The sequence below is a fragment of the Bacteroides sp. 1001302B_160321_D4 genome (assembly GCF_015667765.1).
Lineage (GTDB): Bacteria > Bacteroidota > Bacteroidia > Bacteroidales > Bacteroidaceae > Bacteroides > Bacteroides xylanisolvens.
Map to the genome: position 1 here is coordinate 1 of NZ_JADPLO010000030.1, position 41,057 is coordinate 41,057.

38 protein-coding genes, 1 tRNA gene and 1 pseudogene are annotated in these 41,057 nt (G+C 41.4%); 20 read left to right on the forward strand and 20 right to left on the reverse strand.

Going from position 1 to position 41,057, the window contains the following annotated elements:
• Positions 1-1,796 (reverse strand): TonB-dependent receptor domain-containing protein (locus tag KFO40_RS12855; protein WP_211146434.1); only part of this gene is annotated, 1,796 nt, incomplete at its 3' end.
• 216 nt (positions 1,797-2,012) lie between these two features.
• Positions 2,013-3,704, reverse strand: coding sequence for an energy-dependent translational throttle protein EttA (gene ettA / locus KFO40_RS12860; RefSeq protein WP_004311592.1), 1,692 nt, complete (start codon positions 3,702-3,704; stop codon positions 2,013-2,015).
• A 121-nt stretch (positions 3,705-3,825) separates the two neighbouring features.
• Between ettA and KFO40_RS12865 the strand changes: the two genes are divergently transcribed.
• Positions 3,826-3,898 (forward strand) — tRNA-Lys (locus KFO40_RS12865).
• Between the two features lie 73 nt (positions 3,899-3,971).
• Here KFO40_RS12865 and KFO40_RS12870 read toward each other — a convergent pair.
• Both KFO40_RS12870 and KFO40_RS12875 read right to left on the reverse strand, forming a co-directional pair.
• Entirely contained in the window at positions 3,972-5,843 is a 1,872-nt protein-coding gene (locus KFO40_RS12870) for a PAS domain-containing sensor histidine kinase (protein ID WP_211146435.1), read from the reverse strand.
• 193 nt (positions 5,844-6,036) lie between these two features.
• Positions 6,037-7,422: a GDSL-type esterase/lipase family protein gene (locus KFO40_RS12875; protein ID WP_211146436.1), complete on the reverse strand. Its 1,386-nt coding sequence runs from the start codon at positions 7,420-7,422 to the stop codon at positions 6,037-6,039.
• 91 nt (positions 7,423-7,513) lie between these two features.
• On the opposite strand from KFO40_RS12875, the gene KFO40_RS12880 reads away from it, so the two are divergent.
• From KFO40_RS12880 to mtgA, 3 genes are all read left to right on the forward strand, one after another.
• The gene (locus KFO40_RS12880; RefSeq protein ID WP_211146437.1) at positions 7,514-8,866 is read left to right on the forward strand and encodes an MATE family efflux transporter; all 1,353 of its coding nucleotides are present in this window, start codon (positions 7,514-7,516) and stop codon (positions 8,864-8,866) included.
• 162 nt (positions 8,867-9,028) lie between these two features.
• Positions 9,029-9,745, forward strand: coding sequence for an OmpA family protein (locus KFO40_RS12885; protein WP_008017353.1), 717 nt, complete (start codon positions 9,029-9,031; stop codon positions 9,743-9,745).
• Complete coding sequence (mtgA, locus tag KFO40_RS12890; protein WP_004311587.1) at positions 9,723-10,466, forward strand: monofunctional biosynthetic peptidoglycan transglycosylase; 744 nt, start codon at positions 9,723-9,725, stop codon at positions 10,464-10,466. Before KFO40_RS12885 ends, mtgA begins: the two co-directional genes overlap by 23 nt.
• 246 nt (positions 10,467-10,712) lie before the next feature.
• Here the strand turns inward: mtgA and KFO40_RS12895 are convergent, their stop codons facing one another.
• Complete coding sequence (locus KFO40_RS12895) at positions 10,713-11,216, reverse strand: RNA polymerase sigma factor (RefSeq protein ID WP_008022098.1); 504 nt, start codon at positions 11,214-11,216, stop codon at positions 10,713-10,715.
• Between the two features lie 240 nt (positions 11,217-11,456).
• Between KFO40_RS12895 and KFO40_RS12900 the strand changes: the two genes are divergently transcribed.
• From KFO40_RS12900 to KFO40_RS12910, 3 genes are all read left to right on the forward strand, one after another.
• Complete coding sequence (locus KFO40_RS12900) at positions 11,457-12,017, forward strand: LemA family protein (protein ID WP_004311585.1); 561 nt, start codon at positions 11,457-11,459, stop codon at positions 12,015-12,017.
• A gap of 45 nt (positions 12,018-12,062) precedes the next feature.
• Complete coding sequence (locus tag KFO40_RS12905; RefSeq protein ID WP_211146438.1) at positions 12,063-13,025, forward strand: M48 family metallopeptidase; 963 nt, start codon at positions 12,063-12,065, stop codon at positions 13,023-13,025.
• A 182-nt stretch (positions 13,026-13,207) separates the two neighbouring features.
• Positions 13,208-13,705 (forward strand): DUF4251 domain-containing protein, encoded by a 498-nt coding sequence (locus tag KFO40_RS12910; RefSeq protein WP_120144553.1) that lies wholly within the window; start codon positions 13,208-13,210, stop codon positions 13,703-13,705.
• Between the two features lie 207 nt (positions 13,706-13,912).
• Here the strand turns inward: KFO40_RS12910 and KFO40_RS12915 are convergent, their stop codons facing one another.
• Positions 13,913-14,536, reverse strand: coding sequence for a trimeric intracellular cation channel family protein (locus tag KFO40_RS12915; RefSeq protein ID WP_004311582.1), 624 nt, complete (start codon positions 14,534-14,536; stop codon positions 13,913-13,915).
• A gap of 92 nt (positions 14,537-14,628) precedes the next feature.
• Here KFO40_RS12915 and wecB point away from each other — a divergent pair, with 92 nt between their 5' ends.
• The 4 genes from wecB to KFO40_RS12935 all read left to right on the forward strand — a co-directional run bounded on the left by wecB (position 14,629) and on the right by KFO40_RS12935 (position 21,040).
• Positions 14,629-15,714, forward strand: a complete 1,086-nt coding sequence (gene wecB, locus KFO40_RS12920; RefSeq protein ID WP_004311581.1) for a non-hydrolyzing UDP-N-acetylglucosamine 2-epimerase — start codon at positions 14,629-14,631, stop codon at positions 15,712-15,714.
• Positions 15,715-16,081: 367 nt separating this feature from the next.
• Complete coding sequence (locus KFO40_RS12925) at positions 16,082-18,658, forward strand: DUF5686 and carboxypeptidase-like regulatory domain-containing protein (protein ID WP_120144551.1); 2,577 nt, start codon at positions 16,082-16,084, stop codon at positions 18,656-18,658.
• A gap of 6 nt (positions 18,659-18,664) precedes the next feature.
• On the forward strand, positions 18,665-19,936 hold the full coding sequence (locus KFO40_RS12930) for a replication-associated recombination protein A (RefSeq protein WP_004316871.1): 1,272 nt from the start codon (positions 18,665-18,667) through the stop codon (positions 19,934-19,936).
• A 147-nt stretch (positions 19,937-20,083) separates the two neighbouring features.
• Positions 20,084-21,040 carry a D-2-hydroxyacid dehydrogenase gene (locus tag KFO40_RS12935; protein WP_211146439.1) on the forward strand — a complete coding sequence of 319 codons (957 nt, stop codon included), beginning with the start codon at positions 20,084-20,086 and terminating at the stop codon, positions 21,038-21,040.
• A gap of 248 nt (positions 21,041-21,288) precedes the next feature.
• Here KFO40_RS12935 and cydB read toward each other — a convergent pair whose 3' ends face one another.
• From cydB to KFO40_RS12950, 3 genes are read right to left on the reverse strand one after another with little or no spacing between them, the layout of a single operon-like run.
• Complete coding sequence (gene cydB, locus KFO40_RS12940; RefSeq protein ID WP_008022090.1) at positions 21,289-22,431, reverse strand: cytochrome d ubiquinol oxidase subunit II; 1,143 nt, start codon at positions 22,429-22,431, stop codon at positions 21,289-21,291.
• Between the two features lie 33 nt (positions 22,432-22,464).
• Entirely contained in the window at positions 22,465-24,012 is a 1,548-nt protein-coding gene (locus KFO40_RS12945; protein WP_151935304.1) for a cytochrome ubiquinol oxidase subunit I, read from the reverse strand.
• Positions 24,013-24,032: 20 nt separating this feature from the next.
• The gene (locus KFO40_RS12950) at positions 24,033-24,269 is read right to left on the reverse strand and encodes a DUF4492 domain-containing protein (RefSeq protein ID WP_004313359.1); all 237 of its coding nucleotides are present in this window, start codon (positions 24,267-24,269) and stop codon (positions 24,033-24,035) included.
• 218 nt (positions 24,270-24,487) lie between these two features.
• On the opposite strand from KFO40_RS12950, the gene KFO40_RS12955 reads away from it, so the two are divergent.
• From KFO40_RS12955 to KFO40_RS12995, 9 genes are all read left to right on the forward strand, one after another.
• Entirely contained in the window at positions 24,488-25,885 is a 1,398-nt protein-coding gene (locus KFO40_RS12955; protein WP_074708218.1) for a TolC family protein, read from the forward strand.
• Positions 25,886-25,931: 46 nt separating this feature from the next.
• On the forward strand, positions 25,932-27,152 hold the full coding sequence (locus tag KFO40_RS12960) for an efflux RND transporter periplasmic adaptor subunit (RefSeq protein ID WP_074708216.1): 1,221 nt from the start codon (positions 25,932-25,934) through the stop codon (positions 27,150-27,152).
• 48 nt (positions 27,153-27,200) lie between these two features.
• Positions 27,201-27,944, forward strand: coding sequence for an ABC transporter ATP-binding protein (locus KFO40_RS12965; RefSeq protein ID WP_004313363.1), 744 nt, complete (start codon positions 27,201-27,203; stop codon positions 27,942-27,944).
• A gap of 177 nt (positions 27,945-28,121) precedes the next feature.
• Positions 28,122-29,342 carry an ABC transporter permease gene (locus KFO40_RS12970; RefSeq protein WP_015531250.1) on the forward strand — a complete coding sequence of 407 codons (1,221 nt, stop codon included), beginning with the start codon at positions 28,122-28,124 and terminating at the stop codon, positions 29,340-29,342.
• Between the two features lie 38 nt (positions 29,343-29,380).
• On the forward strand, positions 29,381-30,442 hold the full coding sequence (locus KFO40_RS12975; protein ID WP_008643898.1) for a sensor histidine kinase: 1,062 nt from the start codon (positions 29,381-29,383) through the stop codon (positions 30,440-30,442).
• Between the two features lie 96 nt (positions 30,443-30,538).
• Positions 30,539-31,237: a LytR/AlgR family response regulator transcription factor gene (locus tag KFO40_RS12980; protein ID WP_004313366.1), complete on the forward strand. Its 699-nt coding sequence runs from the start codon at positions 30,539-30,541 to the stop codon at positions 31,235-31,237.
• Positions 31,238-31,604: 367 nt separating this feature from the next.
• Positions 31,605-32,828, forward strand: a complete 1,224-nt coding sequence (locus tag KFO40_RS12985) for a tyrosine-type recombinase/integrase (protein ID WP_118201978.1) — start codon at positions 31,605-31,607, stop codon at positions 32,826-32,828.
• A 97-nt stretch (positions 32,829-32,925) separates the two neighbouring features.
• On the forward strand, positions 32,926-33,096 hold the full coding sequence (locus KFO40_RS12990) for a hypothetical protein (RefSeq protein ID WP_004313367.1): 171 nt from the start codon (positions 32,926-32,928) through the stop codon (positions 33,094-33,096).
• 41 nt (positions 33,097-33,137) lie between these two features.
• Entirely contained in the window at positions 33,138-33,587 is a 450-nt protein-coding gene (locus KFO40_RS12995; RefSeq protein WP_004300324.1) for a DUF5053 domain-containing protein, read from the forward strand.
• A gap of 173 nt (positions 33,588-33,760) precedes the next feature.
• Here the strand turns inward: KFO40_RS12995 and KFO40_RS13000 are convergent, their stop codons facing one another.
• The 11 genes and pseudogenes from KFO40_RS13000 to KFO40_RS13050 all read right to left on the reverse strand — a co-directional run.
• On the reverse strand, positions 33,761-34,864 hold the full coding sequence (locus KFO40_RS13000) for a putative phage abortive infection protein (protein WP_226789544.1): 1,104 nt from the start codon (positions 34,862-34,864) through the stop codon (positions 33,761-33,763).
• Between the two features lie 392 nt (positions 34,865-35,256).
• Positions 35,257-35,622 carry a hypothetical protein gene (locus KFO40_RS13005; protein WP_004300323.1) on the reverse strand — a complete coding sequence of 122 codons (366 nt, stop codon included), beginning with the start codon at positions 35,620-35,622 and terminating at the stop codon, positions 35,257-35,259.
• Between the two features lie 364 nt (positions 35,623-35,986).
• Positions 35,987-36,775 carry a hypothetical protein gene (locus tag KFO40_RS13010; RefSeq protein ID WP_077154447.1) on the reverse strand — a complete coding sequence of 263 codons (789 nt, stop codon included), beginning with the start codon at positions 36,773-36,775 and terminating at the stop codon, positions 35,987-35,989.
• Positions 36,759-37,064, reverse strand: coding sequence for a hypothetical protein (locus KFO40_RS13015; protein WP_129585807.1), 306 nt, complete (start codon positions 37,062-37,064; stop codon positions 36,759-36,761). Before KFO40_RS13015 ends, KFO40_RS13010 begins: the two co-directional genes overlap by 17 nt.
• A 26-nt stretch (positions 37,065-37,090) precedes the next feature.
• On the reverse strand, positions 37,091-37,600 hold the full coding sequence (locus tag KFO40_RS13020) for a histidine kinase (protein WP_077154449.1): 510 nt from the start codon (positions 37,598-37,600) through the stop codon (positions 37,091-37,093).
• A complete protein-coding gene (locus tag KFO40_RS13025) occupies positions 37,597-38,178 on the reverse strand; it encodes an N-acetylmuramoyl-L-alanine amidase (protein WP_211146440.1) in 582 nt (193 codons plus the stop codon). Before KFO40_RS13025 ends, KFO40_RS13020 begins: the two co-directional genes overlap by 4 nt.
• Complete coding sequence (locus KFO40_RS25700; RefSeq protein WP_241149298.1) at positions 38,175-38,414, reverse strand: hypothetical protein; 240 nt, start codon at positions 38,412-38,414, stop codon at positions 38,175-38,177. The genes KFO40_RS13025 and KFO40_RS25700 overlap by 4 nt, the downstream gene beginning before the upstream one ends.
• Positions 38,415-38,686: 272 nt before the next feature.
• Positions 38,687-38,974: a hypothetical protein gene (locus KFO40_RS13035; RefSeq protein ID WP_211146441.1), complete on the reverse strand. Its 288-nt coding sequence runs from the start codon at positions 38,972-38,974 to the stop codon at positions 38,687-38,689.
• A gap of 203 nt (positions 38,975-39,177) precedes the next feature.
• Positions 39,178-39,456: a hypothetical protein gene (locus tag KFO40_RS13040; protein WP_004300310.1), complete on the reverse strand. Its 279-nt coding sequence runs from the start codon at positions 39,454-39,456 to the stop codon at positions 39,178-39,180.
• The gene (locus tag KFO40_RS13045) at positions 39,419-40,840 is read right to left on the reverse strand and encodes an RNA-directed DNA polymerase (RefSeq protein ID WP_211146442.1); all 1,422 of its coding nucleotides are present in this window, start codon (positions 40,838-40,840) and stop codon (positions 39,419-39,421) included. Before KFO40_RS13045 ends, KFO40_RS13040 begins: the two co-directional genes overlap by 38 nt.
• A gap of 14 nt (positions 40,841-40,854) precedes the next feature.
• Positions 40,855-41,057 (reverse strand): annotated as a pseudogene (locus KFO40_RS13050) (four helix bundle protein); the annotation flags it as partial.

The following is a 41,057-nucleotide window of genomic DNA, read 5'->3' on the forward strand; positions in this document are numbered from 1 at the left end:
TCCGATCTATCATCAAAATATAACGGTAAATCAAAGCGTAATCCATATGTCAATTTTAAATTAGGTGTAATAGAATATTCATCTTGTGCATAAGCTCCCAACATACCAAATGTCAGTTCAGCTCCCGGAGCGTCTTTTCCATTATATCCATAAGTAATGCCATACAGCATCGGTTTTTCTCCCGTCATAAAATCGTCCATTGAAGCATAACGATAATATCCATAAGGAGCACGTAAATATGAATTCATGAAATACTGTCTTTCAAATGTTGCACCGGCAGTTATCAAATGGTTTCCTTTATTAATAGTTACATTGTCAGTAACACTAAATACATTATTCTCGACATCATTAAAAGGAGTAAACAATTCTGTACCCAATGTCATATACTGCTTACCGTCCTTGTAAATATCAACCATTGGAAACGCATCTCCCTTAGTTGTACGAGAATCTCGGATATGGGTATAAGTCACTAATAATTTGTTTTGTACTGAAGAAGAAAAATTGCTATTCAACTCACCGGAAAGAGACGTTACAATATTTCTAAAACCATAGTTGGAATTTCCAAATGCAAATGCATCAACCCCATAACGGTTTGAATTAGCTTTAGTGATTACCGAAGAGGTTGAACTAATACTAGCATCATTTTCTGATTTCACTGTGTTAAAACGTAATGACAGTTTATGACTTTTATTAATATTCCAATCCAAACGAGCCATAAGCTTCCAATTTTTACTCTCGAAATCATCAAATTTATCATAACTTCCCGGATCATATCCATATTTATCCTTTACAAAATCACTTATTGTCTTCAAATCCTTTATCCAAGTTCTAGAAATATGATTTTGATTATCCCCACTTCCACCTTCTTCTTGACTAGGAGTCCACAAAATACCAGGGCTAGTACTATTTTCTAATTCTCCATTTACAAAAAAGAATAGTTTATTTTTTATTATCGGAGCTCCTAATGTAAAGCCATACAAACTGGATTTATAACTTTCCACATTAGGAACGTCAACATCGTTAATAGATTTTCCTATAAAATTCTTTGGTTTCTGATATGTATAAACTGTTCCCTTTAATTCGTTTGTACCACTCTTGGTTACAGCATTAATAGAAGCTCCCGTAAAATTGGAATACGTAACACTATAAGGAGAAACATTAACGCTAATTTCATCAATTGCATCAAGTGAAATAGGCTGCGCATCTCCACCCGGCAAATTATTAGTACTCAAACCAAAATTATTGTTCAAAGCTGCACCATCCACAGTTATTGTATTATAACGTCCATCACGTCCGGCAAAAGAATTACTGCCACCCGCATAAGGAGAAAGTTTAGTAAAGTCAGTAATACTACGATTAATAGTAGGCAATGTCGTTAACTGACGCTCACTCACATTCGTTACAGTCCCCATCTTCTCTACTGTTTTCTGTGCTGTTACTATAACTTCATCCAATAATTCAGAACTTTCCTTTAAAACTACATTTAAAGTGTATACTTCTCCTAACGATAAATTTACACCTTTATAAATAGCAGTCTGATAACCAACATAAGAAACTTCAACTTTGTAAGGACCACCGGTACGCATACCTTGCAAATTAAATTGACCACTGATATTAGTCACTGTACCATAACGTGTACCTGACGGCTCGTGGATTGCAACCACAGTCGCTCCAATGATAGGTTCATCTTGTGCTGTAACCTTACCACTCATACTAGAAGTGGTAACCTGCGCACTAACGGTAGCAATGACCATGAGCATCGCCGCTACTAAAAAAGATCGCATTCTCTTTAACATAAATGTAGTTGATTAGTTAATATAAATTGTTTGCTTTTAAAAACTGTGCACAAATATAATTAATAATATTTAGAACTACATTACGATTATACTACAATTTTTTAAGAGAGATAAACGTTTTCCCTTGTTATAAAACGATAAAGGCTCTACAATATTTGCAGAGCCTTTTATTTTGAAACAGAAAGCATTATAAATGCTTCAATCTATTACTTTATACTAGTCAGTCATTAACTTTCTATAACGAACGCGTTTTGGTTCTTCATTTCCCAAACGTTTCATTTTGTTTTCTTCATATTCTGAATATGAACCTTCGAAGTAGAATACATTGGAGTCTCCTTCAAAAGCAAGGATATGTGTACAGATACGGTCGAGGAACCAACGGTCGTGCGAGATAACTACTGCACAGCCGGCGAAATCTTCCAAACCTTCTTCCAAAGCACGCAGAGTGTTTACGTCGATATCATTGGTAGGCTCATCGAGCAACAGTACATTACCTTCTTCTTTCAAAGCCATCGCCAAGTGTAAACGGTTTCTTTCACCACCGGACAATACACCGCAGAGTTTTTCCTGATCGCCTCCGGAGAAATTGAAACGGGAAAGGTATGCACGCGCATTCACGTCACGTCCACCCATGCGGATCAACTCATTACCACCGGAAATTACCTGATATACGCTCTTATTCGGATCAATATCTCTGTGTTGCTGGTCTACATACGCCACCTTTACAGTCTCTCCTACTTCAAATTCTCCTTTATCCACTGTTTCCAATCCCATAATCAGGCGGAACAATGTCGTCTTTCCCGCACCATTAGGACCAATCACACCGACAATACCATTAGGAGGAAGCATAAAGTTCAAATCGTCAAACAACAATTTATCACCGTATGCTTTAGCCACATGTTTGGCTTCAATGACCTTATTACCCAGACGGGGACCATTCGGAATAAAGATTTCAAGTTTCTCTTCTTTCTCCTTCACGTCCTCATTCAGCAATTTGTCATAAGAGTTAAGACGTGCCTTACCTTTCGCCTGACGGGCTTTCGGAGCCATGCGTACCCATTCCAACTCACGTTCCAGTGTTTTACGACGTTTGCTGGCGGTCTTTTCTTCCATTTCCATACGTTTGGTCTTCTGTTCCAGCCAGGAAGAGTAGTTACCTTTCCAGGGGATACCTTCACCACGATCCAGTTCAAGAATCCATCCGGCAACGTGATCGAGGAAGTAACGGTCGTGCGTCACAGCAATAACCGTACCTTCATATTGTTGTAGATGTTGTTCCAACCAATCGATAGACTCTGCATCCAAGTGGTTGGTAGGTTCGTCCAGCAAAAGCACATCCGGTTTCTGCAGCAACAAACGGCAAAGAGCTACCCGGCGACGTTCACCTCCGGAGAGATTTTCTACCGGCTGATCTTCAGGCGGACAACGGAGAGCATCCATCGCACGCTCCAACTTGCTATCCAGATTCCATGCATCAGTTGCATCAATGATATCTTGCAATTCACCCTGGCGAGCAAAAAGAGCATCCATCTTATCCTGATCCTCATAATACTCCGGTAAACCAAATTTCTGATTGATCTCTTCGTATTCTGTCAGTGCGTCAACAATGGGTTGCACACCTTCCATCACTACTTCTTTTACTGTCTTTGTGTTGTCTAAATAAGGTTCCTGTGCCAAATACCCCACGGAATATCCCGGAGAAAACACCACTTCTCCCTGAAAGGATTTCTCCAAACCGGCGATGATCTTCAATAACGTTGATTTACCAGAACCGTTCAAACCGATAATACCGATTTTCGCTCCATAGAAAAACGACAGGTAAATGTCTTTCAGCACATTCTTATTAGGAGTGAATGCTTTGCTCACTCCTACCATTGAGAAGATAATTTTTTTATCGTCAGCAGCCATAATGTATGATTATATATTGTTGATAATGGCACAAAGATAAGAAAAATGTTTGAATTCTTTTGGAGTTATAAAAAAATGTTCTACCTTTGCACCCGCATTCGAAAGAAAGCACTGAAGGATTGATTCGCTAGCTCAGCAGGTAGAGCACAACACTTTTAATGTTGGGGTCCTGGGTTCGAGCCCCAGGCGGATCACGAAACATAAAATTAATCCCTTGATAATCAGTCGTTATCAAGGGATTTTTATTTTAATATTCTTCACATATACTTATTCTACAAGCATAGAGCGACACGGTAATTCGATTATAAAAGTAGTACCTATCCCCAGTTGGGAATCGACTAATATCCGCCCGTTCATCTTCTCGACGATCAATTTGCAGATAGGTAAGCCCAAACCGGCCCCTTGAGCAAAGGAATCCAATTTCTCAAACCTTTCGAATATCTTTTCAAGCATATTCTGCGGGATGCCCCGACCGGTATCTTTAACACCGATTCTGACAGATTGGTGATCTACCTCATAGAAGATTTCCACGTGTCCGGTGGTAGTGTTCTTTAAGGCATTCGAAAGGAAATTACTCAAGATCTGTTTGATACGCAGTCTATCCAGTTCTACCAGAGAATCATGTGCCGGATAGTTAGTCAGAAGTTCAACGCCGGATGGTACTTGATGAGCATACTCCGCTACACTCTCGTCAAGAAGCTCGGTAAGATTAACCCAGTCCGGACGCAATTCCAGATAACCGGATTCTATTTTAGAAAGATCAATTACATCATTAATCAGATTTAATAATAGTTTGTTGTTATGTCCAATCAGAGAATTATATAGTTCCTTTTCCGCTGCATTTTCCGTACTAGTCAACAGGCTTGAAAAGCCGACAATAGCATTTAAAGGAGTACGGATTTCGTGACTCATATTAGCCAGGAAAGCAGACTTTAACCGATCGGACGCTTCAGCTTTATCACGTGCCTTGACAAGCATTTCTTCTGTCCTTTTCAGTTCTGTGATATCATAATTGATGCTGATAATTTCGATAATCCGGTCTTGCGGGGCATATTTCTTCACTAACAGATTGACATGCGTCCATGTGTATGTGCCATCCTCCCTAAAGACACGCATCTCTTTGCTAAGTTGGGTGGTAAGTCCATTTCGTGCGTCGTCCAGAAAACGAATCAACAAGGCACGGTCATCGGGGTGGAAATGCCGGTATGTGCCAAAGATGTCGGACAACGGAGTTTCATACGCTTCACCCACATTTCTGTACCAACTTTTTTGGGCATAGCCGTGTCCACTCAAAATATTGAAGTGGGCATAACCGACCTTGGCATAATCACCGACCAGTTCAAAGAACTCCTCAAACTCCTGAATCTTATTATAGGCTACCGTTGTTTCTGTCTTATCCGCATTAATCAATAGATAGTTTATTGGTTGGTGTTCGCTATCATATAATGTAGTCACTTTAGTCACTAAATCAATTGTGCCCTGTTTCTGGGTATTCTGATAATACGAACCAACCTTCGAGAAGTCATAACGGAAAGTAAAGTCGGCATCTTCATTTTTCTTCAGCCGTTCTTTCATTTCTTTCGGAAAAATAGGATTATCAAAAATATTGATACCCAATACATCTTCTTTCTTCTCTATATGAAACATTTCTAATTCCTTATCGTTCAGATCCACCAATACCCCATCCATATCGTATAATTCGATACCAATAGGCAAATACTTGAAAATGTTAGATAAGAGACGCTCACTGTATTGCAAAGCTTGGTAAGCAGATGCCATATCAGGACCATCTTGCACTTCGGATATACCATAGATGACTTCGTTTCCGTCTTCATCCGTTTCTTGAAAGCATACCTTGCTACGTACCCAAACAGATCCTTTCACCGTATCAAGCAAATACACCACCTCCGGCCATTGATACACACCAAAGGAATGAAAAGTTGCAGAATGTTGCTCCTCTTTCTGAATACGTTTATTGAAATCGTCAAAACTGATAACTCCGGTCTGATCCAGACCTAATAACTCTACTATAAAGTCAGAACATTCATAATTCGCAGTTGATAAATTGGCTTTCCACCATCCCATATTAGCGTTAGCCATCAACTGCGAGAAAAAGGTAAAATCTTGTAGTCTATTCATAACGCTATTTATCATTTTATTATTTTTCGGGCGCAAAAATACAGATTGGTAACAAATCTAACTTTCAGAAAGACACTTTTTTTAGCATATTATAAGAAGATTATTTGTGATTAAACTAAAAAATTTCCGGTTAAAACTTTCTCTAAAAGAGATTATTTCAACCGGAAATTTTACAATCGTCAAGTTCCTTATTTTACTTTTTCAAGGACTGATAAACAGCTTTTGCCATCACTTTAGCCCCTTCTTCATTCGGATGGATCTTATCCGGAAACAATTGGGGCATTCCGTCCATTGCTGCGTGAAGATCGATGACAGACAAGTTATTTTTCTTGGCAACCTTCTTTATCATCGGAATGATTTGTTTAGAGATGATATCATCGTTGATATTATCACCGGTCTGATAGGCTTTAGAAGGATAACAAAGATAAATCTTCGGTTGAGCTGGCAACGCTTTGAAAGCATCGACCATTGTTTGCAGATCTTTCGTGAAGTCGACCTTATATTTCCAGTTGAATGATTTACTGTCATTCGTACCCAACTTGATAACAACGATATTAGGATTGAAAGCCAGCGCATCCTGATAAGCTTTTTCATTCATATAAGGATGATCGCCCTTGTTCAGCAGAGTGCGGGCACTGACTCCGAAATTCTTTACCCAATAAGCCTCTCCCAACATACGGCTCAACACGGCCGGATAACTGTCACGATCACGATTCTTGATACGTGCTCCATACGTAATACTATTTCCAATGCAAGCTACACGGATAGCATCTTTATGAGGTACTTTGAAACTACGGAGCCAAGACGTCAGTTCGTCCAGCATTTCATTCTTATAGAGGAAACCCTCGCGAATTCCCCATCCATGTCCGCCGGAAGGGTAAATATGAAGCACTGAAGGAACATTGTTCTTGTTCAGCGCCAAATAATAATTAACTCCGTTAGCAGGCGGAACGACTTTATCATCATCACTATATACGATAAAAGCACGCGGTGTATCTTTCGTCACTTGCTTTTCATTAGAATATTCAAGTTCCAATTCAGCAGAAGCATCTTTTCCCAAAAGGTTGTCGTGAGAGCCCCTATGGGTATAAGATTTATCCATCGTAATCACAGGATAAAAAAGAATCTGAAAATTCGGACGAAGTTCGGGCTTAGCATGAGTGGCAATGGTAGAAGCCAGATGTCCACCGGCAGAAGAGCCCATGATACCAATGTCATTCGGGTTCAAATTCCAGACATCAGCACTGTCACGCACCAATTTCATTGCTGCTTCAGCATCCGAAATGGGTAATGTACGATCACCGTTCGGCATCCGGTATTTTAGCACAATCAATGCAATACCTTGTTTATTGAAATAGGGCGCCCAATCACAGCCTTCGTGTTCGAATGCCAAATGTGAATATCCACCTCCCGGACACGCAACCACAGCACGCCCCGTTGCCAGTTCCGGCGCAGGAAGGAATACGCGAAGTGAAGGTTGTTCAATATCAAAAGGTTTCGGAGCATTTTGCGCTACCACTCGTGAACCTGCTAAAAAGAGAAGCAGCAAGATAAAAATAGTAGAAAATTTCTGTTTCATAGTATCTATGTACTTTGATTAATGAATAATTAGATGCGCGAAGATAGTAATTTTGCATATCTTTGCACCCCATTTTGATTAGAAAAATTATATGCAAGGAATAAAGAATCTGACACAAGGCCCTATCAACCGTCAACTGTTTAATCTGGCAATGCCGATCATGGCAACGTCGTTTATCCAAATGGCATATAGCCTCACAGATATGGCGTGGGTAGGACGACTGGGAAGTGAAGCCGTAGCCGCCATCGGTTCTGTCGGAATCCTGACCTGGATGTCCGGTTCTATCTCCTTATTAAATAAGGCGGGATCTGAAGTGAGTGTCGGACAATCCATCGGTGCGCAAAGCCAGGAAGATGCCCGCAGTTTCGCGTCTCATAACATCACGATTGCTTTGATTATTTCCATCTGTTGGGGCACACTCCTTTTTATATTTGCAGAACCTATCATACGCATCTATGAACTCGAGGATCATATTACGGCCAATGCCATCCAATATCTGCGGATTATTTCTACCGGATTGCCTTTTATTTTCCTTTCCGCTGCTTTCACCGGAATTTATAATGCGGCAGGGCGCAGTAAAGTCCCGTTCTTTATCAGCGGCACAGGATTGATACTGAACATCATCCTGGACCCGCTCTTTATATTCGGTTTCGGGCTGGGAACCAACGGTGCGGCATACGCTACCTGGATTGCAGAAGCAAGTGTTTTCCTGATTTTCGTTTATCAGTTGCGTTGCCGGGATGCCCTGCTTGGCGGCTTCCCTTTCTTCACGCGGCTAAAGAAAAAATATACACGGAGAATCTTTAAACTGGGATTACCCGTAGCTACTTTGAATACGTTATTTGCTTTCGTCAATATGTTCCTTTGCCGCACCGCCTCGGAACAGGGAGGACACATCGGACTAATGACTTTCACCACCGGAGGGCAAATTGAAGCAATCACCTGGAATACCTCACAGGGATTCTCCACCGCACTAAGTGCCTTCATCGCCCAAAACTACGCCGCCGGACGAGTGGAACGGGTACTTAGAGCCTGGTATACGACTCTATGGATGACGGGAATCTTCGGAACATTCTGTACATTGCTATTCGTGTTCTTCGGGAATGAAGTTTTTGCCATATTCGTCCCCGAACAGGCGGCCTACGAAGCCGGAGGTGTATTCCTCCGTATCGACGGATATTCGCAGCTTTTTATGATGCTCGAAATCACCATGCAGGGAGTATTCTACGGCATCGGACGCACCATCCCTCCTGCCATTATCAGCATCAGTTGCAACTATATGCGTATTCCGCTTGCCATCCTGTTTGTACGGATGGGTATGGGAGTGGAAGGAATCTGGTGGGCAGTCTGCATCACCACGGTTGCCAAAGGGTTAATTCTTTTGAGTTGGTTCATTATTATTAAAAAGAAGTGTTTGAGTATTCCTTCAACGATAAAAGGATAATTATCATTTCCCTTTATTAACAAACAAAGGGGCTCTTCCGAGTTATTTTAACTTAAAAAGTACACGCTTGCCAAATAATATGTATCTTTGCATTGTTATTAATAATGCGAAGTGATTCGTATAAAAACATTTTTTATAAACCAATTAAAAAACATCAACATTATGAACAAGATGAAATTTATGGTTCTCTTCATGAGTATTGCCATGATATTTGGTAGCTGTGGAAGTATGAACAACACTGGTAAAGGTGCTGCTATCGGTGGTGGTTCGGGCGCTGCACTAGGTGCGATCCTGGGAGGTGTTATCGGTAAAGGTAAAGGTGCTGCTATCGGTGCTGCTATTGGTACGGCAGTAGGTGCAGGTACAGGTGCTCTTATCGGTAAAAAGATGGACAAAGCAGCAGCAGAAGCAAAACAAATTGAAGGCGCACAAGTAGAACAGATAACAGACAACAACGGATTGCAAGCCGTGAAAGTAACATTCGACTCGGGTATTCTTTTCACTACCGGTAATGCAAATCTAAGTGCTGCTGCTAAATCTGCTTTAAGCAAGTTTGCCAACAATGTGCTCAACCAGAACCGGGATATGGACGTGTCTATCTACGGATATACCGACAACCAGGGCTGGAAGAACAGTACTGCTGCACAAAGCCAGCAAAAGAACCTGAACTTATCACAAGAACGTGCGCAAAGCGTGTCCAGTTACTTGTTGAGTTGCGGTGTTTCCACCAATCAAATCAAGAGTGTACAAGGAATGGGTGAAAGCGATCCCGTTGCAAGCAATGACACTGCTGCCGGTCGCGAACAAAACCGTCGTGTAGAAGTATACATGTACGCAAGTGAACAAATGATTAGAGATGCACAAGCAGCTACTCATTAAAAAATTACTGCGCTATACGCGCAACCTGCTGATTTTCTTCTTTGCATCAACACTACTGGCCGTGATTATTTATCGTTTCATGCCGGTTTATGTAACTCCGTTGATGGTTATCCGAAGCGTTCAGCAAGTTTTTTCAGGAGATAAACCCACGTGGAAGCACACGTGGGTTTCTTTTGATAAGATATCTCCCAACCTGCCGATGGCGGTCATAGCCTCCGAAGACAACCGTTTTGCCGAACACAACGGGTTCGACCTCGTAGAAATCAAGAAAGCGATGAAAGAAAACGAAACACGCAAACGGAAACGGGGAGCAAGCACCATCAGTCAGCAGACAGCCAAGAATGTATTCTTATGGCCGCAATCGTCGTGGGTACGCAAAGGGCTCGAAGTCTACTTTACGTTTCTCATCGAACTCTTCTGGTCGAAAGAGCGAATCATGGAAGTCTATCTCAACTCTATAGAAATGGGAAATGGCATCTACGGCGCACAAGCAACCGCAAAAAATAAGTTCGGAACAACAGCCGACAAGCTGACCCGGGGACAATGTGCACTCATCGCCGCCACCCTCCCCAACCCAATACGATTTAACTCGGCGAAACCTTCGTCATACATACTAAAACGACAAAGTCAGATATTACGGCTAATGAATCTAGTTCCTAAATTCCCACCGGAAGAGAAGGCCGTTGAAAAGAAAAAAAGCAAAAAAAAGAAAAGCAAATAACAAGAAAGAATTTATAACCTAGTTTAATTTACGATTAGACGATTTACAATGTACGATTGAAATAACTATTGGAATCATAAGTACTTATCTTTGCATGAGTATTCCCTCATTCACAATTCAAACTTCAATCGTACATCGTAAATCATCTAATCGTAAATAAAATAGGTTATAAAAAAGGAAGGAGCAATGAGAATCTATCTTTTTGCTCCTTCTGCTAATAAGCTTGTTTGTATGCGTTATCCTCATTTATACAAAATCTTTCAATTCCTGTTGTAAACGTTGACGTGTGAAGAATATGCGGCTCTTCACTGTGCCTAATGGTAATCCTAGTTTCTCTGCGATTTCGCGGTATTTAAAACCAGATACGTGCATAGAGAAAGGAATCTTATACTCCCGGGGGAGTCCGTTGACGATGCGGTGCATTTCTTTCAGGTCGTAAGCACCTTCCGTACTTTCAAATCCTGAATCTTGTGGCAGATTTAAGTGATAATAATTATCGGTTGTGTCAACAAAAGTTTGATCGCGTACTACTTTACGGTAGTTATTTATAAAGATGTTACGCATAATAGTGTACATCCATCCTTTGAAATTTGTGTCCGGAACATATTTTTCTTCATTATCTAATGCTTTTAAAGATGTTTCCTGCAATAAGTCATTTGCTTCTTCACGGTTGGCCGTCAATTTATAAGCAAAACGAAGCAACTCTTCCTGTACTCCAATTAAATCTTTTCTGAAACTTAAACTTTTCATACTTTAATGGTTTTATGGTTAATATTTCGTTTTTCTCGATGTTTGCAAGTTTAAAGGTATTTTGCTTATCAAGCAGGGTAGGATCCGTTATTTTTTAGGGTGAAATTCTATCAATTGACAGATTTTGGGTGCTTTCTGACAGTTTTTAGGTGGTATTAGCGAAATTTACCCCCTACTACTTGGTTAAAAGAACCAAATAGATTACTTTTGATTTTATATTATTAAATAAAACAAAAAGCTATGACCATACTTATTATTGTAGGGATTATTGTATTGCTGGGCATCTTCTTTGCTTCCATGTACAACTCATTAGTGAAATTGAGAAACAATCGTGAAAATGCGTTCGCCGACATCGATGTACAGTTGAAACAACGCCATGATCTCATTCCCCAACTGGTAGACACCGTGAAAGGATATGCCGCACATGAAAAGGAAACGCTCGACCGGGTGATTCAGGCACGTAACGGTGCAGTGGGCGCAAAAACGATTGATGATAAGATAGCTGCCGAAAACCAGTTAAGCTCTGCTCTTGCAGGATTGAAAATCACTCTCGAGGCTTATCCCGATTTGAAAGCTAATCAAAATTTCCTGCAATTACAGGAAGAAATTGCTGATGTAGAGAATAAACTGGCTGCTGTCCGCCGTTACTTCAACTCGGCAACTAAAGAATATAATAACGCCGTACAGACATTCCCATCGAATATAGTAGCAGGAATGACCGGATTCCAAAGAGAAATCATGTTCGACCTGGGGAAGAATGAACGTGCGAATCTGGATCAGGCACCTAAAATAAGTTTCTAAACTCTTTATTCACACCGTCCACTCAATTACAAAAGTTGAACACGCATGCAATACGTCGGAATCCAAACACAGCAGAGCCGGAATAATCTGCGCTCTGCGTTTCTACTGTTCCTGTTTCCCTGTCTCGTGGCAGCACTCCTCTATTTATCCTGCTACCTGTTGGTTCTTTTTGGATACGGAAAGAGTATGGAAATAGAAATAATGCCAATGGTCAATCATTTCTTTCTCTCTTCGTTGCCATACACCATGGGGTTCGTAATCATCTGGTTTCTGATTGCCTACTGGGCCAACACAAGCATTATCAATTCTGCCACCGGTTCCAAACCGCTGGATCGTATAGAGAATAAGCGCGTTTACAACCTGGTAGAAAACCTATGTATGTCGCAAGGCATGAAGATGCCGAAAATCAATATCATCTATGACAGTTCTCTGAATGCATTTGCAAGCGGCATCAATGAACGTACATACACTGTTACCCTCTCGGAAGGTATCATCAAAAAACTGAATGATGAAGAACTGGAAGCAGTGATTGCGCATGAGCTAAGTCATATCCGCAACCGTGACGTGCGCTTGCTGATAATATCCATCGTCTTTGTCGGTATCTTTTCCATGCTGACAGAAATCACCCTATATACCATCACACACATACGTGTACGCAGCAACAGCAAAGGTAGTGGCGGCATTTTTCTTTTCATTCTACTCGCTTTAGTGATAGCCGCCATCGGTTATCTTTTCTCAAGCCTGATGCGTTTTGCCATTTCACGCAAACGCGAATACATGGCAGACGCGGGATCGGCAGAAATGACAAAGAATCCGTTGGCACTGGCCAGCGCTCTCCGCAAAATATCAGCAGATCCTGCTATCGAGGCAGTAGAGAGGAAAGACGTGGCGCAATTATTTATACAGAATCCTAAAAAGAAATCGAAAAGCATATTCAGCGGAATCAACGGATTGTTTGCCACTCATCCTCCCATTGAAAAACGAATTGAAATACTGGAACAGTTCTAAAAGCCTGTTCTAATTTTCTTCCCAAGCGTTTTTATTCAAAAGTTGATTATGCCCTTAATTGGTCTAAACTTATAAATAACAGGGATTTCTGTTTAATTTTCATTAAAGGAAACAGAACTATCCCTGTCTTTTTCTTATATTTGGTTGTTATACATATATACATCAACCTAAATACAACTGATATGAGAACGAAGAAACAAATCTTTATGCTGTTACTAGCTTTGCTAGTGGGCATCCCTACCCTTTCGGCTCAAAGTAAAAAGGAAAAGAAAGAACAGAAGAAAGAAGCCGTAAAGAAGCTGGTTGAATCTGAAAACTACAAGATAGATGTCAACACCGCCATGCCAATGCGCGGACGCTCCATCCCTTTGACATCTTCCTACTCACTGGAAATCAGAAACGATTCGGTCATTTCTTATCTGCCTTATTATGGACGGGCTTACAGCATCCCCTATGGCGGAGGCGACGGGCTAAATTTTAAAGCTGTGCTCAAAGAATACAGTATGGAAATGGATAAGAAAGGAAATGCCGTCATCGAGTTTATCGCACGCAATCCCGAAGACAGGTATGAATACAGAGTCAAAGTATTCCCCAATGGTTCGGCAAGCATTGATGTCAATATGCAAAACCGTCAGTCCATTAGTTTTCAGGGGGAGCTGTATATAAAGGAAGAGAAGTAAGAAACAAAAACAAGTAAGAGAAACGGGCTAAATAATTTTGTATTATTAGGCGTGGATTGCACGGATTACACGGTTGTTAGAATGATGATTACCATACAGCGACCGTGTAATCCGTGCCTAATTTTATAATATAAACTATTAAGATAATATACTTATTAGCTATCCGATAGAAACAAGATGAATACATTCACTCGGGCAGTATCTTTTTTATTCTTCCGGCTCTTCCCCACCTTTTAATATAGGCAGGCAAATGTGATATTTTACAGCTAAGATGCGAGTCAGAAATACGGCTGATCCGCCAATCAACTGACAAGCGTAGGACTCCATACCTGCGAGATCGCAAATCCAATATGCAATACCGCCTACGACGCAAGCCATTGCGTAAATCTCCTTTCGGAAGATAAGAGGTATTTCATTGATAAATACGTCACGAATCACCCCACCGGCTGCTCCCGTAATGCTACCCATGATAATCGCCACCCAAAAAGGATACCCCAGAGCAATGCTCTTGCCTACACCTACCACGGTAAACAGTGCCAGACCGATGGTATCAAAAATGAAGAAAGTATTATTGAGCCGGATGAGCCAGCGTCCGAAACAGATGACCCATAACAAAGCCAGTCCTGTACAAATCAGATAGATAGGGTCAGTCATCCATCCCGGTGTCACGTCGAGCAGTACATCACGGATGGTACCGCCGCCGATAGCCGTAGCAAGTCCTACCACATAAGCGCCGAACCAGTCGAAACGTTTCGCCGAAGCTAGTCGGATACCACTAATAGCAAAGGCAAATGTGCCTATAAAATCAAGAATTTGAACGAATGTGGGCATATATTTGTTATTTTGTATGCAAAGTAACGAATAAATTCCGTAAGAAAATGTACTTTTGCTTCACGAATTAAACCGAATTAGGTAGAAACAATATGAAAATAACAATTGTTGCGGGGGCACGCCCCAATTTTATGAAGATAGCTCCCATTACACGCGCTATTGAAGCCGCACGGGCGCTGGGTAAAAGTATCTCTTACCGACTGGTTTATACCGGGAGGAAAGACGATACGAGTCTGGATGCTTCTCTCTTTTCGGATCTCGACATGAAAGCTCCTGATGTATATCTGGGAGTGGAAAGCAGTAATCCAACGAGTTTGACAGCCGGAATCATGGTAGCCTTTGAACAAGAACTGACGGAGAATCCGGCACACGTAGTCCTTGTGGTAGACGACTTGACCGCAACCATGAGTTGTGCCATCGTTGCCAAGAAACAAGGTATCAAGGTAGCACATCTCGTAGCCGGAACCCGTTCTTTCGATATGAAAATGCCGAAAGAAGTCAACCGTATGATTACAGACGGACTATCCGACTATCTGTTCACAGCCGGCATGGTTGCCAACCGCAACCTGAACCAGACGGGAACGGAAAGCGAAAACGTATACTATGTAGGTAACATTCTGATTGATGCCATCCGCTATAACCGGAACCGCTTGCTCAAACCGATATGGTTCTCCGTCTTGGGACTGCAAGAAGGAAATTATCTCCTATTTACTCTCAACCGTCGTGTATTACTCGGCAATAAGGAGAATCTGCGTCAGTTGATGAAAACAATCATCGACAAGTCCGCCGGTATGCCTATCGTTGCACCGCTACATACCTACGTACGTAATGCCATTAAAGAGTTGGACATCGAAGCTCCGAATCTCCATATCATGCCGCCGCAAAACTACCTGTTCTTCGGTTATCTGATAAACAAGGCGAAAGGAATCATAACAGATTCGGGAAACGTAGCCGAAGAAGCGACCTTCCTGGGTATTCCTTGTATCACACTCAACACGTATGCCGAACATCCGGAAACGTGGCGCATGGGAACCAACGAACTTGTCGGAGAAGATCCTGCCCTGCTTGCCAAAACCATGGATACACTGATGCACGGTGAATGGAAACGTGGCGAACTTCCCGAACGTTGGGACGGACGTACCGCAGAGCGTATTGTACAGATACTTACGAGCAAATAACATTTACCCGGCATGTTCCATTCCGTTTCCCGGCATGGGACTGTTAGTTTCACGCCTTGAAACTAATAGTTTCACACCGAGAAACAAAGTGTTTCACACCGAGAAACCAACAGTTTCATGCCGGGAAACAAAAAGTTTCAAGGGTCGAAACAAAAAGTGTCCTACAACGGGAGCAAAGGTTTCAAATACCGGAACCGGGAGAACGAAATGCCGAAACGCCCTTATCAATAAGGATTAACAGCGGGATGTTCCTTGAATTATCGGACGATATATGCTTGTAAACAACAAAAAACGATGGGTAAAAAAAGTTATATATTCTGTTATCCTTAGAGTTATTTGTTAACTTTGCAGCCCTACTACAAACGTTATGATACAACGATATAACAAAATACTTATACTGTTCTTACTCGTATTGGTAGCTTCCAATGCTTTTGCGCAGCAAATTAAAGGGGTAGTCACTGATTCGATTACCCACGAGCCATTGATGTATATCTCTGTTTACTACCAGGAAAAGAGAGATATGGGTACCATCACCAATATTGACGGAGAATACAGTCTTGAAACCCGCAGAAACGGAGGAACACTGGTGTTCTCCGCTGTAGGTTATATCAGTAAAACGGTTCGGGTTGGTTCCAACAATCAGACAGTGAACGTTAAGTTAGCTCCGGATAATGTGCTCCTGAACGAGGTTGTCGTGAAACCTCAAAAGGAGAAATATTCCCGCAAAAACAATCCGGCAGTGGAATTCATGAAGAAGGTAATCGAACACAAAAAGGCACAAGTCCTCGAAGTGAACGAGTACTATCAGTACGACAAGTACGAGAAGATGAAAATGTCTATCAACGACCTCACACCGGAAAAACTTGAAAAAGGTATCTACAAAAAATATTCATTCTTAAGAGACCAAGTGGAAGTGTCGGAAACAACCAATAAGTTGATTCTCCCTATTTCCGTACAGGAAACGTCCTCGCAAACCATCTACCGCAAAAATCCCGAAAACAAGAAAACGATTATCAAAGGAAAGAACTCTAATGGTATAGAAGAATTTTTCTCTACGGGAGATATGCTCGGTACCGTATTGAAAGACGTATTTGCCGACATCAATATCTACGATGATGATATCCGGTTGCTTCAGCAGCGTTTCGTCAGTCCGATCGGTAACAATGCCATCTCATTTTATAAATATTATCTGATGGATACATTGATGGTAAACAAACGCGAATGTGTCCACCTTACTTTTGTTCCGCAAAACTCGCAGGACTTCGGATTCACCGGCCATCTGTATGTATTGAATGATTCTACATACGCCGTTCAGAAATGTACAATGAACCTGCCTAAAAAGACCGGAGTCAACTTTGTCAACCGCATGGACATCACGCAACAGTATGAGCAACTGCCCAACGGCAACTGGGTATTGGCGGATGATGACATGACCGTAGACCTTTCCTGGAATTCCAACAAAACAGCAGGTGGATTGCAGGTGGAACGAACCACGAAATATAGTAATTATAAATTCGATCCTATTGAACAACGACTGTTCCGGTTGAAAGGCAGCGTGATAAAAGAAGCGGATATGCTCTCGAAAAGCGATGAGTACTGGGCGAGTGTCCGTCAAGTACCATTGACAAAGAAAGAAAGTTCGATGGACGTATTCGTCAACCGTCTCGAACAGATTCCGGGATTCAAATACATCATCTTCGGAGCGAAAGCACTGATTGAGAACTTTGTAGAGACAGGAAGCAAAGAGCATCCGAGCAAAGTGGACATCGGCCCTATCAACACCATGATTTCGAGCAATTACATTGATGGTACCCGTTTCCGGTTGAGCGGTATGACTACGGCTCATTTCGACAAGCACTGGTTCTTGAGCGGATACGGAGCGTACGGTCTGAAAGACGAACGCTGGAAATATAGCGGAACGGTGACTTATTCGTTCAACAAACGCGATTATGTGGTTTGGGAGTTCCCGAAACATTATCTTTCGGCAACGTACAGTTATGATGTAATGTCTCCGATGGACAAATTCCTGTTTACGGATAAAGATAATATCTTCTTGTCAGTCAAGACAACGACAGTAGACCAAATGTCGTATATGCGCGACGCCACCATTAATTATGAACTCGAAACGCTGACCGGATTCGGAGTGAAAGCCATGTTGCGACACCGTAACGACGAGCCTACCGGCAAACTGGAATACCTGCGCAATGATGCCGCACAAACCCGTGTGCACGATGTCACGACTTCCGAAGCAAGTCTGACGCTGCGCTATGCGCCGGGCGAATCATTTGTCAACTCCAAGCAACGCCGCGTGCCTGTGTCGCTGGACGCTCCTATCTTTACGCTCACTCATGCCATGGGTTTCAAAGGAGTATTGGGCGGGGATTATAACTTTAACCGCACGGAAGCAAGTGTGTGGAAACGTTTCTGGCTCCCGGCTTCCTGGGGAAAGATTGATTGCAGCGTGAAAGCAGGTGCAGAATGGAACACAGTTCCTTTCCCGTTGTTAATCCTGCCGGAAGCCAACTTGTCCTACATCACCCAGCGCGAAACGTTCAACTTGATTAATAACATGGAATTCCTGAACGACCGTTATGCTTCCATGTCATTATCCTACGACATGAATGGAAAACTCTTCAACCGTATTCCTCTTATCAAGAACCTGAAATGGAGGGAAATGTTCCGTGTACGTGCTTTGTGGGGAACATTGACGGACAAGAATAATCCGTTCAAGAGCAACAATCCCGATTTGTTCCGTTTCCCGACACGCGACGGTAAGTTCACCAGTTTCGTGATGGACCCGAAAGTGCCGTATGTCGAAGCAAGTGTAGGTATCTACAACATTTTCAAGTTGCTGCACGTTGAGTATGTACATCGTTTCACTTATCGTGATAATCCGGGTATCAACAAAAACGGTATCCGCTTCATGGTATTAATGGTATTCTAAAAAATTATGCAACCACTAGCAGAACGGTTACGGCCAAAGACTTTGGATGATTATATCGGTCAGAAACATTTAGTTGGACCGGGGGCTATCTTGCGGAAAATGATTGACGCAGGACGCATCTCTTCATTTATTCTCTGGGGACCTCCCGGAGTGGGTAAAACAACCCTTGCGCAAATCATTGCCAACAAACTGGAAACCCCTTTTTATACGTTAAGTGCCGTGACTTCCGGTGTGAAGGATGTGCGCGAAGTGATAGAACGTGCCAAGAGCAACCGCTTCTTTTCACAGTCCAGCCCGATTCTGTTTATCGATGAAATCCATCGGTTCAGCAAGTCGCAGCAGGATTCTCTGTTGGGAGCGGTAGAGAACGGAACAGTCACGCTGATTGGCGCAACAACGGAGAATCCGTCGTTTGAGGTCATCCGCCCTCTCCTGTCCCGCTGCCAGCTTTATGTGCTCAAATCTTTGGAGAAAGAAGATTTATTGGAACTTCTGCAACGTGCCATCACCACGGATGCCGTATTGAAAGAGCGCAAAATTGAATTGAAAGAAACAACCGCCATGTTGCGTTTTTCCGGTGGAGACGCCCGCAAGCTGCTTAATATATTGGAACTCGTTGTGCAATCGGAAACGGAAGAGACTGTCGTCATCACCGATGAAATGGTGACCGAACGGTTGCAACAAAATCCGCTGGCATACGACAAGGATGGGGAGATGCATTATGACATTATCTCCGCTTTCATCAAGTCTATTCGTGGCAGTGATCCCGATGGAGCGATCTACTGGCTTGCCCGTATGGTGGAAGGAGGCGAAGATCCTGCTTTCATTGCCCGCCGACTGGTGATTTCGGCTGCCGAGGACATTGGTTTGGCAAACCCGAACGCACTGCTTCTCGCTAACGCCTGCTTTGAAACATTGATGAAAATCGGCTGGCCCGAAGGACGGATTCCTTTGGCTGAAACAACGATTTATCTGGCTACCAGTCCGAAGAGTAATTCGGCATACAGCGCGATCAATGACGCACTGGAGTTAGTCCGTTCAACCGGTAATCTGCCTGTCCCCTTGCATCTGCGCAATGCTCCGACCAAACTGATGAAGCAACTGGGCTACGGACAGGAATATAAATATGCACACAGCTATGAAGGTAACTTTGTCAAACAGCAATTCCTTCCGGACGAACTGAAAGACAAACGGATATGGCAACCGCAAAACAATCCGGCAGAGCAGAAGCATGCCGAACGGATGATACAGTTGTGGGGAGACAAATTCAAGAAATGATATTTTCAGGCATAGATTACACGGATTACGCAGATGCTTCATGCAAAGCATATTTTAAGAAAACGTGAAATCCGTGTAATCCGCGCCTATAATATCAATATGTTGTTAAGAAAACACGTATAACTTATTATTAATATTGAAATTGAAATGAAGATTGTAGTTTTAGACGGCTTTGCCGCCAATCCCGGAGATTTATCTTGGGAAGGTATGAAAGTTCTTGGAGAATGTACAATTTATGATCGTACAGCTCCGGAAGAGGTATTAGAACGTGCAGCCGGTGCAGAAGCAATTCTGACTAACAAGGTAATCATCAATGCAGACCACATGGCTGCACTGCCCGAACTGAAATATATCGGTGTATTGGCTACCGGATACAACGTGGTAGACACAGCTGCTGCCAAAGAACGGGGAATCGTCGTTACTAATATTCCTTCATACAGCACCGCTTCCGTTGCTCAAATGGTATTTTCGCATATCCTGAACATCACTCAACAAGTGCAACACCACTCCGAAGAAGTGCACAAAGGCCGTTGGACAAACAACAAGGATTTCTGTTTTTGGGACACTCCGTTGATGGAACTGCGCGAGAAGAAAATCGGTCTGGTAGGACTGGGAAACACCGGATATACCACAGCGCGTGTTGCTATCGGTTTCGGTATGCAAGTGTACGCATTGACTTCTAAATCTCACTTCCAATTGCCACCGGAAATCAAGAAGATGGATTTGGATCAATTGTTCAGCGAATGCGATATTATCAGTTTGCACTGCCCGCTTACACCGGATACACGCGAAATGGTGAATGCACGCCGTCTTGCCATGATGAAGCCGACAGCCATCTTAATCAATACCGGTCGCGGACCGCTTATCAACGAACAAGATCTTGCAGATGCTTTGAACAGCGGTAAGATTTATGCAGCCGGCGTAGACGTGCTTTCTACCGAACCGCCTTGTGCCGATAATCCATTGCTGACAGCAAAGAACTGCTACATCACTCCGCACATTGCCTGGGCAACCATAGAGGCTCGCGAACGTCTGATGAATATTGCAATCAGCAATCTTCAGGCTTACATTTCTGGCAAACCGGAGAATGTAGTCAATAAATAATTAGCATTAGTGTAATTCATAACGAGGGTGTCATAATGCCCGAAGTGTTTAGGCACACACGTTAAGTATAAAATATATAAAAAGCTCCCCTTATTTTATCTCTCTACCATGACTTAGAGTGATGTTAAATAAGGGGAGTTTATTTATTCCGACTAGAATCTCTATTTCGAAATTCTATATGGACAATGTATGAGTGTATGGACAAAGTTATTAGTACACAGACACAAGACTAATATACAAATAATATATTAGTATGAGTGTCCTCCTTCATCCATTTCTTTCTCGGTAATCTTATGTCGGTCGATACTACGCCAAGCGTAGAAAATATAAGCAATCACGAACGGAACAAGAATAGAAACATAAGCCATTGTCTTCAGTGTAAATTCACTGGAGCAGCTATTGGCTAATGTCAATGAGCTTTGCAGGTCGGTATATGACGGATAATAGGCAGTGTTGTTGTACCCTGCTACCAGTAGCAAAGACAAAACAGTCAGTACCGTACCGATTCCTACAAACCAGATACCTTTATCAAAAGTCTTTTTAAGCAATGTCTTTCCGATACCGAAAAGAACCAGTACCACCCCAATCAGGAATAAAACCAGCACTACCGGCATTTCGATAAAGTTTGTGAGATACTTGTATGGCTGCATATAAATTTCCTGTGTTTCCGGGTTAACGGCAAATCCTTCGGACACCAATGTACGAATGACAAACGACAAAAAGAATACAAGGAACAAGACTGTGTTATTGCGTACTGCACGACGACATTTGTCAGTCAGTTCTTTGTCATCAATATTATTAATGAAATAGAGTGCTCCCAATACACGGGCAAGGAAGAAGACAGCCAATCCGAGAATTACATTCCAGATATTCGTCAACGCATCCAATCCGTGCCAGCCATTTCCCCAATGACTGATTACCGGCATAATAGTGTCTGTCATATTGGCCTTATTAATATAGAAATCAGAACCGGTGAAGAAAGTAGCCACCGCCCCGCCAAGTAACACAGGACCCACTACCCCATTAATCACCAAGAAAGTCTGATATGTCTTTTTACCTAACAGATTTCCTGCCTTACTCTGAAACTCATAACTGACAGCCTGCAATACAAAACTGAAAAGTATAATCATCCAAAGCCAATAAGCACCACCGAAACTGGTACTGTAGAACAACGGGAAAGAAGCAAAGAAAGCTCCTCCAAACGTCACCAACGTAGTAAACGTAAACTCCCACTTACGCCCGGTAGAATTCACCATCATCTTACGATGCTCTTCGGTTTTACCCAGACAGAACAATAATGAATTACCTCCCTGCACAAACAATAAGAACACGAGTATGGCTCCCAGCAAGGAAACGACAAGCCACCAATATTGTTGCAAAAATATATACATAAAATTCAAGTATTAAGTAATAAGTATTAAGTATTATGCGTCCGGTCCTTTCTTGATAGCTTTCACCATAATTCCGACACCTGCAATCAGCATCACTGTAAACAGGAGCAGGAAGATAAAGAACGTAGTTTGCACGGAGCTTACATCCAGTTTGGAGATAGCAGCCATCGTAGGCAACATATCGCGGATAGCCCACGGCTGACGACCACATTCGGCAACCACCCATCCGGCTTGTCCGGCGATGTAACCCAAAGGAATTGTCAGCAGAGCAATCCAGTGCATCCAGCGCATCTTACTCAAATCCTTTTTATAGATAAAGAAAAGAACGACTATAAAGAACAGGATGAAATATCCGCCCAAGATTACCATTATACGGAATGCGTAGAAGTTGAGAGGAACATTCGGAACCAGTTGGTTCACGTCTTTGATATATCCGTAGCCAAAATAGGGAATATTTTCCTGCAATACATTATATGCAATCTTCGCATCTTCCTCGTGTCCGGCACTCTTTGCAGCACGATAGGCAGCCAATGCGCCGATAGCCGTTTTACCACGTTCTATCTTCTCGGCAGCAGAGAGAGCCTTCGATCCGTCTTTCAACTGATACCCACCTTCGATGATATTCGTAATGCCCGGAACGTAGCCGTCCACATTACGCTCGGCAAGGAAAGAAAGCATACTCGGGATTTCAAAACGGAAGAGGAAAGGATCTTTCCCATCGTTGTAAGTCTTCTTTTCAGGGTTCAATACTCCTATTCCGACCAGACCGACATTCGTTCCGCCTTCATACAGACCTTCCACTGCTGCCAGTTTCATCGGTTGTGTCTGGGCAATCTGATAACCGGAACCGTCACCCGTCCAAACAGAAAGCAACGATGCTACCAATCCGAAGATTGCACCAATCTTGATACTGGCCAGTGCAAACTCACGATTTCGTTTCTTCAGCAAGTACCAACAACTGATACCGACCACAAAAATAGCACCCAACACCCAGCCGGACAATACCGTGTGGAAGAACTTATTGACTGCTACAGGCGAGGTAGCCACCGCCCAAAAATCAACCATCTCATTACGGACAGTGTCAGGATTGAATTCCATGCCTACCGGATGCTGCATCCATGCGTTGGCAACGAGAATCCACCAGGCGGAAATCGTAGCTCCCAATCCCGTCAGCCAGGTGGAAGTCAAGTGGAAACGTTTACTTACTTTTCCCCATCCGAAGAACATGACCGCAATAAACGTAGCTTCCATAAAGAATGCCAAAATACCTTCAATAGCCAACGGAGCACCGAAGATATCCCCTACAAACCACGAATAATTGCTCCAGTTCGTACCGAATTCAAACTCCAGAATCAAACCCGTTGCCACACCGATGGCAAAGTTAATACCGAAAAGTTTCATCCAAAACTGGGCAGTCTTTTTCCAAAATTCGTTGCCTGTTTTATAATACAGCGTCTCCATGATTCCCATCACCACTGCCAGTCCGAGTGTGAGGGGAACAAAAATCCAGTGGTACATGGCTGTCATCGCAAATTGGGCTCTCGACCAATCGATCAGCGAGGTGTCAATACTTTCAATCATAATCCTATGTAGTTTAAGAGTTAAAAATCAGTAGATTTATCGGGGATGGCACGTTCTATCAGTTCATTTCCCACGTATGTACCTTTGTCGGCATCCGTTGGGTGGTCGCCGAGGAAATCAGGGAAAAAGAACATTTTGAGGATGAAGAACATGACGAATAATTTCAGCAAAATAATAACCCATAGAGTACGTCCTAAGGTCATACTACGGAAGCCCTCCAAATAGAAATTCCAGATCGTAAGCAGTGTATTCTTCATATGTTTACGTTATAATTTGTAATGAGTACAAATATACATTTTTTATAATTAAAACAAACAAGTAGTCAAAAAAGTTGCAAGATTTGTCGTGTTTTTCTTCAAAAACCTACCTATCGACAGAAAAAAATCATTTAACGGCGAAATAACGTCATCCGTCTATCGTTTTTGCGGCATATATAATATGTACGTACCTTCGCTAACAGTAAATCAATAGAAGTATGAATATGATAAATGTAAGAAGATTGACAGTGATGACATTTCTTGGAGCAAGTATGCTGTCCGGCATATCTGCCCAGGTTTCTCCGCTGCAAGTCGATACGCTGAAAGAAACGAAAATCCCGGATCAATGGGACTTGCAGTCATGCATCGACTATGCAAAGGAGCAGAACATTACAATTCGCAAGAACCGGATCACTGCGGCCAGCACGCAGATTGATGTGAAGACAGCTAAAGCTGCCATGTTCCCCAGTCTTTCGTTTTCTACCGGCCAACAGGTGGTGAATCGTCCGTATCAGGAGACGAGTAGCCGGGTGAGCGGTAGCGAGATTATCAGTAGCAACAGCAAAACGAGCTACAACGGTAATTATGGACTGAATGCTTCGTGGACTCTATATAATGGTAATAAACGACTAAAAACGATCCAACAGGAAAAGTTGAATAATCAGATGGCCGAGCTGGATGTGGCGACTTCCGAAAATAATATTCAGGAGTCTATCGCCCAAGTATATATCCAGATTCTTTATGCAGCCGAATCTGTGAAAGTAAACGAAAACACCCTGCAAGTTTCCATTGCGCAGCGCGACCGAGGACAGGAACTTCTGAATGCCGGAAGTATTGCCAAAAGTGACCTCGCGCAACTGGAAGCACAGGTGAGCACCGACCGATACCAACTTGTCACCGCGCAAGCCACTCTTGAAGATTACAAATTGCAACTGAAACAACTGCTCGAACTGGATGGGGAGAATGAAATGAACATCTACCTCCCTACCCTGTCCGACGAAAATGTACTGGCTCCGCTACCTACCAAAAGAGATGTGTACATCAGCGCATTGAGCCTTCGTCCGGAGATTGAAGCGAGCAAACTGAATGTAGAGGCTTCTGAACTGGGTATCAATATCGCTAAATCGAGCTATTTCCCTACCATCAGCCTTAGCGCAGGAATCGGAACCAACCATACCAGCGGTAGCGACTTCACCTTCGGAGAACAAGTGAAGAACGGATGGAACAACTCTATCGGATTGTCTGTCAGTGTGCCTATCTTCAATAACCGTCAAACGAAAAGTGCCGTACAAAAAGCTAAATTGCAGTACGAAACGAGCATGTTATCCTTGCTTGACGAACAAAAGGCACTGTACAAAACCATTGAAAGCCTTTGGTTGGATGCCAACAGCGCGCAACAGCGTTATGCTGCCGCAAACGAAAAGCTGAAAAGTACACAAATCAGCTATGAGTTGATTAGCGAACAGTTTAATCTGGGAATGAAGAATACCGTAGAACTCCTTACTGAAAAGAATAATTTGCTGCAAGCACAGCAGGAACAGCTTCAGGCTAAATATATGGCTATACTGAATACGCAGTTGCTGAAGTTCTATCAGGGAGATCAATTAGCTTTATAAAGAGTATAAAATCAGCATTATAAATAAGTAAAAGCATAATAAACGAATGAAAACGAAAAAGATTATTCTAATCGCCGTAGTAGTCGTTGTGGTTGTAGGAGCAGGAATATGGCTCTTTGCCGGTTCACCGGCCAAACACAAAGTGACGTACGCCACCGCTACTGTCAGTAAAGGCGATATTTCAAATTCGGTGACTGCTACAGGGACCATCGAACCGGTGACGGAAGTAGAAGTCGGTACGCAGGTGTCCGGTATCATCGACAAGATTCACGTAGATTACAACTCGGTAGTAACCAAAGGACAGCTGATTGCTGAAATGGACCGCATCACATTGCAAAGTGAACTGGCCTCACAGCAGGCAACTTACGATGGTGCGAAAGCCGAATATGAATATCAGAAGAAAAATTATGAACGCAGCAAAGGCTTGCACGAAAAGTCATTGATTAGTGATACGGACTTCGAACAGGCGCTCTACAATTATCAGAAAGCGAAAAGCAGCTATGACAGCAGCAAGGCATCGCTCGCGAAAGCGGAACGTAACCTGTCTTACGCTACCATTACTTCACCGATTGACGGAGTTGTTATCAGCCGTGATGTAGAAGCAGGACAAACCGTTGCTTCCGGATTCGAAACTCCGACCCTGTTCACCATTGCTGCCGACCTGACACAGATGCAGGTAGTAGCCGATGTGGATGAAGCAGATATAGGCGGTGTAGTGGAAGGTCAGCGTGCCAGCTTCACGGTAGATGCTTATCCGAATGATGTATTCGAAGGTGTGGTTACACAGATTCGTTTGGGCGACGCAAGCAGTACGAGCAGCACGAGCAGCACTACCACCGTAGTTACCTACGAGGTAGTCATCTCTGCCCCCAACCCCGACTTGAAACTAAAACCGCGTTTGACGGCTAATGTAACGATCTATATTCTTGATAAAAAAGATGTACTGTCTGTTCCGAACAAAGCCTTGCGATTCACACCGGAAAAACCGTTAATCGGCAATAATGATATAGTGAAAGATTGCGAAGGCGAACACAAACTTTGGACTCGCGAAGGAACTACATTCACCGCTCATCCGGTAGAAGTGGGAATCAGCAACGGCATATCCACCGAAATTATCAGTGGTATTCCTGAAGGGACAAAGGTGGTAACAGAAGCTACTATAGGTGTAATGCCCGGTGAAAACATGGGACCTGAAGGAAATATGGAAAATGGCGGAGAAAGAAGTCCGTTCATGCCGGGCCCTCCGGGAAGTAAGAAGAAAAAATAATTATTCAATGTGCCAATAACGAATTGGCGCATTAGCACATTATTTACGATGAAAAAAGTAATTGAAATACAAAATATCAAACGTAACTTTCAGGTAGGCGACGAGACCGTTCACGCATTGCGGGGCGTTTCGTTCAATATCAATGAAGGGGAGTTTGTCACCATCATGGGTACTTCCGGTTCGGGAAAATCCACGCTGCTTAATATATTAGGCTGCCTGGACACCCCGACAAGCGGAGAGTATCTGCTCGACGATATTCCCGTACGTACGATGAGCAAGCCTCAACGTGCGGTACTAAGAAACCGGAAGATTGGATTCGTGTTCCAAAGCTACAACCTGTTGCCTAAAACAACGGCTGTGGAAAATGTGGAACTACCGCTGATGTATAACTCTGCCGTCAGTGCTTCCGAACGTCGTCGTCGCGCTATCGAGTCTTTACAGGCCGTAGGATTGGGGGATCGTTTGGAACACAAATCCAACCAGATGTCCGGCGGACAGATGCAACGGGTAGCCATTGCACGTGCGTTGGTCAACAACCCGGCAGTGATTCTTGCCGACGAAGCGACCGGAAACCTCGATAGCCGTACCTCTTTTGAGATACTCGTACTGTTTCAGAAACTTCATGCAGAGGGACGTACGATTATCTTTGTGACACATAATCCCGAACTTTCGCAATATAGCAGCCGGAATATCCGTCTGCGTGACGGGCAGGTTATTGAGGATACTGCCAATCCGAAAATTCTGTCTGCCGCCGAAGCACTGGCGGCATTGCCAAAGAACGACGAGGATTAATTAATGTGATAAGGAGTAATGAAGTTATAAGAAGCAATTCATGTGATAAGGAACAATGAAGTTATAAGATGATATGCTTAGAGCATCACGCCAACATTTTACAGTCTCATAACTTTATAACCTTATAATAGCCTTATACCTTCAGAACCCCATTAATAACTCCATAACTTTATAAACATGAATGGAACTAATTTATTTAAGATAGCTCTCCGGGCATTGGCGAACAATAAGCTGCGTGCTTTTCTAACCATGCTCGGTATCATTATCGGTGTTGCTTCCGTCATCACGATGCTGGCTATCGGACAAGGTTCGAAGAAAAGCATCCAGCAGCAGATTTCCGAGATGGGATCGAACATGATTATGATTCATCCGGGAGCCGATATGCGTGGAGGTGTCCGGCAGGACCCGTCTGCGATGCAGACTTTGAAACTTGCCGACTACGAGGCCTTGCGCGATGAGACAAGTTTCCTGTCTGCCATCAGTCCCAATGTTTCGTCATCGGGACAGCTTATTGCCGGTAACAACAACTATCCGGCTTCGGTAAACGGTGTCGGAACAGAATATCTCGATATTCGCCAACTGACTGTTGAGAATGGAGAGATGTTCACAGAAGCCGACATACAGAGTTCAGCCAAAGTGTGCGTGATCGGAAAGACCATAGTAGACAATCTTTTTCCGGACGGAAGTGATCCGGTAGGTAAGATTATCCGTTTCAGCAAGATACCTTTCCGTGTGGTAGGTGTGCTCAAAGCAAAAGGGTACAACTCTATGGGACAAGACCAGGATGCCGTAGTGCTTGCACCATATACCACCGTAATGAAACGTCTGCTTGCCGTTACGTATTTGCAGGGAGTATTTGCCTCTGCCCTCACCGAGGATATGACGGACTATGCAACTGACGAAATCAGTACAATCCTCCGCCGCAACCATAAACTGAAGGCTTCGGATGACGATGACTTCACCATCCGCACCCAACAAGAATTGAGCACGATGCTCAACTCAACCACCGATCTGATGACCACACTGCTTGCTTGCATCGCAGGTATTTCGCTGGTAGTGGGTGGTATCGGGATTATGAATATCATGTATGTATCCGTTACGGAGCGTACCCGTGAAATCGGTCTGCGTATGTCTGTTGGCGCACGCGGGGTCGACATTCTAAGTCAATTCCTCATCGAAGCCATCATGATTAGTATCACGGGAGGTATCATCGGAGTGATTATCGGCTGCGGAGCCAGTTGGATTGTCAAGAGCGTAGCGCATTGGCCTATCTATATCCAGCCGTGGAGCGTATTCCTCTCCTTCGCAGTATGTACAGTTACAGGAGTCTTCTTCGGATGGTATCCGGCTAAGAAAGCAGCAGATTTAGATCCGATAGAAGCCATCAGATACGAATAAAATGGATAATTACCAATAAAAGAATTATCTTTGTCTTTATGAAACAAACCTTTACATCCGCACGTCGTCCCCTGGAAGTACTGATACACATTATCAGCTGGGGGATTATGTTCGGTTTCCCGTTCTTCTTCGTCGAACGTGGGAACGGGAACATCAACTGGATGGCTTATACACGCCATCTCGCCGTACCACTCTCGTTCATGATTGTGTTCTACGTGAATTATTTCATTCTTGTGCCGCGCTATCTTTTCCAGAGTCAGGCCAAAAGATATGTGGTCTACAATATTATCTTTTTATGTGCCATCGGTGTGTTGCTTCATCTCTGGCAAAGTCTGACGTTCGATCCGTCATTCGCTCCCAAATCAAAAAGACCGGGGATGCCTCCGGGATGGTTGTTTTTCCTTAGGGATATGTTGAGTCTCGTATTCACTATCGGACTAAGTGCCGCTATCCGCATGAGTGCCCGATGGACACAGAATGAAGCTGCCCGAAAAGAGGCGGAACGGAACCGTGCGGAAGCGGAACTGAAGAACCTGCGGAACCAACTGAACCCTCACTTTCTGCTGAATACGCTGAATAACATCTATGCGCTGATTGCATTTGATTCGGACAAGGCGCAACAGGCAGTTCAGGAGTTGAGCAAACTGCTTCGTTATGTGTTATATGATAACCAGCAGACATACGTTCCTCTCTGTAAGGAGGTCGATTTTATCCGCAATTACATCGAACTGATGCGCATCCGTCTGTCCGCCAACGTGCAGATGATTACTAAATTCGATATTCAGCCCGACAGTCAGACGCTCATTGCCCCACTTATCTTTATCTCTTTGATAGAGAACGCTTTCAAACATGGCATCTCTCCTACTGAATCGAGTTTCATCAGTATTCATATTTTGGAGAATGATAAGGAAGTGATTTGTGAAATCCGTAATAGTAATCATCCTAAGACAGTGGAGGATAAGAGTGGATCGGGCGTGGGATTGGAACAAGTCAGCCGTCGGTTGGAGATACTTTATCCCGGAGCTTATACGTGGTTGAAAGGCGTCTCAAAAGATGAAAAGGTATACGAATCGAGATTGAGTATCAAGATTAGAGAGTAGAAAGAAAGACGTTCAGTATAAAACGTCAAGTACCAATGTTTAGTATAAAGCGTCAAGTACAAGATTTTGGATATAAAACTTTAGATATAAAATAGTATGATGTTACGTTGCGCAATCGTTGACGATGAGCCTTTAGCTCTTAGCTTGTTAGAGAGCTATGTGAATAAGACTCCGTTCCTGCAACTTGCAGGAAAGTATTCCAGTGCGGTTCAGGCGATGAAAGAATTGCCGGGCGAAGAGGTAGACCTCCTGTTTCTGGACATTCAGATGCCGGAGCTTAACGGTCTGGAGTTCTCGAAGATGGTAGATCCGCATACGCGCATTGTATTTACCACTGCTTTCGGACAGTATGCCATCGACGGTTATCGTGTCAATGCACTCGATTATCTGCTGAAACCAATCTCATACGTTGATTTCCTGCAAGCTGCCAACAAAGCTCTCCAATGGTTCGAACTCGTGCAGAAACCGGAAGAGATAGACAGTATCTTTGTGAAAAGTGACTACAAACTGGTACAAGTGGACTTGAAGAAAATCATGTATATAGAAGGACTGAAAGATTACATTAAAATATATACGGAAGACGCTCCCAAACCTATCCTGTCACTGATGAGTATGAAAGCCATGGAAGAGCTCTTGCCATCCAGTCGTTTCATACGTGTGCACCGCTCATTCATCGTACAAAAAGATAAAATACGTGTGATTGACCGCGGACGTATCGTGTTTGATAAGACATATATTCCTATCAGCGATAGTTACAAGCAAGTTTTTCAGACTTTTCTTGACGAAAGGAGCTGATTATTCATTATTTTATCGGTAAAAAAGTGATTTTTGTCGATTATAGTTTGCCAAAATCCGTTTTATATCTACCTTTGCAAAGAACAGAAAGGGATTGTGAAATTCCAAGAATAGAATAGTTTAGTTAAGTCTAGTTTAGTTTTTGTGTTGATCGGAAGCCTGCGAGCGAGCATGAGCTTCCGATTTTTATTTTATTGATATACAGAATATTAAAAGCACAATCGAACTATTTTTCCTATCAATTAGTAGTCTATAATAGAGAGCAAAAACGTCACTTTTGACGCTATAAAATGGTCGGATTATGGTCGGAAAATTCCCGGATTAGAATCTGATTATAAGTAAATTACAATAGGATGTTAAAAAAATAATGGTCGAAAACGCCATTTTTACCCTAAAAACACAAATTATGGCTACATTAACATTGGTAATAGTTCCCGCAAAGAAGTTATCAGACGGGACACACAAAATAAGAATTCGAATCGCACACAACTCCGAAACGAGATTCATCACAACGGATATAGTGGTAAGAGAAAACGAGTTTAAGAACGGGAAAATAGTACACCGTCTAGACAAGGATTTTCTCAATACAAAATTACAACAGCTATACAATCTTTATTTCAAGCGATACATGGAACTGGAATACCCTGATTCGCTCACTTGTACGCAATTAGTCAGAATGATAACTAACCCGTTAAACGGAGAGAAGCACCGTAAGTTCGAAGATGTCGTGGATGAATATCTGTCCCAAATAGATGAAGAAGAACGTACCAAGACATACAAACTCTATCGGCTGGCCACAAACAAGTTTATGCAATTCATCGGGAACGGTTCTCTCATGGAACATATTACCCCTATCAGAATGAACCAGTACATATCATGGCTCAAAAAGACAAAGCTGTCAAGCACCACAATCAACATCTACATAACCCTGCTAAAGGTTATTATCAACTATGCCATAAAGATGAAATACGTTACCTACGATATCGACCCTTTCATCACAGCCAAGATTCCATCAACCCAAAAGAGAGAAACCCAAATTACAGTGGAAGAACTCAAAACAATCAGAGATGCAAATTTAGAGCATTACAATCTCAACGTAACACGGGACATTTTCATGCTTACTTATTATCTTGCCGGCATGAACCTAGTAGACATACTAGCATACGATTTCCGGACGGATGAAATAAACTACATCCGGAAAAAGACCAAAAACACCAAAGAAGGGGACTCCCTGATTTCCTTTTCCATTCCCGAAGAAGCAAAGCCCATTATAAAAAAGTATATGAAAAAGAATACAGGGAAAATCATATTCGGGAAATACAAGAACTATACCTCCTGCTATAACCTGCTGGCCAGGAAAATCAGTCAATTAGGCAAGGTGGCAGGAATCAGGCATAAATTCACCCTATATTCAGCCCGCAAATCTTTCGTCCAACATGGATATGACCTGGGAATTCCTCTTAGTACACTGGAATACTGTATCGGGCAATCAATGAAAGAAGATAGACCAATCTTCAACTATGTCACAATAATGAGAAAACACGCTGATAAAGCAATCAGGGAAATACTTGACAACTTGAAAAATGAATAATCACATATAAAATAAATCACTAAGAATTTGCATAATAACCAAATGCTTATTATCTTTGTAGTGTCAAATAAGAGTTCTTAATTTTAATGTTTAACTGATGAAAGATGAAGAAAAAAAAGAATTAGAACAAGAGTATGAGAATTTAAAACTTCTCGCTTCATTTCACGAGGCCTATGGGGTTCCTGAAAATGCCAAAGAACGGGAAGCGCTTATAAATGACATACTCGATCGGATGAACGAAATCCAAGAGAAATTAAAAAAGTTGTAATTAACATCCCTCCCTTCGGGGAGGGACAAACATTAAAAGCTATGATAGATTGGAATGATTGCCTGCCAACAAAAGAAATGCAGGCTGACTTTGAAAGATTCAAAGAACTAAAAACCACAGAAGAAAAAGAAGCTTTCAAAAAGGAAATGCAGGATAAATATAATAAACTACCGGAAGCCCAAAAGGAAGCCTACAAAAAAGCATCTGAAGCTGGGCTAAAAGCAACGGTAAATGCCTGCAATGATTATATAGAAAGAGTGGAAGAAGCCATATTACGTGATAAACTTGGAGAATTGCCCGAAGCAATCTCATTCAGTTATATTGCAAAGAAATATTTTGGTAAAAGTAGAAACTGGCTATACCAACGTATTAACGGAAATATAGTCAACGGGAAAAAGGCTCGCTTTACTGACAATGAACTCAAAACGTTCCTGAACGCTTTGAACGATGTTAGCGAAATGATTCATCAGACATCATTAAAGATCAGTTAAGCTCTTATTTGACACCATCCCTGCATTTGAGCCGATGCAGGGATTTTTATTGCTTTATCAAAAAATAGTAGTATCTTTGCAACATCAAGATAATACGGACATAATTCGGATTATTTTGGTTTGACTTTGGTGAGGGGGTGGTTCCCCTCACTTTTTTATTTCTACCGAACATTCTATAGTATATTATTTTCCGAAAGAATCACATTGTACAATTTTTCCAACAAACCACTAGAGATATATTCGTTTTTGTTTGCCTTTTGAAACAAGACTGGTGGAAAATGTATATATTCCATTCGGCGGGATACAGATTCATCATTTATCCCCTCTTTCAATCGCACATCTTTCAACTCAAGGTTATTGAACAAATCGGCATTCAAGTATAACCTTCGTGTCTCAATTGTTGATAATGAACTAAATGAGTTAAAAAACAACAACACAAGTTCATACTTTGACAGTTGCGCTCGAAATATATTCGAATATTTTAGAGGCGAAGTGAATTCCGAAGTCATTTCCAAAATATAATAAGCATTCCTAAAATATGTGCCAAGTTGATTTTTATATGGGGCAAAACAATGATCAGCGGCTTTAGCACAAGCTTCAGCTATGGGCTTGAAATTATTCTGTTCAAAATAGATCTTAATCGCATTTAAACAGAGGTAATCATAGGTGTTTATATGTACAGGATAAATATTAATCTTTCCTTTATGTATTCCAAATTCATGCTCTGAATAAATGTTGTTAATAGCAGTATTCAATTGACCATACATAAGCATCCATTGCTCTTTAGACATACTCTGGGGAATAATCCTCCTTACAAATTCCTCTTTGGAAAAATTCTCAGGAATACCTCTTCTGATTTCCAAATAGAAAGTATGATATAACTCTACATAAATCTGTCGATAAGTTTTTTCTGGTGTACAAAACTCATTATAAGGAGTTATTTTCCATTCACATTGTTTTTCATCATATACCCAATCTATTCTTTTCACTTGCAAAGCATCCCGATATGAAATGAAAATCCTAAGCAATTCAAAAAAGACTGCTCTATCCTCACTATTCAAGAATTGCTGTTTATTCTGTCTTAATGTAAATAAAACTCCGACGAATGCTATTAATCCGGCAATCGCTCCTAATAGACTTCCAAACTCACCCCAGTCGGTCTGTTTATCCGCAAACTTACCTTTGGTCTGAATAAAATAGAAAGCTAAAATGACTATTATAATTAATATGAGGATGACAGTTCCCCAAACGAGCCAACCTTTTACATTTCTTTTCATTCTTATCATAAATCAAAATCTAATAAGTTTTAAAACAATATTATCAATTCAAATATAATCATGATTTTGATAAATAAAAAATATTTCCAGAAATAATAGATTCCAAAGGTACTAAAGTTTGTTCCTATTTATCACAGCAAACAATATAATACAAGTGCTCACCAATTATAGCGATACTTGACTTAAAAGAAAAGTTCTCACTTTTTTATTTTCCCGACCGAACTTTTCAATTATATATTAGTACTATCTTATGTAACCCTTCTGGAGAGTTTGTTGATTCGTGTGTTGTTGATCGGAAGGATTACAAAACAAAGAGGTAGCTTATTCGGCTACCTCTATTTTATTATTTTCTAATTTCAAACGGAATTCTTGAAGTTTAGATTAAAAGAAACTTATTTTCTTTCAAATCGGCTCAAAAGTTTTATTTTAGAAAAATAATCATTCCAATACTCATTTGATGATTGAGGATTAGTTCTGTCATTGTATAAATAAATACGATTAATTTTCCCATCAGTATCTCTCTCTACAAACTTTTCATCTCCTGCAATTTCAAAAAGCTTCTTTTCTGTTACTTTCTCATACTCTGTATGGATGGGAATATTCCCAAAAGCATTATCAGAATTTATATCTACCGGAGAATCCTCTCTTTCATTCCATCCAAGAGGTAAATACTCCCGGTTGAAAGCAGACCATCTACCTTTAGAATCTCGGACAATGCCATAAGGAAGATTAATTCTAAAAAAATCAGTTAGTGCCATGATGCATTTTTTTTTATTAATAATTATGTAAACTGTAATACAAAGATAACATATTGTTAGTCATTAGCACTTCGTTAGTACACCAAATTCATGATATTAATAAAAAAAGCCCTGACTACACTTAGTCAAGGCTCATCCTTTTTGGAGTAAATAACGTATTATCTCTCAAACCCAAAATCTAGCAAATCTTCCACGTAGAGAGATGATACAACAGACATCCACGTCTGTACACAAATATAGGAATTATAAATGAGATGAGCAAAAGAAAAGCCCCGAATCAGGGAGACGGGGCAATAATTTGTTTGTGAATAAGTAAACTGCTAAGTTTATTAAAACATAAATAGTTCGTAGGTTTACTCAAGTTCTACTTTATGCGTTTTTCTGATACTGGTTGCGGATTTCTATAAACAACAGTATCAATCTTTGATGTATTCACTGTACTTGATTTTATCGTGGTAAACGTTACTCTATTACCCACCTTCCATGATTTATTTTCTTTATTATACTTCAACTTATCTCTATAAACTTCTAATAAGATAAATGCAGAATCTATTTTGGGGGCATAATAGGGACTAGGAAATACTATACTTTCATTCTCATTTTTCGCATTTAACTGTATTCCATACCATTTTAGAACTTGCTGATATTCACTTATTTGATTTTTTAATTTTATGTTTTCCCTTTCACTTTTATTATATTTCGCTTGACACTCTTCCAATACATTCTTCTTAACAGCATTTGGATCAAGAGAATAATTTCTCCCTCCGCTTGCATTTGAAGTAACAACATACTTATGATTAAAATACCGTTGACTTAAATCATGGTATATCTTGTAATATCTAACAGAATCATTTAGTGAGTTTATTTTTTTGTGCAATTGTAAAATTTCGTCACTTAGACTATTGGCATATTTTACCAATTCACTAATATTAACCTCTGATTTACCACTTCTTATAGTATCCACGACCTTTATTGATTCTTGCAATATTGAATCTTTTTTATTCAAATTCTCAATTAAAGAATCTCTATTTGCAAGCTCAATTTTAAGTGAATCTGAATAATCGAAAAGTACAATCAAGGAGGCAAAAAGGCTGATGATTAAGACAATGGACACTCCTCCAAATATTTTGCTATATTCAATTTTTAACTTCATATTGTTTATTGTATTTATTCATATTACTTTTCAATTCTTCAAACTCTTCTCTTGTCACAGATGTATTACTATTTCGGCATAAATCCAATTCCGATTTTAAATTCTCACGCTCTCTTTGTAAATGTCCAATCTCTTGAATATATTTTTCTGTACACTTTATTTCCATATAAAAACATCCAGCTTTATATCCAATACCAAAAACTGTGACTATAGCACCGATATATATCATTATTTCCTTAACAATATCTACATTGCTTTTGTTATTATTTGCTACATTTTTTTTTGCCATATCCATATAAATATTAGGCAAATATACTACTTTTTTCCTACCTTATATATCTTAAATCCAATAATAATTAGTCCAAATGCAGCTGCATATACATCCAGTTTGTGTAAATTCCACCACGATAGTTCAACTAACTTCTCTTTCTGATCTAGCATAGCATCGACCTTATTACTAATCGTATCAAGTCGGTTAGAAAAAAGCTGCATAGTTAGCAGCATGGTTTCATCTATTTTCATATTCTCCTGTTCTTTCTTTGAAGCCGTAGTCGTACTTTCTCTTATAGGATACTGCTTACCCAACGAATCAGGAGGGGATAAATCTACTGTCTTATTCTCAATTTTCAGATCGCTTAATTTCTTTGATGTAATCTTCGTTTGCTTATTCACATCTAGGCGTAGTGATTCAATAACATTTCGGAGATATTGAAACTCTCTGGAGTAATCAACCTGTTTATGCATCTCAATATTGCGAGAAGTCTTGCATGAAGAAAACCATATTCCCGACATCAGGAACATGGTTATATAAATCAAGGCTTTCATAATCCCAGGTATTTAACGATTCCTTCAATATGTATCTGAGCAACTGCATCTTTACCCTCCCGAGACAAAAGGTACTCAACGTCCTCTTTATTGTCCTGGAAGAAGTTCTCTGTTAATACAGCCGGACAATTAGTATCCCGACAGATAGCAAGATTCTGTTCCCAGTATTCCCGTCCGGGCATCTGCTTTCGGACGGGAACCGGAATACATTCTGCTACTTGTCCCAGGCAGTCTGCTAATTTTTTGCTGTTACTAGAAGCATTATTCGATACAAACACGCTCCAACCTTTTGCGCTCATCCAAGAACTACCATTGCCGGCTGCATTACAATGAATAGATACAAGGATAGCTTTTTTACCTGCTTCCTTGTAAATAGCATTAGCCCGTCGGCATCGCTCAGACAATGGAACATCTGTATCCTCTTTAACGATGCGCTCGGCATCAATTCCCAACTTGCGCAATCCTGCTACTACCATATCGGCAATCTCTCTTGAATACACCCACTCTCTCAATCTTCCGTCCGGTGAACGTTTACCAGGTGTATTTTCACCGTGACCATTATCAATCAATACTTTCATATCTTTTCCTCTTTATCTAATTCGTTCTCGATTCTATCAATAATTCCCTGTACATGTGTAGGCGTGGCCCGTTTAAATTCAAAGCGTATTACATGATAGATAATACGAAACCCTTTGTTTTTAGGATAAGCAATAATTAGATTCTTAAATGCGTTCTGAAGATACACATAAGAGAACACATACGTAATAGTCTTAATAACTAACAATGAGTTCTCACCGTCTCCTATCAAGGTCATAAAGGAGAAGACTACCTCAATGATTATAAGATAGAGGAGAAGTTCGACCAAGGCATTTTTAAACTTATCCCACTTAAAGTTTTTACAACGTATAATTGAAACACCATCAGCCCTCATTCCGCACCAAATATTAAATCCAAACATTACAACTAATGCTATAAGAAAACCTTTAGTCGGCGTTAAATAAGCAAGAAGAGAACTGAACATCGAAACGAAAATAATTCGTATCTGGTCTACATTAAATAACTCATATAACCATCTCATAATATTAATCATAAAGTTACTACCAATATTGAAAACACAGTAATCAGCCCAGGAAGCAAAACAGTAGCTAATGCGTCAAGCCAATCAAAGATGAACCCGCACTTTTTCTGAATGTACTCAACCACTATTGCGGCAATGGCGGTTGTCGTTAAAGAAACAATAGCAGATTTACAGAAATCAATGCCTAATAGAAGGAAACAGAAAACAAGCATTACAACAAAGACGAACATCCCGGCTTTGGCGTGTGCCGGTCGGTTAGATTGCAAAAGCCAATCATACAATACTTTTATACCCATACTCATAGCGTTTAATTATTAATAAAATATTCTGTATGGAACAAATGTATTGAGTATAATAACGAGTTTTACAAAAATGGAAAATCTTGGAAATCGATTCTATGATAAATATCTATAAAACAAGACATTATAATTTTCACTTTTTCCATAAATAAAAAAGGGATGCTTGATAAGCACCCCTAAACAACCAACAGATTGAACTATTAATCCGTAAACATATACACGGAAAGATCAACCTTTTCTATTTCGTCAGAAATCGTATCTCCATACATTGTAAGACACACCCGATAACGGTCAATACTTCTTTGAATCTGTTGCAAGGTAGGTTTCTCGGGATATTCCGAACTGGCAAAAGTTACCAGTTCTTCACCATTCTCACTGGTACCAACCACCCGGAAGTGATGACGCACAATCCAGGTTCCGTCCGGCTGTTGCTCGATAGGCTTAGCAATCCCACGCGGTAAGATATTTTTTTGATCCATGTTTTTTGATATGTTTAATTAGTTGTTTTCTATGGTTATATTTATTCTTCAATACAAACTTTTCAAAATGTCCTTTGATATAAACATATTCCCACCATTCAGGAAGTAACATCGCTGCAATTCTACGGCGGATATTGTACGTTGCAAAGTGTTTCATCAGGCCATAATAAGAGTTCATTGTACTCACAAACTTCTCAACATGGGCTTCAGCAAACCCGCTTTCAGCTATTCTATTAAATTTCCTGACAGCGTTATATGTGTTACCAACCACCCTGTTAGATACATAAATTCTATCAGGCAAAATGAACGCCCCTACAAACAAGACTCCTTTTTTATAATGCTGAAGATACAGTTTGCGTGGATGCAACCGTAAAAGGAGTTGTTCTTTCAGGAAGCCATCAAGAAGATGGACTTTGGACAATATTTCTTCCGGAGATTTCACCACGATACAAAAGTCATCAACAAAGCGTACATAATACATGAATCCCAATATTTCCATCACGAAATAATCATATACAGACGCCAGAAAGTTGGCTATGAGTTGCGACGGCAGGTTCCCGATAGCCACTCCCCTGTCAGGGTCATTATGAAACAGACTTTTATTACTGGGAAGTTTGTCCCACATGGAGACGGGAGAGCGTCTGATACACTTATTTTGTGGACAATGAAAGATAGTAACGGCTAGAAGGTAAAGCAAACATTCAATATCATCGCCTTTATAATTGTCCCTTACGAATATGTTCAGCATTTCCCATACCAACGATTTCGAGATAGACATGAAGAAACTGAACAGGTCATCTTTGAAAATGTACGCATCGGCAGTATAATTCTCACTGACCTCGACTATCATGTTATTCAGATAGTGCACGGCAGACAGACATCCCTCACCTTTCCGGCAGTTCTTCGAGACGTTCCCTTGTTCCCGAAAACGTTCCTCTAAAATCGGCTCGATACGAAGAGCGATCCAGTGATGGACAACACGATCAATGAAAGCGGCGGCAAAGACTTCCCGATATACAGGGTAAGTCCGTATGAATACTTTTGAAAAGTCCGGTACATATTCACCGTAAATAATAGAATACCATAGCCGCACCAATGCAGACTGATAATCATTATAGAACTCAACACAATCCGTACTCGTTCTTTTCTGCCTGGCACAATCTTCGGATGCTTCGAAAATACTGCTAAGAAGTATGTCATAGATTATATTACCTGTTGCGGCGAGGGGACGAACCCGGTTCGCGTTCTGGCGGTTGTTCGTGTTGACGTTGCCGTTGTTGAAGTTCACGTTCCAACTGCTGGAAGCCGTTGCATCCGCTATCTTAGTCTTTCCCGGCTCATCACCGGGGGGATGCCCAATAAATAATTCTAATTGCTCACTCATAATCCCCTTGGCGATTATGACTCCGGCTTTGCGACTTGTTGCGATCCGTTAGCTTTTTGCCGTTGGAGATCTGCAACCGTTTTTTTGTACCAACCGGTACTTTGCTTACCGATGCTCTCTGCAAGCAGACAGATTTCGGCAGTTTGAGTCAGGCTGGTCAAATGTCGTTCTTCACACACTCTTAGCAGTAATTTCAATGCATCAAACTCACACAAAA

Coding starts and splice junctions, on each gene's coding strand:
- ettA (WP_004311592.1), bottom strand. CDS start 3,704: ATGGCTGCTGACGATAAAAAAATTATCTTCTCAATGGTAGGAGTGAGC.
- KFO40_RS12870 (WP_211146435.1), bottom strand. CDS start 5,843: ATGAATAGACTACAAGATTTTACCTTTTTCTCGCAGTTGATGGCTAAC.
- KFO40_RS12875 (WP_211146436.1), bottom strand. CDS start 7,422: ATGAAACAGAAATTTTCTACTATTTTTATCTTGCTGCTTCTCTTTTTA.
- KFO40_RS12880 (WP_211146437.1), top strand. CDS start 7,514: ATGCAAGGAATAAAGAATCTGACACAAGGCCCTATCAACCGTCAACTG.
- KFO40_RS12885 (WP_008017353.1), top strand. CDS start 9,029: ATGAACAAGATGAAATTTATGGTTCTCTTCATGAGTATTGCCATGATA.
- mtgA (WP_004311587.1), top strand. CDS start 9,723: ATGCACAAGCAGCTACTCATTAAAAAATTACTGCGCTATACGCGCAAC.
- KFO40_RS12895 (WP_008022098.1), bottom strand. CDS start 11,216: ATGAAAAGTTTAAGTTTCAGAAAAGATTTAATTGGAGTACAGGAAGAG.
- KFO40_RS12900 (WP_004311585.1), top strand. CDS start 11,457: ATGACCATACTTATTATTGTAGGGATTATTGTATTGCTGGGCATCTTC.
- KFO40_RS12905 (WP_211146438.1), top strand. CDS start 12,063: ATGCAATACGTCGGAATCCAAACACAGCAGAGCCGGAATAATCTGCGC.
- KFO40_RS12910 (WP_120144553.1), top strand. CDS start 13,208: ATGAGAACGAAGAAACAAATCTTTATGCTGTTACTAGCTTTGCTAGTG.
- KFO40_RS12915 (WP_004311582.1), bottom strand. CDS start 14,536: ATGCCCACATTCGTTCAAATTCTTGATTTTATAGGCACATTTGCCTTT.
- wecB (WP_004311581.1), top strand. CDS start 14,629: ATGAAAATAACAATTGTTGCGGGGGCACGCCCCAATTTTATGAAGATA.
- KFO40_RS12925 (WP_120144551.1), top strand. CDS start 16,082: ATGATACAACGATATAACAAAATACTTATACTGTTCTTACTCGTATTG.
- KFO40_RS12930 (WP_004316871.1), top strand. CDS start 18,665: ATGCAACCACTAGCAGAACGGTTACGGCCAAAGACTTTGGATGATTAT.
- KFO40_RS12935 (WP_211146439.1), top strand. CDS start 20,084: ATGAAGATTGTAGTTTTAGACGGCTTTGCCGCCAATCCCGGAGATTTA.
- cydB (WP_008022090.1), bottom strand. CDS start 22,431: ATGTATATATTTTTGCAACAATATTGGTGGCTTGTCGTTTCCTTGCTG.
- KFO40_RS12945 (WP_151935304.1), bottom strand. CDS start 24,012: ATGATTGAAAGTATTGACACCTCGCTGATCGATTGGTCGAGAGCCCAA.
- KFO40_RS12950 (WP_004313359.1), bottom strand. CDS start 24,269: ATGAAGAATACACTGCTTACGATCTGGAATTTCTATTTGGAGGGCTTC.
- KFO40_RS12955 (WP_074708218.1), top strand. CDS start 24,488: ATGAATATGATAAATGTAAGAAGATTGACAGTGATGACATTTCTTGGA.
- KFO40_RS12960 (WP_074708216.1), top strand. CDS start 25,932: ATGAAAACGAAAAAGATTATTCTAATCGCCGTAGTAGTCGTTGTGGTT.
- KFO40_RS12965 (WP_004313363.1), top strand. CDS start 27,201: ATGAAAAAAGTAATTGAAATACAAAATATCAAACGTAACTTTCAGGTA.
- KFO40_RS12970 (WP_015531250.1), top strand. CDS start 28,122: ATGAATGGAACTAATTTATTTAAGATAGCTCTCCGGGCATTGGCGAAC.
- KFO40_RS12975 (WP_008643898.1), top strand. CDS start 29,381: ATGAAACAAACCTTTACATCCGCACGTCGTCCCCTGGAAGTACTGATA.
- KFO40_RS12980 (WP_004313366.1), top strand. CDS start 30,539: ATGATGTTACGTTGCGCAATCGTTGACGATGAGCCTTTAGCTCTTAGC.
- KFO40_RS12985 (WP_118201978.1), top strand. CDS start 31,605: ATGGTCGAAAACGCCATTTTTACCCTAAAAACACAAATTATGGCTACA.
- KFO40_RS12990 (WP_004313367.1), top strand. CDS start 32,926: ATGAAAGATGAAGAAAAAAAAGAATTAGAACAAGAGTATGAGAATTTA.
- KFO40_RS12995 (WP_004300324.1), top strand. CDS start 33,138: ATGATAGATTGGAATGATTGCCTGCCAACAAAAGAAATGCAGGCTGAC.
- KFO40_RS13000 (WP_226789544.1), bottom strand. CDS start 34,864: ATGAAAAGAAATGTAAAAGGTTGGCTCGTTTGGGGAACTGTCATCCTC.
- KFO40_RS13005 (WP_004300323.1), bottom strand. CDS start 35,622: ATGGCACTAACTGATTTTTTTAGAATTAATCTTCCTTATGGCATTGTC.
- KFO40_RS13010 (WP_077154447.1), bottom strand. CDS start 36,775: ATGAAGTTAAAAATTGAATATAGCAAAATATTTGGAGGAGTGTCCATT.
- KFO40_RS13015 (WP_129585807.1), bottom strand. CDS start 37,064: ATGGCAAAAAAAAATGTAGCAAATAATAACAAAAGCAATGTAGATATT.
- KFO40_RS13020 (WP_077154449.1), bottom strand. CDS start 37,600: ATGAAAGCCTTGATTTATATAACCATGTTCCTGATGTCGGGAATATGG.
- KFO40_RS13025 (WP_211146440.1), bottom strand. CDS start 38,178: ATGAAAGTATTGATTGATAATGGTCACGGTGAAAATACACCTGGTAAA.
- KFO40_RS25700 (WP_241149298.1), bottom strand. CDS start 38,414: ATGACCTTGATAGGAGACGGTGAGAACTCATTGTTAGTTATTAAGACT.
- KFO40_RS13035 (WP_211146441.1), bottom strand. CDS start 38,974: ATGGGTATAAAAGTATTGTATGATTGGCTTTTGCAATCTAACCGACCG.
- KFO40_RS13040 (WP_004300310.1), bottom strand. CDS start 39,456: ATGGATCAAAAAAATATCTTACCGCGTGGGATTGCTAAGCCTATCGAG.
- KFO40_RS13045 (WP_211146442.1), bottom strand. CDS start 40,840: ATGAGTGAGCAATTAGAATTATTTATTGGGCATCCCCCCGGTGATGAG.